Here is a 56,079-nt window from a genome sequence, read left to right as displayed (position 1 = left end):
GAGCTGCCACAGGACGTTGACCAGCCAGAACAACGTGCCCAGACACGGCACGATGACCGGAAGGGTGTACACGGCTGCGCGGGTCCACGCGATCGACCCCGCGATGGGCCCGCCGTCGGCCACCCGAACCACCCGGATGCCCAGCACCCGCTTGCCCAGGGTGCGGCCGAACCGGTCGAGTTGGAAGCCCTCGTAGACGAAGTAGACCAGCGAGAAGATCAGCCCCGAGGCGAACTGCGCGCCGAACGACACGTCGTCGTAGTTGTAGTCGCTGCCGGCGATCGGCCAGGAGATCAGGCCGGCGACCACGCCGACGATCAGGCTGTCGATGATCCGCGCGACCAGTCGGCGCAGCGGCCCGCCGAGCGTCGGCCCGCCGCCGTATCCGCCGCCGCCCGTGCCTGCGCCGTAGGTCGGCTCCTGGCCGTACGGGCCGCCCTGGCCGTAGGGGTACTGGCCCGTGGGGTCCTGGCCGTACGGCGGCTGCTCGGACGGATCCCGCCCGTAGGGCGGCTGCTGCCCGGTCGGGTCCTGCCCGTACGGAGGCTGGTTGCCGGCCGGTGGTTGTTGTCCGTACGGATTCCCGCGCGTCGGGTCGTTGCCGGACGGGTCGGAAGGCGGCGGGGGCGGTGGGCTTCCTGTCATAAAACCGAGTAAAGCGGACAAAAGCCGACGTGAGCGTGACGCCTTCGGCCAACCCTGGCGTGTCGCGTCTGTATGGGTGACGGGGGCGGGCGAGTCGGGTGAGTGGGGTGCATCGGGCCGACCGGCCCGGCCCCCGCCCGGCCCCGCCCGCCCCCGCCCGCCGGGTCAGTCCCGGGCGACGAACGTGCGGGCCGCCTTGTCGTGCAGCCCCTGGCGCCACGGGCGGTCGAACAGCCCCCACAGCGCGCCGAGCACGCCGACCACGAACACGCCCGGGACGTACAGGACCAGCCAGCGCCGTACCGACTGCCACAGCGTGGGGGTGTCGTGGCTGTCCAGGTCGGCCACCCGCAGGCCGAACAGGGTCTTGCCCAGCGAGCGGCCCCACTTCCAGGTGGGCAGCGCCTCGTACAGCAGCGCCGCCGCGAGCACCGTGCCGAGCACGATCGCGAGCGCGGTGCCGGTGGTGCCGTCGAGCAGCCACACCGTGGTGTCGCGACCCTCGTACCGGGCCCGGTCGATCTTGTCCCGGATGTGGTCGACCGCGTCCGGCACGATCGGGATGGCCACCGCGATGCCGGCCGCGAGCGGCACCAGCGCGTCGGCGATCCGGGCGAGCAGGCGCCGGCCCAGGTGCGCCGGCCGCCGCTCGTTGCTGCCGAACAGATCGGCCTGTACCGGCCGCCACGGCCCGGCCTCCCCGCCGGCGCGCGGCGGCGGCACGGTCTCGCCCGGCGGCGTCGCCCCTCTCGCCCCACCGGTCGGCGCGGTCGGCCCCGAACGCGGCACGCCCGCGCCACCCGGCCCCGGCTCGGCGCTCGGCGGCGCGTACATCCCGGTCGACGACATGTCGTACGGCGCGCCCGTGCTGGTGGACAACACCTCGCCGCGGATCACCCGGCCGCCCTGCCCGATCGCCTCGGGCGCGTTGGCCCGGATCGCGCCGCCTCCGGCCACACCGCCCGCGTCGGCGGTCGGGCCGTCGGCGGGCCGGCCGGGTTCCTCGGCCGGCCGGCTGCTGTCCGGCACCCAGGCACCGCCGTCCCAGTAACGGATGTGGCCGGTGATCTCCGGGTCCGGGTACCAACCCGGTGCGGGCGCAGAGGACATGCGCGGGATTTTGCCGTACCCGAGGGGGGACGGGTACGCCCCGGGTCACATCCGGGCACGCCGACCCCGTCGAGCCGGTTCGCCCGGGCCCTGGGCTGATGGCAGCATGGGACCCATGAGTGTCGCTCCCATCGAGGTCGAGAAGCATCAGCCCGACGAGGATGTCCGGGCCGAGACCCCGTGGGTGTGCATCGTCTGGAACGACCCGATCAACCTGATGTCGTACGTCACCTACGTCTTCCAGTCCTACTTCGGTTATCCGAAGCGCAAGGCCGAGAAGCTGATGCACGACGTGCACAACAAGGGTCGGGCCGTGGTGTCGTCGGGGACGCGCGAGGAGATGGAGCGCGACACCACGGCGATGCACGGGTTCGGGCTGTGGGCGACCATCCAGCACGACAAGTGACGCCCGCGCGGTTCGCACGACCCGGCCGGGCCCTCGGGCGCCCGCCGCACCCTCTCCTCGCCCATATTCTCCGGGAGTTGCACAGCCTGTGAACGGCCTCTTCATGCGCGGACGCTCGGGACGGCCCGAGATCGTCCTGGAAGACATGCACGTGCGAGTGCTGGCCGATCTGTGCGGTCAACTGGTCGAGATGGTCTCGCCCGACGACGAGGCGGTCGATCCGCTGGCCGCCGAACTGGGCCTGACCGGACTCGGCTCGACCGAGGTGCCGGCCACTCCGGACGATCCGGCGCTGGCCCGTCTGTTGCCGGACGCCTACGCCGACGACGTGGAGGCGGCGGCCGAGTTCCGCCGGTACACCGAGACCGACCTGCGGCTGCGTAAGCGGGACAACGCGCGGATCGTGCTCGCCGACCTGGCCGAACTGGTCGACCTGACCGTACCGGCCGAGGAAGACGAGGTCATGAGCGGCCGCGAGCACCGGGTGGTGCTGGACGCGGAGGGTGTGCAGGCCTGGCTCGGCACCCTCAACGACCTGCGCCTGGTGATCGGTACGCGACTGGAAGTCACCGAGGACATGGAGGAGTTCGAGGCCAAGCTGGCCGACGACGACCCGCGCCGGTGGTTGTTCGCGGTGTTCCACTGGCTGGGCGGCCTCCAGGACTCGCTGCTCGGAGCGTTGTAGACCCGCACCGGGCGCACGCACGGTGAACCGGCCATCCCGGCCATCCCGCCCAAACGGACACGCCGGAACAATCGGAATACCGGTTTCCGCCCCCCATCGTTGGTAATACGGCCTCCGTACCGACGAACGGGAGCGATCATGACGGAGACCGAAGCCGGATCGACCGCCTCGGGGGCCGGGCCCGGTGCGGACGCCGAGGGCTACGAGCGGGGGCTGAACGGTCGGCAGATCCAGATGATCGCCATCGGTGGGGCGATCGGCACCGGGCTTTTCCTCGGTGCGGGCGGGGCGATCGAGAAGGCCGGGCCGTCGTTGATCGCCGCTTACGCGGTGGCCGGCGTGATGATCTTCTTCGTCATGCGCGCGCTGGGCGAGTTGTTGATGTACCGCCCGGTGGCGGGCAGTTTCGCGGAATACGCGCGGGAGTTCTTCGGTCCGTTCGCCGGGTTCGTCACCGGGTGGACGTACTGGATCATGTGGGTGGTCACCGGGATGGCGGAGATCACCGCCGCGGGCGTCTACGTGCAGTACTGGTGGCCGGCGGTGCCGCAGTGGGTGACCGCGCTCGTGGTGCTGCTCGTGTTGTTCGCGGCCAACCTGATCTCGGTCAAGCTGTTCGGCGAGTTCGAGTTCTGGTTCTCGATGATCAAGGTGACCGCGATCATCGGGATGATCCTGGTCGGCATCGGGGTGCTGATCTTCGGCTTCGGCGAGGCCGGCGACCAGGCGTCCGTCTCGCACATGTGGTCCGACGGCGGGTTCGCGCCCAACGGCGTCGGCCAGACTCTGCTGGTGCTCCAGATCGTGATGTTCGCGTTCCTGGGCGTCGAACTGGTCGGGGTGACCGCGGGCGAGGCGCAGAACCCGGAGAAGGTGCTGCCGCGCGCGATCAACACCATCCCGTTCCGGATCGGGTTGTTCTACATCGGCGCCCTGGTGATCATCCTCTCGTTGGCGCCGTGGACCGACTTCCACGCCAAGGAGAGCCCGTTCGTACTGGTCTTCGACCGGGTGGGCATTCCCGCCGCGGCGGCGATCATCAACTTCGTGGTGCTCACCGCGGCGCTGTCCTCGTGCAATTCGGGGCTGTACTCGACCGGTCGCATGTTGCGCACGCTCGCGGTGGAGGGGCAGGCGCCGCCGCGGGTGAGCGGGCTCAGCGCGCATCGGGTGCCGGCCATGGCGATCACCGTCTCGGCGATCGTGATGGGCGTGGGGGTGCTGGTCAACGCGCTGGTCCCGGACCGGGCGTTCATGTACATCACCTCGGTGGCCACCGTCGGCGCGCTGTGGACGTGGGGCATGATCGTCGGCTGCCAGATGCGCTACCGGCGCGCGGTGGACCGGGGACGGCTGGCCGGGCACGGCTTCCGGATGCCGGGCGCGCCGTACACGGGCTGGGCGGTGCTGGCGTTCCTGGCGATGGTGGTGGTCCTGCTGGGCTTCTCGGCGGACACCCGGATCGCGCTGTACGTGGTGCCGATCTGGGTGGCGTTCCTGGTGGTGGCGTACATCCCGGTGCGGCGCGGGCACGGGGCACGGGCCTGAGCGCGGAGGCGGAGCCGGCGCGACCCGCGCGGGCACGCGGGTCGCGCGGGTGCTCAGTACGCTCGGGGCATGCTCACCATCACCGCAGCCCTGCGCGATCGCATCGTCGCCCACGCCCGTGCCGACCACCCCGACGAGGCGTGTGGCGTGGTTGCCGGGCCCGAGGGCAGCGACCGCCCCGAACGGTTCGTCCCGATGCTCAACGCCGCGCGCTCGCCCACGTTCTACGAGTTCGACTCGGCCGACCTGTTCAAGCTCTACCGGGAGATGGACGACCGGGACGAGGAGCCGGTGATCGTCTACCACTCGCACACCGCGACCGAGGCGTACCCGTCGCGCACGGACGTGTCGTACGCGTCCGAGCCGAACGCGCACTACGTGCTCGTGTCCACGCGCGAGGAGGACACCTACGAGTTCCGGTCGTACCGGATCGTCGACGGCGTGATCACCGAGGAGGAGGTCAACGTGGTGGACGCCTACTGACCGGGGAACGGCGGGGGCGTCCCGCCGCCGGCTCACCCTCGCCCCGCCGTCGTCTCACCCGTCGATATGGGAGGTTCCGGCATGCGAGATCACATCAAAGCGACCCGGGGGAATGGCTAGCATGACCATATGCGTTATGCGGGCGTGAATACGACGGAAGCGGTGCCGGGCGGAGCCCCGGGCGCCTTCCTTGTCGCACGCCTGCACGTCGACCTGTGCCGACTCTCCAGCGCCCTCTGTCGCGCTGCGCGCGTGGGCTGATCCCGAGGTCGGATCGGCCCATCAGGCACCCAGGCAGCAGGCACGTCCCGCAGCACCGGCGCATGTGAACGACCCCCCCGCCCCACCGCCTCCGATGGAGCGGCGGGGTGCGGCCCGCGTCCGGACTGCGTTCTCTCCGTTCGCGTCACAACCAGAGGAGCGCATCCATGGCCATCGAGGTCCGCATCCCGACCATCCTCCGTACCTACACCGACGGCGCGAAGGCCGTGCCCGGCAGCGGCGCCACGCTCGCCGACCTGCTGGTCGACCTGGAGGTCCGACACCCGGGCGTGCGCGCTCGACTCGTCGAGGAGAACGGCGAACTGCGCCGCTTCGTCAACGTCTACCTCAACGACGAGGACGTGCGCTTCACCGGCGGCCTGACCACCAAGCTGGACGACGGCGACACCGTGACGATTCTTCCGGCGGTCGCCGGCGGCTCGATCTGATGCGTTACGAATCGTTGCTCGACTCGGTCGGCCGGACCCCGCTGGTCGGCCTGCCGACGTTGTCGCCGTCGCCGACCGTGCGGGTGTGGGCCAAGCTGGAGGACCGCAACCCGACCGGTTCGATCAAGGACCGCCCGGCCCTGCACATGATCGAGGCGGCCGAGCGGGACGGGCTGCTCACGCCGGGGTGCACGATCCTGGAGCCGACCTCGGGCAACACCGGCATCGCGCTGGCGATGGCGGCCAAGCTCAAGGGCTACGAGATCGTCTGCGTGATGCCGGAGAACACCTCCGAGGAGCGCCGCGAGCTGCTGCGCATGTGGGGCGCGCGGATCATCGCGTCGCCCGCGGCGGGCGGGTCGAACACCGCGGTGCGGGTGGCCAAGGAGCTGGCGGCCGAGCACCCCGACTGGGTGATGTTGTACCAGTACGGGAACCCGGCCAACCCGGACGCGCACTACGCGACCACCGGCCCCGAACTGCTGGAGGACCTGCCGACGATCACCCACTTCGTGGCGGGTCTGGGTACCACCGGCACGCTGATGGGCGTCGGGCGCTATCTGCGCGAGAAGGTCCCGGGCGTGACGATCGTGGCGGCCGAGCCGCGCTACGACGACGTGGTGTACGGGCTGCGCAACCTCGACGAGGGGTTCGTGCCGGAGCTGTACGACGGCGACGTGCTGACCACGCGCTACTCGGTGGGCTCCGCCGAGGCGGTCGGGCGCACTCGCGAACTGCTGGAGAAGGAAGGCATCTTCGCGGGCATCTCGACCGGCGCGGTGCTGCACGCCGCGCTGGGCATCGCGCGCAAGGCGGTCAAGGCGGGGGAGTCCGCCGACATCGCGTTCGTGATCGCGGACGGCGGGTGGAAGTACCTGTCGACCGGGATCTACACGGCCGAGTCGACCGAGGCCGCGGTGGAGGGGCTGCACGGGCAACTCTGGGCCTGAGGGCCCGTTTCGTTCTCCGTTCTCTGTTCTCGTATCGAGGCCGTTTCCCGCCTCCCGGTTCGCGCCGGGGGTGTGGAGGCGGCCTCGATGCGTTGGGGGAGGCGCGGGTGTTCAGGCGGCGGTGAGCAGGCCTTCGGCCAGGGTGCGTACGGCGGCGGCGACCCGTTCGCCCTCGCCCTGTTCGAGCAGGCGCAACACCGATCGGCTCTGCAAACCGGCGAGCAGGAGGTGGGCCTGCGTCTCGGCGTCGAGGTCGGGGCGGCGGGCGGCGAGCAGGTCGGCGATGTGTCCGTGCCAGAACCCGTAGACCGGGTGTGCGGTGCGCGGATCCTCGGCGGGGTCGGCGGCCGGTTTCGGGGTGGCGCTCGCGGCGTGGCCGAGCGCGGCCATCAGGCCCTTGTTGCGGGCGACCACGTCGACGATGGCGTCGAGGAAGGCGAGCAGGCGCTCCCCGGGCGGGGCGCCGGGGCCGAGCGGCGGCGGGCCGGTGGTGACCGCCGCGGTCAGGGCGAGTGCGCGCTCCGCCATCAGGGCCTCCATCAGGCCCATCCGGCTGCCGAAGCGGTGGAACACCGTGCCCTTGCCGACGCCCGCCGCCGCGGCGACCTGTTCCATCGAGATCTGCTCCGGGCGGTGTCGGGCCAGCAACTCCTCGGTGGCGCGCAGGATCGCGCGCCGGTTGCGGGCCGCGTCGGCGCGTTCGGGGCGGTCGGTGGGGGCTTCGGGCATCGCGTTCCTCATCACTGGTCGAGGCTGGTGATCCGTGGACAACTTGACCGGCGGTCCAGTACGTTCGAAGTCAACTTGACCGGCGGTCCAGTTTGGTGCCGGGTCGGGTATCCACCATGTTCTCCTGCCGCCCGGAGGGTCGAATGCGACGAGTCCGCTATCACGAGTACGGCGATCCGGAAGTCCTCACCGTGGAGGAGGCCGACGTGCCGACGCCCGGACCGGGACAGGTGCTGATCCGGAGCGAGGCGATCGGCGCGAACTTCGTCGACACCCGGTTCCGGCGCGGGCCCGCCGCCGGTCCGCTGTTCCGGCGGCCGTTGCCCGGGGTGCTCACCGGTGACGTGGTGGGCCGGGTCGAAGCGCGCGGCCCGGGGGTGGACGGGCCGCCGGTCGGCGCGCGGGTGGCCGCGTTGGCGGAGGACGCGTTCGCCGACTTCGTGCTCGCCGACGCCGAATGGGCGGTGGCGGTGCCCGACGGGCTCGACGCCGGTGTGGCGAGCGCGCTGCCGCTGGCCGCGCCGGTGGCGTTGCGGGCGGTGCGGACCGGGCGACTGGCCCCGGGCGAGACGGTGTTGGTGCACGCCGCCGCCGGGGGCATCGGCCACCTCGTCGTGCAACTGGCCAAACTGCTCGGCGCCGGTACGGTCGTCGCCGCCGTCGGGTCGGCCGCCAAGTTCGACTTCGTCCGGGCGTACGGCGCCGACTTCGCCGTCGACTACTCCGCCGCCGACTGGCCGGAGCGGGTGCGGGAGGTCGTGCCCGGGGGCGTGGACGTCGTGCTGGACTCGGTGGGCGGGGACATCCTGCGCCGCGCCTTCGACGTGGTGGCGCCGTTCGGGCGGGTCGTGGTCTACGGCGCGGCGAGCGGCGACGTGTCCGGCATCGCGCTCACCGACCTGTTCGCCCTGCGGTCCGTGGCCGGCTTCTCCCTCCTGGCCTGGCGCGCCGCCGCCCCCGAACGGGCCCGCGAGGAGCCGGCCGAACTCGCCGAACACCTGGCCTCGGGCCGGCTGCGCGTGGCGGTCCACACGACCCTCCCGCTGACCGAGGCGGTACAGGCCCACCGACTGCTGGAAGAACGCAGCCAACTCGGGCGGATCCTGCTCGTCCCCTGACGCCGGCGAAGCGGGCGGTCGTCGTTTCCCGCCGTCCGCAGGTGCGCGGGTGGGGCGGGCGGTATGACGTCGGTTACTCCGGGGGCGTTGTGTGGGGGCGCGTGGGGGGTCTCTGCGTACTCTCGGGGGGTGGTGTTCGTATCCAGCGGCGCGCCGAGCGGGATCGTCGATTCCGGGGTCGGTGGCCCTCCCGTGGCCCGGACCGGGTTCGAGCGGTCGCCGCATGTGGCCGGTCGGCCGCTGCGGGATGTGCTCGGGGTCGCCGGCGTCGACGTGTTCGGAGCGCTCGCGTGAAACTTACCGTCGTCGGGTGTTCCGGCAGCTTTCCCGGGCCGGACAGCCCCTGCTCGTGCTATCTCCTGGAGGCCGACGGGGTGCGGATCCTGGTCGATCTCGGCAACGGCGCGCTCGGCGCCCTCCAGCGCCATGCCACGCTCGGCTCGATCGACGCCGTACTGCTCAGCCACCTGCACGCCGACCACTGCCTCGACCTCGCCTGCTACTTCGTGGCCCGCAAGTACTGCCCGGCGGGGGAGTTGCCCCGGCTGGTCGTCTACGGCCCGGCCGATACGCACGAGCGGATCGCGCGCTCCTACGACGTCGAGGGCGCGATCGACAACGGGCGCATGGCCGAGGTGTTCGACTTCCGCACGGTGGTCACCGGCACCTTCGACGTGGGCCCCTTCCGGATCACTGCCGACCGGATGCCGCACCCCGTCGAGTCCTACGCGTTCCGGATCGAGGCGGGCGGGCGATCGCTGGTCTACTCCGGCGACACCGGGGTCAGCGACGACCTGGTGCGCATCTCGCGCGGCGCGGACCTGCTGCTGTGCGAGGCGTCGTTCGAGCACGGCCGAGAAGACCTGCCGCACGTGCACCTGAACGGCCGGCAGGCCGGCGAGCATGCCGAACGGGCGGGCGTGGGGCGGCTGTTGCTCACCCACATCCCGCCGTGGACCAGTCGCGAGCGCAATCTCGACGACGCCCGCAAAACCTTCACCGGCGCCGTCGACCTGGCCCTGCCGGATGCCTCGCACACGGTCTGAACCCGGCGCCGGGCGGTCCGGACCGGCACCTGCCACGGCTTAGGCTGGAGGCATGTCACGAGTAGACGGCCGTACCCCCGAGCAGCTCCGCCCGATCGGCTTCCAGCGCAAGTGGCTCGACCACGCCGAGGGCTCGGTCCTCGTCGAGTTCGGCCGTACCCGCGTCCTGGTCGCCGCCAGCGTCACCGAGGGTGTGCCGCGCTGGCGCAAGGGCAGCGGCGAGGGCTGGGTGACGGCCGAATACTCGATGTTGCCGCGCGCCACCCACACCCGCGGCGACCGCGAGTCGGTCAAGGGTCGGATCGGCGGGCGTACCCACGAGATCTCGCGGCTGATCGGCCGCTCGCTGCGTGCGGTGATCGACACCAAGGCGCTCGGCGAGACCACCATCCACCTGGACTGCGACGTGCTCCAGGCGGACGGCGGCACCCGGACCGCGGCGATCACCGGGGCCTATGTCGCGCTCGCCGACGCGGTGGCCTGGGCGCGTGAGCACAAGCTCACCCGCAAGGGCGCCAACCCGCTGATCGGGTCGGTGGCGGCGGTCAGCGTCGGGATCATCGACGGGGTGCCGATGCTCGACCTCCCGTACGAGGAGGACGTGCGGGCCGAGACCGACATGAACATCGTCTGCACGGGGGACGGGCGCTTCGTCGAGGTGCAGGGCACCGCGGAGAAGGAGCCCTTCGACCGGGCGCTGCTGAACGATCTGCTGGACCTGGGCACTCTGGGCTGCGCGGAGCTGACGGCGCTTCAGCAGCGCGCCCTGGAGGGCTGAGCGGCCGAACGGCCGAGTTCCGGAGGCGGCGAGGCCCAGCCCTCGGGTCCCGGGGCCTGCGGGCAGGCAATGGTGGTGCCCCGAGAGGGTGTTCCCGGCATACCGTGGCAAACGGTGGTCACGCGCCGGTTGCGAGTGTCACGTACACGCAACCGACACGCACCGGGTGTGCGACCGCCGGCCCGGCGCGGCCCGGGACACCAGTACGGTCATGGCACCTGGTCATCCCGATCAGCGGCAGCCACGACCGGGCCCGACGGCCCGTCCCTGACGAGGAGCACCATGTTCCGCGCCACGTACCGTCCGCGCCGGGTCCTGCGCGTCACGATCGCCGCCACCGCCATGGTGGGCGCGTTGTTCGCCACCGCTGCGTGCAGCGAGGCGCAGAAGGCGATCTCGTGCGCCGAATTGGCCACCAACCTGACCAACGACATCTCCAGCCTCGGCAATGTGCTGAACGACCCGGCCGCCGCCCGCAAGGCGCTCGACAACCTCCAGAAGACCTTGAACGACAAGACCAAGGACCTGGACTCCGACGACGCGAAGAACGCCGCGAACGGCCTGGGCGACGTGATCACCCAGCTCAGCACCAAGGCGGCCAACGGCGGCAACCTCAGCGCGAGCGATGTGCAGCCGCTGATCAACGGCGCGAAGAACCTGACCACGATCTGCGTCAAGTAGCCCGCGCGGGGTCGGTGGTTCGAGTGGATCGAGCAGATCGAGCGGGACAGGCGGGGAGCACCGCGGAGCATGCGCCGCGGTGCGCTCGCGATCGTCCGCGCCGAGGCGCAGGATGGAAGTGGTGACCTCCGAAGGAGATGATCCACCATGCTCGCTGTGCGATCGATCAACGAAGCCGACGAGAGCCGCGACATACCGCACGGTCACCTGGACGTGGTCAGTCTGGAAGGCGTCGATTTCGGCGTTGCCCGATTCGAGCCGGGCTGGCGGTGGTCGCAGGATGTCGGGCCCATTGCCGGGACCGACAGTTGCCAGTTCCACCACAACGGTTACGTCGCCCAGGGACACGTACACATCCGCATGGACGACGGTGAGGAGAAGGACCTGAAGGCGGGCGACGTCTTCGTCTGCGACCCCGGCCACGACGCATGGGTGGTCGGCGACGAGACCGCGCTGGTCTTCGACTTCGCCGGCAACATCCACGACTACGCCAAGTAGTCGCGCTCGCCGACGAAGCGGCGATCCCGGCGCGCGTGCCCGGACGCGGTGACCCGTACGCCCGGTTCGGCCGGTGGCGGGCGGCGACCCTAGGCTTTGCGCCATGAGCCGTCTCGTACTCGCCACGCGCAACGCCAACAAGGTCGTCGAACTCCAGCAGATCCTCGCGGACGTCGGACTCGACGTCGAACTCGTCGGGATGGACGCCTACCCCGACGTGCCCGACGTGCCCGAAACGGGGCTCACCTTCGCGGCCAACGCGCTGCTCAAGGCGCACGCCATCGCGCGGGCCACCGGACTCCCGGCGATCGCCGACGATTCGGGCCTGTGCGTGGCCGCGCTCAACGGGATGCCCGGGATCTTTTCCGCCCGCTGGGCCGGTACGCACGGCGACGACACGGCCAACCTGCGGCTGCTGCTCGCCCAACTGTCCGACATCGCCGACGAACACCGCGAGGCGTGGTTCGCGTGCGCGGCGGCGCTCGCGCTGCCCGACGGCACCGAGCGGGTGGTCGAGGGCCGGTTCGAGGGCACGCTGACCCGCGAGCCGCGCGGCACCGGCGGCTTCGGCTACGACCCGATCCTTCGAGTGGCCGGTGACACCCGCACCGCCGCCGAGTTGACCGCCGCCGAGAAGAACGCGATCAGCCACCGGGGCAAGGCGTTTCGCGCACTGGCCCCGATCGTGGCCGAGCTGATCGGCTGACCACCCCACCCGGCCACCCGTGCCCGCATCCGCCCGTCCCTGCCGGGATTCGGCAGTGTTGGTAGCGTCTTCGCTGCCGGATTTCCGGCAGCGAAGCGGGGCTACGGGTACGGGGGAAAAGGCGTGAAGAGCGACGAGGGGATACCCGCCGAGTTCCTGCGCGACTGGGCCGAACTGCTCGGCGAGATCTCGACCACCGGGCGGTTGTTGCGCCGCGCCGAGTTGAACGTGCTGGCCGACCTCGGTGAGCGGGCCGCGGAGGCCGGACACCACTGGCACGCGCTGGTCGACCTGTACCTGCGCGAGACCCGCCGGGTGTGGACCACGCTGCCGGGTGTTGCCCGCGCGGGAAGCGTGGGCGAGGCGGCCCGGGCGGGCGAGGCGGTGCTGACCGCCTCGGAGGCGGCGATCACCGCGCTGGGCGCCGGCCACGAGCGGGCCCAGCGGTTGGCGGTCCGCCAGGAGGAGGCCGCCCGTCGCGAGTTCATCGACGACCTGCTGTACGGCCGCAGCGACCCGGGCCGACTCGCCGAGCGCGCCGAGCGGTTCGGACTGCGGCTGGCCCGCGCGCACGCGGTCGCGGTGGCGGTGGGCGAGGTGGCGTACGACGAGGCGCACCCGCTGGTCCGCCGGGTCGAGCGCGAGCTGATCGGCCGATTCGGCGAACGCGACGTGCTGCTGACCACCAAGGGCGCCCGACTGGTGTGCATCGCGCCGGACGACGAGCGACCGGTGCTCGCCGCCTTCGCCAAGTACGCGACCTCGTCGGGCGGCGGCCGGGAGAGCGCCGACCGGGTCGCCCTGGGCCGTGCGCACCCGGGCGCGGGCGGGGTCGTGCTGTCCTACGAGGAGGCGCTGGGCGCGCTCGACCTGGCCGAGCGGCTGGACCTGCCGGGCCCGGTGCTCGAGGCGGCCGATCTGCTGGTCTTCCCCGTACTGCTGCGCGACCGGGCGGCGATGGCCGATCTGGTGCGCACCGCGCTCGGGCCGCTGGTGCACGCGCGCGGCGGCGCGGCCCCACTCCTGGAGACGATCACGGCGTGCGCGGCGGCGGGCTACGTCAACGCCGAGGCCGCCCGCCGGCTGCGGATCAGCGTACGCACGCTCTCCTATCGGCTGGAGCGGATCCGGACGCTGACCGGATACGACCCGGGCGACGCGTTGCAGCGCTACACCCTGGAGACCGCGGCGCTCGGCGCCCGCGTCTTGGGCTGGCCGGGTACCGCCCTTTAACCCGGCTTTCCCCCGGGTCGCGGATCGGACGTCAAGGAGCGACCAACACTGCCGGCTTCCGGCAATGCGCGCATGTCCGCGGCGGTGCCACCATGACGGCGCACGACAGGCCGAGGGGGTGGGACGGTGGGGGATTTCGTGCGGGCGGCACTGGCGTTTCCCGCCGTCCTGTTCAGCTTCGCGCTCGTCGTGGTGGCGGCCTACTGGCTGCTGGTGTTGATCGGCGGTGTCGCCGTGGGCCATGGCGGCCCCGGGGGTGGTCATCATGGCGGGCACTGGGCCCACGGGGGTCATGACGGTCACGGGGGCCATGGGGACCACGGCCCGGGCGACACCGCCGGTGTCCCGGTCACGGTGACGATCTCGTTCGCGATCGCCGTGACCTGGTTCTGCTGCCTGGTCGGTACCGCGCTGACCGAGCGGTGGTGGCTGCGCGCCGCGGCGCTCCCCGCGGCGCTCGGTGCCGGATGGTTGGCCGCGCGCCTGGCACGGGCACTGGGCCGCCGCTTTCTGAAGCCCGAACGGCCGTCCCTGCGGGCCGACTTCGTGGGTCGTACCTGTCTGATCCGGACCGGTCGGGTGGGCCACGACTTCGGTCAGGCCGAGGTCCGGGCCGAGGACGGCTCGACCGCGCTCCTCCAGGTCCGCACCGACGAGAGCGGGCTGGTCTCCGGCAGCACCGCGTTGATCTTCGACTACGACGTCGCCGGCGAGTTCTTCCGGGTCACCCGCTTCGACAGCGCGCTGGACCCGGACCGCGTCACCGGCTGACCGCCTCCGTGCTCCCGACCGGCCCGAGCCGGTCCACGGGCCCGCGCCCGCCCGCCTTCCGCTCCGCCCGTCCGCTCGCTCTCCGCCCTGCCCGTCCGCCGCCGCGTGCCTTTGCCCGTGCGGTCACCAACGTCCCGTTCGACCAAGGGATTTCACTGATGGATGCCATCACCGTGGGCATCGGCGTGCTCGTCGCCGTCGTCCTGCTCGTCGTGCTCGTCGTCTTCCTCGCCGTGACCCGGCTCTACCGCAAGGTCTCGCAGGGCCAGGCCCTGATCATCTCCAAGGCCAACACGGTCGACGTCACCTTCACCGGCGCCGTGGTGCTGCCGGTGCTGCATCGGGCCGAGACCATGGACATCTCGGTGAAGACGATCGAGATCCGCCGGACCGGACGCGAGGGGCTGATCTGTCGGGACAACATCCGGGCGGACATCCACATCTATTTCTTCGTGCGGGTCAACAAGACCGTCGAGGACGTGATCAAGGTGGCCCAGGCGATCGGCGCGGACCGGGCCAGCGACCGGGCGGCGATCCAGGACTTCTTCGCGGCCAAGTTCGCCGAGGCGCTCAAGACGGTCGGCAAACAACTCGACTTCGTCGACCTGTACACCAAGCGCGAGGAGTTCCGGGACCGGATCCTCGCGGTGATCGGCACCGACCTCAACGGCTACCACCTCGACGACGCCGCGATCGATTTCCTCGAACAGACCCCGATGAGCCAACTCGACGCCGCGAACATCCTGGACGCCCAGGGCATTCGCAAGATCACCGAGCTGACCACCATCGAGCACGTGCGCACCAACGAGTACCAGCGCACCGAGGAGAAGGAGATGACCCGGCAAAACGTCGAGGCCCGCGAGACGGTGCTCGAACTGGAGCGCCGCCAAGCCGACGCGGAGATCAAGCAGCGCCGCGAGATCGAGATCAGCCGCGCCCGCGAGGAGGCGGAGACCTCCCGGGTGCAGGCCGAGGAGCGGCTGCGCGCACAGTCCGCGCACATGAAGACCGAGGAAACGCTCGGGATCCAGAACGAGAACCGGGAGCGCGAGGTCGCCGTCGCGCAGAAGAACCGCGAGCGGGTGATTGCGGTGGAGAACGAGCGGATCGAGAAGGACCGCCTCCTGGAGGTGATCGCCCGCGAGCGGGAGACCCAGCTGCGCCGGATCGCCGGTGACAAGGAGGTCGAGGCGGAGAAGCGGGACATCGCCGAGGTGATTCGCGAGCGGATCGCGGTCGAGCGCACGGTGGCCGCGCAGGAGGAGGAGATCAAGAAGCTGCGGATGGTCGAGGAGGCCGAACGCGAGCGGCAGGCGCAGATCATCCACGCCGAGGCCGAGGCCCAGGGGCGGCTGGTCAAGGACATCAAGGCGGCCGAGGCCGCCGAGCAGTCGGCCGGGCACCGTGCGGCCGAGCAGCTCACCATGGCCGAGGCCCGGCGCAAGTCGGCCGAACTGGATACCCAGGCCGCGATCCGCGCCGCCGAGGGCAAGCGGGCCGAGGCCGCGGCGGTGGGCCTGGCCGAGGCCGAGGTGACCGAGCGGATGGCCGAGGCGGTGTCCAAGCGGGGCCACGCCGAGGCTGCGGTGACCCGCGAGAAGGCGCTGGCGAGCGCCGACGGGCTGCGCGAGCGGCTGAAGGGCGAGGCCGAGGGCCTGACCGAGAAGGCCGCCGCGATGGCCGCGCTCGACGAGTCCAGCCGGGTGCACGAGGAGTACCGACTGCGCCTGGAGGCGGAGAAGGAGATCCGGCTCGCCGGCCTGGAGGTGAACCGGCAGATCGCCGAGGCGCAGGCCACCGTGCTGGCCACCGGCCTGGAGAACGCCAAGATCGACATCGTCGGCGGGGACAGCATGTTCTTCGACCGGATCATGGGCGCGATGGCCGCCGGAAAGAGCGTGGACGCCTTCGTCGACCGCTCCGACACCGTGCGCACGATGGCCGCCCCCTGGCTGGACCCGAACGGCTCGACGTTCGTCGACGACCTCGGCGCGCTGGCCGCGGGCCTGGGCTCGGGCGGCGTGCGCGACCTGACCCTCGCGGGTGCGCTCGGCGCGCTGATCGCCGGTGGCGGACCGCAGTCGGCCACCCTCCAGGGCCTGCTGGACGCGGTCCGCGCCGGCGGGCTGGGCGAGACCCGAATCGCCGACCTGACCGTCCCGGCCCGGCTCAACGGCCTGGCCAAGTAGCGGGGGCTGCGCGATCACCGTGCCGGACAAGGGAGTTGACCCGAACGTGAGCGGCCAGGCGGGCGGCTCGGAAGCCGAGCCCGGGACCCACGAGGTGCCGGGCGGCTCGGAAGCCGAGCCCGGGACCTACGAGGTGCTGCGCGGACGACTGCTCACCGCCGCCCGCGAACTGGGCGCACGGGCCGGGGAGTTGAACGAGCGCCGGGTGCGTACCTACGGCGGCGGCGCGCCGGCGCTGACAGACACCCACCGGTTGCACACCGAACGGGCGGTGGTGGCCCGGGACATCGTCCAGGTCGGCGGCCTGCTCCTGGCCGGCTGGAACACCGACGGCGGGTCGGGCGAGGAGGTCGGGCCCGCCGACGTGTTCGCGCTGTACCGGCGCACCCCGGAGGGCTTCGAGCCCGCCCCGATCGACGCCGTCCCGGGTCTGCTCGACGACGCCCGTTTCCGGCAGGACTTCACCGAACTGTACCGCTACTTCCGGGACACCCGGCTGCTGCAACTGCGCGACACCGGAACCCACCTGCTCGCGGTCTTCCGGGTCGGCGAACGCCTCACCGACATCCGGGTGTTGCGCTGGCGACTGGCCCCCGACGGAACCCCCGCCTACCTCGACGCGCAGGGCGAGCGCGAGCACGTCTTCCCGGACGCGTACGACTTCGCCTGGACCGAGAGCACCCGCGCCGACCACGTCCCGGGCCGGCACCCGCACATCGCGATCGCCGACACGCTGTACCTGGCCACCTCCGGCGGCCGGCTCGTGGTCAAGGTCGAGAACGACACCGAGACCGCCGAGGGCATCTACGCGGAACCCGTCGACGACCCGCTCCAGTCGCCGGCCGACGCCGAGGTCGCGCACGCCCGGGTCGGACCGCTGCTGCTGGTCCGGGTGCGCCCGTACAACGAGAGCGATCCGCGCCACCTGGTGTACGACACGCGCACCGCCGAGGTGCGCCGCCTCGACGGCATCGCGACGGCCTGCCGGCGCCTGCCCGACGACCAGGGCATCGTCTTCCCCGGCGGCTATCACCCGAGCACGGGCGGCGCGCGCACCTTCGACATCGACACCACCGACGCGGAGTTCGAGGCGACGGTGCGCTCGCCCAACGGCGAGGACGTGCTGTACGTGTTCCACGCCCGGGCCGAGGGCCGCGTCACGCTGCTGTCCTACAACGTGATCCGCGAGGAGGCCACCGCGCCGATCGTCGGGCACGGCCGGGCGTTCTTCGCGGACGGCACGATGGCGATCCTGCGGGTCCTCGACGCCGAACCCACCCGCATGCACACCGTCCAGATGTGGGACACGCCGTACACCTCGGACGCGTACGCCGCGGCGCGCCCGCCGGGCACCGGCCCACTGGCCCGGATCGGCAACCCGGAACTGGTCCGCGGCATCGCCGCCTGCCTCGCGATCGCCGCGATGGCCGAGGAGACGGCGCCCACGACCGCCCTCTTCACCGCGATCACCACCGCCGCGGTCCGGGCCGAGGACACCCACCACTGGCTCGGCGACGCCGAACTCGGGTCTCTTGCCGCACCGTTGGCCACTGTGCGCGGCGCCGCGGCGGACGTCGTCGAGGAGTTCCGCCGGGTCCTGGACCTGCGCCGGATCGCGGCCGACACGCTCGCCGAGGCGGTCGCGAGCACCACCGCGCTGACCCGGCGGGTGCGCGGCGAGGTGCCGGAGAGCGCCGACGCCTGTGTCCGGCAACTCGGCGAACTGCGGCATGCACAGGGCCGGTTGGCGAGCCTGCGGGACATCCGCTATCTGGACACGGACGCGCTCGCCGAGGCGGATGCCGTGCTGGTCGCGGCTCTGGCCGAGGCGGGCCGGCGGGCGGTGGCGTTCCTGGCCGACGACGATGCCTTCGTGACCACCCGCCGGATCGTCGACGAGCTGACCGCCGAGGCCGCCGCGTCGGCCACCGTGGCCGACGCGGACGCGCTGACCGCCCGGATCGACGAACAGGCCGACGGGCTGCGCGTGGTCACCGAGGTGATCGGCACCCTCGACGGCACCGACGCCGGCGTGCGCACCACGATCCTGACTCGGATCGGCGAGGTCCTGGGCGGGGTCAACCGGGCCCGCGCGACCCTGGACGCGCGCCGCCGCGACCTGCTCGACGCCGAGCAGCGCGCCGAGTTCGCCGCCGAGATGGCGCTGTTGGAGCAGACCGTGGTCGGCGCGCTGGCCGCCGCCCGGACGCCCGAGGAGTGCGACGAACACCTGGCCCGGCTGCTGGCCCGGATCGAGGACCTGGAGGCCGGGTTCGGCGCGCTCGACGAGCACCTGGCCCGGATCGGCGCCGAACGCGAGCGCGTCCACGACGCGTTCACCGCCCGCAAGCAGGCCCGACTCGACGAGCGGGCCCGGCACGGCCACCGCCTCGCCGACTCCGCACAGCGCGTCCTGACCACCATCGCCCGCCGGATCACCACCCTCGCGAGCATCGACGAGATCAACACCTGGTTCGCCTCCGACGCCCTGGTCGGCAAGGTTCGCGCCACCGCCGGGGAACTGCGCCGCCTCGGCGACCCGGTCCGCGCCGGCGAGCTGGAGGGCCGGCTCACCGCGGCCCGCCAGGAGGCCGTTCGCGTCCTGCGCGACCGCGCCGAACTGTACGACGCGGCGGGCACCGTACGGCTCGGCCGGCACCGGTTCGCGGTGCACGACCACCCGATCGAGCTGACCCTGGTCCCGCACGGGGACACCCTCGCGTTCGCGATCACCGGCACCGACTACCGCGAGGTGGTGCGCGAGCCGCTGCCCGCCGCCCATCGGGTCTTCCACGACCAGCCGCTGGGCTCCGAGTCGCCGCGGGTCTACCGGGCCGAATACCTCGCGGCGGTGGTGCTCGCGGAGACCGAGGGCCGCCCGATCGACGCGCTGCCGGCCGAGGAACTGCTCGCCGAGGTGCGCCGGATCGCGCTGTCCCGCCCCGGCGAGGGCTACGACCGGGGGGTGCACGATCGGGACGCCGCCGCGCTGCTCGCGGCCGTCCTGCGCCTGCGCGCCGGCGCCGGGCTGCTGCGGTTCGCGCCGGAGGTACGGGCCGCGGCCCAGCTGTACTGGGCGCACGGCGTCGCCGCCGATGCCCGGCAGCCCTGGACGACCCGGGCCCGGTCGCTCGGCCGGGCCCGGGACACCTTCGGCCCGATCCCCGCCGTCGCCGACCTGGCCGCCGAACTCGGCGAGCGGGCAACCGGGTTCCTGACCGAGGCGCTGGCCGCGCCCACCGCGCCCGGCACCACGATCGGCGCCTACCTGTTCGAGGAACTCGCCGCCGGCGGCCCGCGCTTCGCCACCGGTGCGGTCGCTCGCACGCTCCTGTCCGGCTTCCGCGCCTCGCTCGGCGGCGACGACGCCCCGGCGGCCAAGGACTTCGTCGAGGACCTGCGCGCCCTCGACGGCGACCTGGCCGCCCGACACCAACTCGTCGGCGCCTGGCTCGGCGCCTACGCCGCCCGCCTCGACACCGACCCGCCCCCGGAGTTGGCCGAGGCGATCGCCGTCGAGGTGTGTGGGGCGGCGCTGGAGCGACACCACGTCGACGCCCCGATCTCCGCCACCGTCACCGGCCTGCTCGGCGCCCACCCGCGGGTGGCGAGCGGCGGCACGCTGGACCTGCGGCTGGACGAATTCCTGACGCGCACCGACGAGTTCCGCCGCACCCGGGTGCCCGCGTACCGGGCGTACCAGCGCCGGCGCACCGAACTGCTGGCCGCCGCCCGCGAGCGGCTGCGGCTCGACGCGCACACCCCCCGGGTGATGTCGGCGTTCGTCCGCAACCGGCTGATCGACGAGGTCTACCTGCCACTGATCGGCGACAACCTGGCCAAGCAGCTGGGCGCCGCGGGGCCGGACCGGCGCACCGACAGCCAGGGGCTGCTGCTCCTGCTGTCCCCGCCCGGCTACGGCAAGACCACGCTGATGGAGTACATAGCCGCCCGACTGGGCCTGCTCTTCGTCCGGATCGACGGCCCCGCGCTCGGTGCGCGCACCACGTCCCTGGACCCGGCCGCCGCGCCCGACGCCGCCGCGCGGCGCGAGGTGGAGAAGATCGGGTTCGCCCTGGAACTGGGCGCCAACGTGCTGCTGCACGTGGACGACATCCAGCACGTCTCGCCCGAACTGCTGCAGAAATTCGTCTCGTTGTGCGACGCGCAGCGGCGGATCGAGGGGGTGCGCGACGGCGAGTCGCGCAGCTACGACCTGCGCGGGAAACGTTTCGCGGTGTGCATGGCCGGCAACCCGTACACCGAGTCCGGCGCGCGTTTTCGGATCCCGGACATGCTGGCCAACCGGGCCGACGTGTGGAACCTGGGCGATGTACTCGGCGGGCACGAGGAGTTGTTCGCGCTGAGCCACATCGAGAACGCGCTGACCGCCAACCCGGTCCTGGCCCCGATCGCCGGGCGCGACCGGGCCGATCTGGACCTGCTGATCCGGCTGGCCCGGGGCGATGGCACCGCGCGCCCGGATCGACTCGCGCACCCGTACGACGCGACCGAACTGGACCGCATCCTGGCCGTGTTGCGCCGACTGGTGCACGTGGTGGAGACGGTGCTCGCGGCGAACCGGGCCTACATCGCCTCCGCCGCGCAGTCCGAGGCGGCGCGCACCGAACCGCCGTTCCGGCTGCAGGGCTCGTATCGGGACACCAACAAGCTGGCCGAGCGCATCCTGCCGGTCCTGGACGAGGTGGAGGTGGAGCGGCTGTTGGACGACCACTATGCGGCGGAGGCGCAGACGCTGACCACCGACGCGGAGGCCAACCTGCTCAAGCTCGCCGAACTGCGCGGCCGGTCGACCCCCGAGCAGCGGGCGCGGTGGGCGGAGGTGAAGCGGGCCTACCTGGCGGCGCGCGGCTGAGCGGAGGCGGGCTCCGGCGCGGTCTCGGCGGCCTGCGTCGGCTGCTCCGGGATCCACGCGGCGGTGAGCACGCCGTGTTGGGTCCACCCCAGCGTGCGGTACAGCTCCCGCCCGGCGGCGGTGGCGACCAGGACGCCGGTCCGGGCGCCGCGCGCGGCGGCGGCGTCGGCGAGCACGGCCATCACCACGCTGCCCAGGCCGCGCCGGCGGTGCGCGGGGTCGGTGTGGATCTGGTCGGCCACCGCGGTGTCCCCGGTGACCCCGATCCGGCCGTGGGCCGCGACCGCGCCGTCGGCGGCGAGCAGCCGGCCGAAGGTGGTTTCGTCCCGGGTCTCGACCTCGATCGTGTAGCCGGCCGGCGCCGCCGGCGATTGCCGGCGCAGCGGCCCGGTCATCGGGTACTCCGGCTCGCCCACGGTCCACGCGGAGGTGAGCGCGGGCCGTACCCGCTCGATCGGCGCGAGGGTCTTGATCCAGGTGCCGGGCTCGGTTCGGGTCCGGACCACCTCGGCGGGCCGGTCCGGGTCGAAGAACACGTAGCGCACCCGATGCCCGGGCAGTCCGACGTCGAGCCGATACCCGCCGTCCACGGCGACCGGCGCCGTCACCGCCCGAGCCACCGCCCACCCGCCGACCCAGGCCCGGATCAGCTCTGCGTCGGACATGACCCGTTCCCGATCGGCGGTGCTCACGACAACTCCCCATACGGCGGCGACACGAACCGATCAAGCTTATTGCAAGGCGTTTGCAACAAGCCCCGCGGGTTTCCGGCCGCCGGGCCGCTGACGCTTCGTCACACAACGGTAAGCAGGCGATTCGTCCGCCGGCCGGGTCGGGGCGTCAGGATGAGGGGAGGCGGATGTCGAGTGTGAGGTGGGCGTGGTGCGGCGTGCCGGCGGGATCAGGGCCGCGGTGGTCGGCGTGGTGTCGGCCGCGGTCGCGGTGGGGGTGGCCGAGACGGTCGCGGCGTTCGTCCGGCCGGAGGCCACGCCGTTCGTGACGATCAGCGGGGCGATCACCGACCGGGCGCCGACCGGGCCGCGCGAGTGGGCGATCCGTACCTTCGGGACCGGGGACAAGGCGTTCCTGCTGACCGTGATCGCCGTGCTGCTCGCGCTGTTCGCGGCCGGCCTCGGGGTGCTCGCCGCCCGCCGGCTCCGCTACGGCGTCGCCGGTGTCCTGGCGCTCGGCGGCTTCGCCGCGTGGACCGCCGCCGACCGTCCCTCGTACCGCGCCGCCGATGTGGCGCCGACGCTGGTCGGCACGCTGTTCGGGGTGCTCGCGCTGGTCCTGCTCACCCGCCCCGACCTGGTCGACCGCCGCCCGCTCGCCCGCCCGCTGCCGGTCGCGCCCGAGGACGACGTGGCCGAACCGGCCCCGGACACCGCGCGCCGCACCGTACTCGTGGTCGGCGCCGCCGCCGCGGCCGCGCTGGCCGGGTTCGGCGGCCGGATGCTCCAGCACGCCCGCTTCAACGCGGAGAAGTCCCGGGCCGGCGTCGCGGGCACGCTGCCCCGGCCGATCAGCGCGGCGGCCCCGGCGGGCCCCGGCTTCGTCGCGCCGGGACTGGCCCCGTACCTGACCCCGAACGCGGACTTCTACCGGATCGACACCGCGTTCACCGTGCCGCAACTGCGCGCCGAGGACTGGGAACTGCGCATCCACGGCATGGTCGACCGGGAGATCCGGCTCAGCTACGAACAACTGCGGGACCGCTTCCCGATCGAGCGGGACATCACCCTCGCCTGCGTCTCCAACGACGTCGGCGGCGACCTGATCGGCAACGCCCGGTGGCTGGGCACCCCGCTGGCCGACCTGCTGCGCGAGGCGGGCGTGCGGCCCGGCGCCGACCAGATCGTCTCGCGTTCGCCGGACGGGATGACCATCGGCACCCCGCTGCGCGAGGTGATGGATGGGCGCGACGCGATGCTGGCGTACGCGATGAACGGCGAGCCGCTGCCGATCAAGCACGGCTTTCCGGTCCGGATGGTGGTGCCGGGCCTGTACGGGTACGTGTCCGCGTGCAAGTGGATCGTGGACATCGAGGTGACCCGGTTCGCCGCGTTCAGCGCCTACTGGGTCCGGCTCGGCTGGGCCCGCCAGGCCCCGATCAAGACCCAGTCGCGGCTGGACACCCCCCGCGACGCGGCGGACCTGCGTGCCGGCCCCGTCCCGGTCGCCGGCGTTGCCTGGGCCCAGCATCGGGGCATCACCGCGGTGGAGATCCGGGTCGACGACGGCCCCTGGCAACCCGCCGAACTCGCCCCGCAGACCACCACCGACACGTGGCGCCAATACCGGTGGACATGGGACGCCACCCCGGGCCGGCACACCCTGCGCGTGCGCGCCACGGACGGCACCGGCGCGGTTCAGACCGACAAGTCGGCCGACGTGATCCCCGACGGCGCCACCGGCCACCACCACATCGAGGTCACGGTCCGCTGAGCGGGGGTCGAGCCGAAGGCGGGCCCGCCGAGCCCAGGCCGCCGACCCGAGGCCCACGCCCGGCCCGGCGTCCCCCACCGCCGGGTGGCGCACCCCTCACTCCTCGATCAGCCCCCAAGCCTTCGCGATCAACTCGTACGACCGGATCCGCGCATCGTGCCCGTACACGTTGCTGATCACCATCAACTCGTCCACCTGCGTGCGCTCGCGCAACTCCCGCATGCCCGCGCGCACGTCGGCCAGGTCCCCGCTGATGTGCTGCCGCTGGTAGCTCTCCACGAACTCGCGCTCGGCCGGCGTCCACGGATACGCCTCGGCCTCCTCCGGCGACGGGATGCGCCCGGGGTTGCCGCTGCGCAGCTTCAGCATCGACAAGGCCTGGGACAACGCGAGCCGCTTGGCCTGCTCCCGGGTGTCGGCCGCGATCACCCCGGCCGCGATCATCGCGTACGGCTCCTTGAGCGACGCCGACGGCTGGAACGACTCGCGGTACAGCTCCAGCGCGGGCAGCGTGTGCTGTCCGCTGAAGTGGTGCGCGAAGGCGAACGGCAGGCCGAGGATCCCGGCCAACTGCGCGCTGTAACCGCTCGACCCGAGCAGCCACACCGGCGCCTCCGCGGTGGCGAACTCGCCGCCCGCCTCGATCCCGGACGCGGGACCCGGCACGGCGTGCATTCGCGCGTATGGGTGCTCCTCGGCGAAGCGCCCGGTGACGAAGCCGATCAGCTCGCCGAGTGCCTGCGGGAACTCGTCCACCGACTCGGCCCCGCCACCGCGCCGCAGGGCGCGCATGGTGACCTGGTCGGTGCCCGGGGCCCGGCCGATGCCGATGTCGATCCGGCCGGGGTGCAGCGCCTGAAGCGTGCCGAACTGCTCGGCGACCACGAGCGGCGCGTGGTTGGGCAACATCACCCCGCCCGAACCCAGCCGCAGCGTGGTGGTGTGCGCGGCCAGGTGCGCGAGCAGCACCGGCGGGGACGAACTGGCGATGCCGGGCATGTTGTGGTGCTCCGCCACCCAGAACCGATGGAAGCCCCACCGCTCGGCCCGCTTCGCCAACTCGGTACTCGTCCGTAGCGCCTCGGTCGCCGAATATCCCGTCCCGACCGGTGCCACGTCCAATACCGACAGCTTTACCGCGTCCACTGCGCGTCCCTCTCTCCGGCCCGCTCTCGGCCGCATTCCGGCCCGTGTCCCGCCCCGCCCGCCGCTCCGCACGCAGGCGTATTCGTGCTTTGAGGTGCAACCGCCGCACACCCCGTGCTGTTCCGCCGGCCAGGCGTGGCGGAGAGCACATCGGGCATAAGGAGCAATCGGACCCGACCCACGCACGACCCGAGACCACGAAAGGGATATCGGCGATGACCGAACGCCCCACGACCACGACCGACGCGGGCATTCCCGCCCCGAGCGACGAGTTCTCGCTCTCCGTCGGACCCAACGGTCCGCTGCTGCTCCAGGACCACTACGTCATCCAGAAGATGGCCCAGTTCAATCGCGAGCGCGTCCCGGAGCGGGTGGTGCACGCCAAGGGCGGCGGTGCCCACGGCGTGTTCCGGGTCACCCAGGACGTGAGCCGATTCACCAAGGCGGATCTGTTCCAGCCGGGCCGCGAGACTCCGATGTTCATCCGCTTCTCCACGGTTGCCGGCGAACTCGGCTTCCCGGACACCGTGCGCGACCCGCGCGGATTCGCGATCAAGTTCTACACCCGGCACGGGAACTACGACCTGGTCGGCAACAACACGCCGATCTTCTTCATCCGGGATCCGAGCAAGTTCTCCGACTTCATCCACTCGCAGAAGCGCCGCTCGGACACCCACCTGCACGATCACGACATGCAGTGGGACTTCTGGACGCTCTCGCCGGAGTCGGCGCACCAGGTGATGTTCCTGATGTCCGACCGGGGCACCCCGAAGACGTGGCGCAACATGCACGGCTTCGGCAGCCACACCTTCATGTGGGTGAACGCGGGCGGGGAGAAGTTCTGGATCAAGTACCACTTCCTGACCGACCAGGGCATCGAGAACTTCACCGACGCCGAGGCCGCCGCCATGGCCGGCGAGGACCGCGACTTCCACCTGCGCGACCTGCGCGAGGCGATCGACCGCGGCGACCACCCGTCGTGGACGTTGCACGTCCAGGTGATGCCGTTCGAGGCGGCGGCCGACTACCGCTTCAACCCGTTCGACCTGACCAAGGTGTGGCCGCACGGCGACTACCCGCTGATCGAGGTCGGCCGGATGACGCTGGACCGCAACCCCTCGGACTACTTCGCCGAGGTCGAGCAGGCCTCGTTCGAACCGGCCAACCTGGTCCCCGGCATCGGCGCCAGCCCGGACAAGATGCTCCAGGGCCGGCTGTTCAGCTACCCGGACACGCACCGCTACCGGATCGGGCCGAACTACCTCCAGTTGCCGATCAACCGGCCGATCGTGCCCGTGCACTCCTACAACAAGGACGGCGCGATGCGGTACGAGAACTACGGCGACCCGGTGTACGCGCCGAACAGCCGCGGCGGACCGGTCGCCGACCCGGCGCCGTACGAGGACGAGAACTACGAGGTAGCCGGCGAGATCGTGCGCTCGGCCTACCGGCCGCACGCCGAGGACGACGACTTCGGCCAGCCGGGCACGCTGTACCGCAAGGTGATGTCCGAGACCGACCGGGAGCACCTGGTCGGCAACATCGTCGGTCACATGAAGAGTGACGGGCCGGTGACCGCCGAGGTGTTGCCCCGGGTGATCGAATACTGGACGAAGGTCGACCCGGACCTGGGCGCGCGCGTCGCGAAGAAGTACAACGGCGGCTGACGCCCGCCGCCGACGGCCCGGCGGCTGCCGCTCAGGCGCCGCTGGGCCGCCACACCGACCCGGAGCCGACCGGGACCAGGCCCAGGCCCTGCTGGCCGCCGACCTGGTCGCCAAGGCCGAGGGCGGCCCCGTTGCGGGCCACGAAGACCACGCCGGAGCCGCTGGGCTGTGGTTTCCACATCTGGTTCTCGGCACGCCCGCAGTCGTCCTGGTAGGCGCGCGGCTCCCGGCCGCCGGACACCTCCAGGCACTTGCGCGAGAGCGCCGACTCGAGCCGGACGAAGCCGCCGCCCGCGTCGCGCACCACCCACTGCTGGTTGGCCTTGCCCGGTCCCATCGGGTACGCGATCACCGCGGCCCGATCCCGATCGCTGGCGCCCATCACGTCCATCGCCCGGCCGTCCGGCAGCAGCAGTACGTAGCGCCCGCCCGCGGCCAGCGGCGGTTTGGCGGACACGGTCTTGGACGGCGTCGGCGACGCCGAGGTGGGCGGGGCGGTGCTCGGCGGCGCGGAGCTGATCTGCCCGGCGTTCACCGCCGTCGGCGAGGGCGAGGTGGTTGGCGCCGGCGAGGTCGCCGCGGCATGCGAGGAGCCCCCGCCGCCACCGTCGAACACGCCGACCAGGCCGCCGGCCAGGAACCCCGCCAAGGCGACCGCGCACAGCGCCGCTATCCAGATCCGACGTCGCGGCATCTGTCCCTCTCCTCGTGGCCGGCTCTTCCCGCGGATCGGGACATCCTGGCAGAAGAGTTCACCCCAAGGGGTGAATCGGCCGGTGTGGGCCGCCGGATGGTGAACGGACTCACCATCCGGCGCGCGGAGGACGCCGCGGTCGATCCGCCGGATCGGTCGGCGTCGGGGCGGGGTGGGGCGGGCTAGAGGTACAGGCCGGTTGCCTCGCCGGAGACCTCGATGCGTTCGGCGGCGACCGCGTGCAGGTCACGCTCGCGCAGCAGTACGTACGGGACCCCGCGCACCTCGACCTCGGCGCGCTCCTCGGGGTCGTACAGGACACGATCGCCCGGCTCGACGGTGCGGACGTTCTGGCCGACCGCGACCACCTCGGCCCATGCCAGCCGCTTGCCGACCTGCGCGGTCGCGGGGATCAGGATGCCGCCGCCGGAGCGGCGCTCACCCTCCGCCGCGTCCTGGCGGACCAGGACACGGTCGTGCAGCATGCGGATGGGCAGCTTCTCGCCGAGGTCGTGGGCGGTGTTGTTGCTCGAAGACTGGGACCTGTCGGAACTCACGCTTCGACAAGCTACCCGTCCGAGGCCGAACATGCGTCACCGGGAGGTGTGATGTCCGATCCGCTTCGGCCCGAAAACCGTCCCGGATCGGCTTCGGCCGGGCCGCACGCGGTCGGGCCGGGCGTCGGCCCGACCGGCGTGCCGCGGCGGTCAGCGCTTCTTGGCGGCCTTGGCCTTCTTCGCCGCGGCCTTGTCACGGCCCCGGCTCTTGACCAGGACGACCAGCAGGACCAGCCCGGCCACGCCGCCCGCGAGCGGCACGATGTGCTCCATGCGCGGTGCGCCGGTGTCGCTGTCGATGAACTGCGCCCGTACCTTGTCCTTCGCGCGGGCCGCGACGTTGGCCGGCTTCACCCGGTCGACGATCTCGTCCAGGGTCACCGCCAGGTTGGCCCGGGCCGCCTCGATGTCCCGTTCGATCTGCTGCGGCGTACGCCGGTCGGGGGCACCGTTCACATCGTGGCCGGCGGACTTGCCGTCCCCGTGCCCGGCGTTCGAAACGTCAGCCTTGTGTGCACCGTTCACCGACTCCACCCGACTCCGCTCAGCGTGTGCCGTCACCGGACGGCCCAATGCCGCCCGGCCTTGCCGCTCCAACTCCGCCGGAGACAGTTCCCGCCCGTGGTCGCTCACAACCCGTCCTCTCCGGCTCCTGCGCTCGTGTGTCGCCCAAGTCTGTCAGTTACCTCCCCGGCCCCGGGTCAACCGGGTCCCGTGGCGTCCCTCGGCGCGCTGCGGGCGGTTACGCCGGGACCGAGGACGGGTCGAAACCGTAGGGCAGTTCGAGCCGGTGGGCGGCCATCAGGTCGCGGTCCAGGAGCAGGTCGCGGGTGTCCCCGTCGGCGACCACCACGCCGCCCGCGAGCACCGCCGAACGTGGACACAGCTCCAACGCGTAGGGCAGGTCGTGGGTCACCATCAACACCGTGACGTCGAGCGAACGGAGCACGTCGGCCAATTCGCGTCGGCTCGCCGGGTCCAGGTTCGAGGACGGCTCGTCCAGGACCAGGATCTCCGGCTCCATCGCCAGCACCGTGGCCACCGCGACCCGGCGGCGCTGGCCGTAGCTGAGGTGGTGCGGCGGCCGGTCGGCGAAGTCGGCCATGCCCACCCGGTCGAGCGCGTGTCGCACCCGCTCCTCCAGCGCGGCGCCGCGCAGGCCGAGGTTGGCCGGGCCGAACGCGACGTCCTCCCGGACGGTGGGCATGAACAGTTGGTCGTCCGGATCCTGGAAGACGATGCCGACCCGGCGGCGGATCTCGCGCAGGTGCTCCTTGGCCACGGGCAGTCCGGCCACCTCGACGGTGCCGGCGCCGGCGGTCAGGATTCCGTTCAGATGCAGGACGAGGGTCGTCTTGCCGGCGCCGTTGGGGCCGAGCAGGGCGACCCGTTCGCCGGGGGCGATGGTCAGGTCGACGCCGAACAGGGCCTGGTGGCCGTCCGGGTAGGCGTAGGCGAGGCCGCGGACGGCGAGGGAGGGGGGCGGGGACTCACTCACGTGGGGTACTCCGTTCTCGGGTCGCGCGGTGTCGCGGATCCCGCGATTGTCCGATCACGCGCGAGGTCACCGGAGCAGCGCCCCCGCCCACACCGCGAACGCCGCCGCGGGCAGCGTCGCGGCGGCGGCCCACTGGGCGGCGCGGGCCCGGGTGTCCACGAGGATCGGCATGGTCCCGGTGTACCCGCGGCTGAGCATCGCCAGGTGCACCCGCTCGCCGCGCTCGTAGGAGCGGATGAACAGCGCGCCGGCCGACTTGGCCACCGTCGGGGTCTGGCGCAGGTCGCGCGCGACGAAGCCGCGCGATTCGCGGGCGATCCGCATCCGGCCCATCTCGGCGGTGATCACCCCGCCGTAGCGCAGCATGAACGACATGATCTGCACGAGCAGCGCAGGCATGCGCAACTTCTGCAGGCCGAGCAGCAGGGCGCGCAGTTCGGTGGTGGCGGCGAGCAGCACGCCGGCGACGACTCCGAGGGTGCCCTTGGCCAGGACGTTCCAGGCGCCGAGCAGGCCGTCGTGGCTGACCGTCAGGCCCAGCACCTCGACGGTCGGGCCGTCGGCCACGAAGGGCAGGAGCAGTGCGAAGAGCACGAACGGGGTCTCCACCAGCATCCGGCGCAGTACGAAGCCGGCCGGGACGCGGGCGAGGGCGGCGACGACCGCGAGCAGCGCCGCGTACGCGCCGAAGGCCCAGTAGGCCTCGCGCGGGGTGGATACCGTCGCCAGGACGAAGCCGATCAGCGCGAGCAGCTTGCAGTGCGGCGGCAGCCGATGCACGGGGGAGTCGCCCGGGCGGAAGAGCCGGTGTTCGGGTCCGCCGGCCATGTCAGCCGCCGCTGCCCGAGCCGACGCCGTCGCGGGCGGGCCTCGCCGGGACGGCGTCGACCGGACGGCGCCGGACCAGCCAGAACACGCCGGTGCCGACGGCGAGTGTGGCCGCGACGCCGATCACCCCGGCCAGGCCGCCGGACAGGCGTTCGTTGTGCACGCCCTTGACGTTGTAGTCGGCCAGCGGGCCGTCCTTGAGCTGGTGGTCCTGCTCCTTGGCGTCGATGCCCTTGTCGGCGGACACCTTCTCCAGGCCGTCGGGGCTCCGGCTGGCGTAGTAGCTGACGAATCCGGCCAGGACCAGGGCGAGCACGGCCCCGGCGATCAGGAGGGTGCGGGTACGGACGCGGGTCATCGGGTCTCCCCAGCCGAGCGCAGTTCGAGGGGACGCGCCAAGCCGCGCGCGCCGTGGACGAGGTCGGGCCGCACCGCCAGCACGCTGGAGACGGTGGCGGCGGTGATGATCGCCTCGCCGATGCCGATCAGCACGTGTACGCCGATCATCGCGCCGGCCACCTTGCCGATCGATACGTCGGTGGTGCCGCCGATCGCGTAGAAGAGGGTGAACACGCAGGCGGCGGCGGGTACCGAGACCAGCGCGCCGACGAATGCGGCGATCGGCACGGACGAGTGCCGGGCGGGCAGCAGGCCGAGGGTGAGTCGGTACAGGCCGTAGCCGACCACGACCGTCACGACGCCCATGATGGTGATGTTCAGGCCGAGCGCGGTGAGCCCGCCGTCGGCGAAGAACAGACCCTGCATCAGCAGTACGACCGCCACGCACAACACGCCGGTGTACGGGCCGACCAGGATCGCGGCAAGCGTGCCGCCGAGCAGATGGCCGCTGGTGCCGCCCGCGACGGGGAAGTTGAGCATCTGGACGGCGAAGACGAAGGCCGCGACCAGGCCGGCGAGCGGCGCGGTGCGCTCGTCCAGCTCGCGGCGTGCGCCGCGCAGGCCGACGGCGACGCCGGCGACCGCGATCACGCCGGCGCCCGCGGATATGGGGCCGTCGATGAAGCCGTTGGGTATGTGCATGTGGCCCCTCCCGAAATGCCGGATTCGGCGGAGGGATCCTATGACGTCCGGCCGCACCTGCAAAAGGCTTGCAGTTGGGTGATGGTGGCAACAAGGGCGCTCCGGCATCGGTTTTTGCCCTGCTTTGACGAAGAACGCGCCCCGGGGACGCGCGGCCGGCCGGGGGTGCGCGGCCGGGATCGGTCCGACCGCGGCGCTAGCGTTTGCGGCGTACGTTTTGCGTTGCCGAGCGATTCGATTCGAGGAGTTCTTCGTGAGCGACCGCCTCCAGGCGGGCGACACCGCCCCCGCCTTCACCCTGTCCGACGCCGACGGTGCGTCCGTGTCGCTGTCCGACTACGCGGGCCGCAAGGTCATCGTGTACTTCTACCCGGCCGCGCTGACCCCGGGCTGCACCAAGCAGGCGTGCGACTTCACCGACAACCTCGACCTGCTGGCCGGGGCCGGCTACGACGTGCTGGGCATCTCGCCGGACAAGCCGGAGAAGCTGGTCAAGTTCCGGGAGAAGGAGAACCTGCGGGTGACGCTGCTGGCCGATCCGGACAAGGCCACGCTGGAGGCGTACGGGGCCTTCGGCGAGAAGACGATGTACGGGAAGACGGTCAAGGGCGTGATCCGCTCCACGTTCATCGTCGACGAGACCGGCAAGGTGGAACGCGCCCTGTACAACGTTCGCGCCACGGGCCACGTGGCCAAGCTCCTCAAGGACCTGAAGCTCGCAGCCGCCTGAGGTCCGGCCTGTCGCCCGGGGTCGGGGCGGCCGGCCTCAAACGCCGGCGGGGCTACCGGGTTGGTCGGCCCGGACCCCGGGCGGGCGGCCTCAAACGCCGGCCGGGCTGGTGTGGGCTCGGCCCGTGTCCGGGTGGCCGGCCTCAAGCGCCGGCCGGGCTACCGGGTTGGTCGGCCCGGACCCCGGGCGGGCGGCCTCAAACGCCGGCCGGGCTGGTGTGGGCTCGGCCCGTGCCCGGGTGGCCGGCCTCAAACGCCGGCCGGGCTGGTGTGGGCTCGGCCCGTGTCCGGGTGGGCGGCCTCGAGTGCCGGCCGGGCTGGTGTCGGCGTGGTCCGAATTCGGGTGGTGGCCTCGGTGCTTGGCCGGGTTGAGCGAAATTCAGCCCGGCCGGCGTTTGAGGCCACCTCGGCCGGGGGCCGGGTAAATCAGCCCGGCCGGCGTTTGAGGCCGGCCACCCGGACACGGGCCGAGCCCACATCAGCCCGGCCGGCGCTTGAGGCCGCCGCAGGCCGGCCCATCCCCGCCGGGCCCGCCGCTAGGCCGTGTGGACGATTTCGCCGCCGACCGCGACGACCTCGCAGATCGTGCCGGGAATCTCCGCGGCAGCGACCCGCATGATGTCGCGGGAGAGCACGACGAAGTCGGCGAGTTTGCCGACCGTGAGCGAACCGCGCTCGTGCTCCAGGAAGTTCGCGTAGGCCGACCCCATCGTGTAGCCGTGGATCGTGGCCTCCACGTCGAGCGTCTCCTCCGGGACCCATGCCGCCCCGCCGGCCAGCGGCGCGCGGGTGAGCGCGGTGTACACGCCGACCATCGGGTCCATCTCGGCCACGTTCCAGTCGCTGGACAGCGCCAGGACCGCCCCGGCGGCCCGCAGGCTCCGCATCGGCCACGCCTTGTGCCAGCGCTCCTCGCCGACGTTCTCCGCCCAGTCCTGCCCCGGCCCGGCGATCTCCGGCGCGCAGTGCCTGGGCTGCATGCACGCCACCACGCCCAGCTCGGCGAAGCGGGACACGTCCGCCGGATCCAGGCACTCCACGTGCACCACCTGGTGTCGCGCGTCCCGCTCGCCGTTGACCGCCCGGGCGTGCTCGACCGCGTCCAGGACGGTACGGATGCCCCGGTCGCCGGTCGCGTGCACGAAACACTGGAAGCCCCGACCGTCCAGCCGCGCCAGCAGATCGGCGAACTCCGACGCCGGGTAGAACGTCTCGCCCCGATGACGGTCGCACCCGCGATATGGCTCAAGGAGTGCGGCGGTGCGCGGCTCGACCACGTCGTCGATGTACAGCTTCAGCGGCCCCACCCGCAACCGATCGTCGGCGAACTCCCGCGCCGCCGCCGCGAATTCGTCCAGGTCGGCGTCGGTCGTGCCGCGCGGGTGGAACAGCGCCGCGACGATCCGCGAGCGCAGCCGACCCTCGTGCCGCGCCCGGGTGTACAGGGCCAGGTCGTCGAGCGAGTTCTGTGGCTCGACCACGGTGGTGATGCCGAACCGGATCGCGTCGTCCAGGCTCTTGGCCAGCCGCCCGTACTGCCGGTCGGCGGAGGCCCACGGCACGCCCAGCTCCCGCAGCGCCCGATGCCCGTCACGGGAGAGCCCGCGCACCGCGAAGTCCTTGACGAATCCCGTCGGCTCGCCCGTCCGCGGGTCCTTGTCCACCCGACCGAAGGGCAGCACGTCGCTGTCCCGGGTGATGCCGAGCCGCTTGATCGCGGCGCTGTTGAGCCACGCGGTGTGTACGTCGTAGCTGAGTACGAAGGCCGGCACATCGCCGGTGACCGGGTCGAGGTCGCTCGCGCGCGGCATGCGCCCGTCGGGGATCGCCGAGTAGTCGAACGCCTCCGCCTCGATCCACTCGGCGTCCGGGTTGGCCGCCAGCCAGGCGCCGATCCGTGCGTGGATGTCGGCCAATGTGCGCGCCCCCGCGAGCTGTACGCAGGCGTCGTCCGAGCCGAGCCGGACATGGTTGTGCGCGTCGATGAAGCCGGGCAATACCCGCCGCCCGGCGCCGTCGAGCACGGTGGTCTCCGGACCGATCCAGGCCGCCGCGCCGGAGCCCTCGCCCACCCACATGATCCGCCCGTCCCGGACGGCCATCGCCTCGGCCTCGGGCAGCTCGGGATCGACGGTGTGGATGAGCGCGTTGCGCAGGACCAGGTCGGCGGTGCGGGACACGGTGACAACTCCAGGGGGTGGCGGTGCGATGGGGGTCGGGTGGGAGCGGATCAGTGCTTGGCGAACTGCGGTTCGCGGCGGGCGAGGGCCCAGTAGAGAAGTCCGGAGACGACCGCGCCCAGCAGCGTGAAGTCGCCGTCGAAGGTCTCCACGAGCGCGCCGGTCCACAGCGCGGACTCGGCGGTCAGCGCGGCGAAGACGATGCCGGCGCCGAGCGCGATCATCCCGGCGGGATGGAAGCCGCGGGTGTACCAGTAGGCGCCGCCGCGCATGTCGTGCAGGCCGTCGGCGTCGTAGCGGCAGCGGCGCATCAGCGTGTCGGCGATGAACACGCCGCCCCACGGCGCGAAGACCACCACGAGCACGGACAGGAAGCTGGTCAGGTTGTCGGTGAAGTCTCCGTTGAACAGCGCCCACAACGAGCCGACCAGGATGAACGCGGTGCTGACCAGGATGCCCTTGGAGCGCGACCACGGGATGCCGAGGACTTGGAGGTTCAGGCTGGAGGAGTACAGGGTCAGGATCGAGTTGGTGATCGAGCCGCCCACCACGAGCAGCAGGAACGGCGCCTCGAACCAGCCGGGCACCAGGTCGGCCACGCCCGTCACCGGGTCGCTCATATCGGCCTGGGTGGCGGCGGCCACGCCGAGTACGCCGAGCAGCACCGAGGAGAGCATCCCGCCGGCCGCGCCCCACAGGGTGATCGAGCGCAGCGAGGTGTCCCGGGGCAGGTAGCGGGTGTAGTCCGAGGGCATCGGCAGGTAGGAGATCGGGCCGGCGACCATGACGAGCACGGCGAGCGAGATCGCGTGGAACGTGTTCGAGGTCTCGGGCGCGTCGCCGGTCTTCAGGCCGGGGACCACAAGCAGGATCAGCAGGCCGAAGCCGATGCCCAGGACGTAGGCCATCCAGCGCTCCGCGGCCTGCACGGTGGCATGCCCCCACATCGCCACCGCGAAGGTGAGCGAGAGGGTGATCGCCAGCGCGACCACCCGGGCGAGGTCGCCGCCGGCCCAGCCGAGCTTGGCGAACAGTCCTTCGAGGGCGAAGGTGCCGACCACGGTGTTGAGGATCGTGTATCCGATGCCGACGACCCAGTTGAGCAGGCCGGCCGGGAAGTTGCCGTGTACGCCGAACGCGGCGCGCGAGATGACCAGGGTCGCGGTGCCGGTGCGGACGCCGGCGAGGCCGAGGGCGCCGACCGCGAAGAAGGACAGGCCGGTGATCACGACGACGGCGATCGCCGCCCGGAACGACAACCCGAACATCACCGCGAGGGTGCCGTTGATCACGAAGGTGAAGGAGAGGTTCGAGCCGAACCAGAGCCAGAAGACGTCCCTGGCGCTGCCGTGGCGCTCGTGGTCCGGGATCGGGTCGATCCCGTGTGTCTCCACCTGGAACAGCTCGTCGGAGGCGACGCCGGTGCCGGGCGGGGTGGTGTGCGGAGCGTCGCGGGGGAGGGCGCTTCGGGCGGCGCTTCCGGCGGCGTTCGCGGAGTCCGTGTGGGGCAGGGACACCGGACCTCCTCCTCGTGGTGTGCGGCTCGGTCGTTCGTGCTGCGCGGCCCGGCCGAAAGCTTGAATGACGTTCAAGGACTTTGAACGTCACTCAAGGTGCGCCGAGGTGGGGGAGGGTGTCAAGAGTTCGTGCCGAAGAGGGGGAGAATTTGACCGTCGTTCAAGGTTCACGGCGTCGGGGGAGTAGGGTCGAGCCCTTGCGCGGGCGGGGTGGTCGCGCGGTCGAGAGGCGGTATCGGTGGTGGCCACGAGGCGGCGCGACGGTCGGATCGCGCAGGACCGGATGCTGGAGGAGGCCGTCGCGGCGATCGCCGAGAACGGCCTGGCCGCGCTGACCATGTCCGGTCTGGCCGAGCGCCTGGGCACCAGCGGCGGACACATCCTGTACTACTTCGGCAGCAAGGATCAGCTGCTCCTGGCCGCGCTGCGCTGGAGCGAGGACCGGCTGGCCGAGGAGCGCGCCCGGCTGCTCGCCCGCCGGGTCGCCGCCGATCGTAAGTTGGACCTGTTCCTGGACCTGTACCTGCCGGTCGGCCCGCGCGATCCGCGCTGGATGCTCTGGGTGGAGCTGTGGGCCCGGACGGCGGGCAACGCGGAACTCCTGGCCGCGCAGGACGAGATCGACCTCGGGTGGCAGCGAGACTTGGCGACGGTGCTGGCCCGGGGGGCGGCCAAGGGGGTGCTCGCCGTCGACGATCCGGTGGTGGCGGCGTCCGAGTTGCTGGCGCTGCTCGAGGGGCTGAGTACGCGAACGGTCCTGGGGCTGGGTGGGACCACGCGCGAAGGGGCGCTGGTGTTGGCGCGGCGGGCGACGGGGCGATTGCTCGGTTGAGCCGGCGGGTGCCGATGGTTGGTTTCGGGGTGGTGTGGTGTGTTCCGAGTGCCGGCCGGACGGTTGGTCGCGGCCGATATGTGCCGGCCGGCCGCAGCTCGGGGCACTAACATGAGCCCTGGTCGGCCTCGGGGCATCGTCGCGAAGGCCGGTCGTACGCGGCCGTGGCGCAATTGGTTGACGCAGCAGGTTTAGGTCCTGCCGTCCGAGAGGATATGAGGGTTCGAGTCCCTTCGGCCGCACAACGGTGTTTTTCCTCGGCGTTCCGTCCCCGGTGATTGCCCCCGGCGTTGTTCCCGACGTTCTTGCCCGGCGTGTGCGCCCGGTGTGTACCCGGCATTCGTTTCGGTGGGTTTTCGCTGGGTTTCGGCCGGTCTTGTGCTGGTGGCGTCGACCCCGCCCACGCTAGCTTTCGGCGTGTCGTCTTTGGGGAGGCGCCATGCACTGCGAGTACTGTCCGAAGGTTGCCGGCGGCCGCACGCAGATGCCGCCCGCGGACATGATCGTGCCGAAGATCGCCGGCGAGTGGGTCGGGTGGGTGCGGACCGCCGCCGAGCGAGTCGAGTCGTCCGGACGGGGACTGCCGGCGCGGGGCGAGGCCGACTGTGTGATGAGCTTCGGTCGGCGGATCTTCGAGGGCTCGGCCAAGCGTGGACTACACGCCGAGATGGACTGCCTGCATCAGGCCCGGATGCTCGGACTGCCGCTGGAGACGGGCGAGTTCAAGAACGCCGCCAACGCGTGTTGTCTGATCTGCGCATCGGCGCTCGCGGCCGTGGGCATCCGGCACGTGCCGGCCGTGGACCCCGATCCGGACGCGTGCATGAGCTGGCACGCCCCCGGGTTTTTGTTCGAGGATCCGCTGCTGTGCATGGGGTTGATGGGCGATCGGGCGGCGCACCTGTGGCTGCGCCATCTGCCGCCGCCGGTGCGGCGGCAGTTGCGCGGGTCGTTGACGGGCGCGATGACGCGGTTGTTGGCGGGGCGTTGGGAGTGAGGATTTCCGGCGGGGACGGGGTGGGCGCCCCCGCCGGGTTCGCCGACCTCGGTCAGACCGCGTGTTCCGTGCGGTCGCGGGACCACTCGGTGTGGAAGGAGCCGTCGCGGTCCACCCGGCGGTAGGTGTGCGCGCCGAAGAAGTCGCGCTGGGCCTGGATCAGCGCGGCGGGCAGACGCGGCGAGCGCAGGCCGTCGTAGTAGGCGAGGGCGGCGGCGAACCCCGGTGCGGGGATGCCCAGTTCGGCGGACGCGGCGACCACGCGGCGCCACGCGTCCTGGGCACCGGCGAGCGCGTCGCGGAAGTAGTCGGCGCTCAGCAGCGAATCGGGCCGCTGCGGGGAGTCGTACGCCTCGCGGATCCGGTCCAGGAAGCGGGCCCGGATGATGCAGCCGCCGCGCCAGATCTCGGCGACCTTGCCCGGGTCGATCGCCCAGTCGTACTCGGTGCTGCCCGCCTCGATCTGGTGGATGCCCTGGGCATACGCCACGATCTTGGACGCGTACAGCGCCTGCTCGACGTCGTCGGCGAAGCGCGCCGCGGCCTGCGCGTCGAGCGTGGTGGGCGTCGGTCCGGGCAGACCCCGGCCCGCCGCGCGGATGTCGGTGTGGCCGGACAGCGAGCGGGCGAACACCGCCTCGGCGATGCCGCTGACCGGAACCCCCAGGTCCAGCGCGGTCTGTACGGTCCAGCGCCCGGTGCCCTTCTGCTCGGCGCGGTCCTGGACCACGTCGACGAACGGCAGGCCGGTGTCCGCGTCGGTATGGGCGAGTACGTCGGCGGTGATCTCGATCAGGTACGACTCCAGGCGGCCGGAGTTCCAGCCCTTGAACACCTCGGCGATCTCGGCCGGCCGCAACCCGGCGGCGCGGCCGAGCAGGTCGTATGCCTCGGCGATCAGCTGCATGTCGGCGTACTCGATGCCGTTGTGCACCATCTTGACGAAGTGACCGGCGCCGTCCGGGCCGATGTGCGTGCAACAGGGGACGCCGTCGACCTTCGCGGCGATGTCCTCCAGGATCGGGCCGAGCGCCGCGTACGACTCGGGGGAGCCGCCCGGCATGATGCTCGGGCCGAGCAGCGCGCCCTCCTCGCCGCCGGAGATGCCGGTGCCGACGAAGTGGATCCCGCGCTCGCGCAGCGCGGCCTCACGGCGGCGGGTGTCCGCGAAGTGCGCGTTGCCGCCGTCGACGATCATGTCGCCGGGTTCGAGGAGCGCGGCGAACTCCTCGATCACCGCGTCGGTGGGGGCACCGGCCTTGACCATGATCACCAGGCGGCGGGGCGGTTCGAGGAGGGCGACGAACTCCTCGGCGGTGTCGGCGGGTAGGAAGTCGCCCTCGTGGCCGAACTCGTCGACCAGGGCCCGGGTCTTCGCCGAGGTCCGGTTGTGCACGGCGACGGTGTGCCCGTGTCGGGCGAAGTTGCGGGCCAGGTTGCGGCCCATCACGGCCAGTCCGGTGACACCGATGTGTGCGCGCTCCGCCATGTCGTCAGCTCCTGTCGGCGATGGTGGTGATCATTCGTGATCACTCGGACAACATCGTGTGCGGGAGGGGTTAATCCCTCCCGGCCGCAACACGCCGGCGTGCGGGTGGGCGGTGGTGCGGGGCCGCGGCGCTGCGGGGCATCGGGGGCCGCGGTGGCGGTTCGGACGGTGCGGGCGTCGGTGGCGGTGGGCAGGATCCGTGGATGAGCCGGAATCGCGAAGTCGTGCTGTCCGTGGTGGCGGCGGCCTACGGGGTGTCCGCGATGGGGGACCAGATGGCGATGGTCGTCCTGATTCTGCGATTACACGATCAGGGGCGGTCGGGCGCGGTGATCTCGGCCCTGGTGGTGGCGAGCGTGTTGCCGATCGTGGTGGTGGGACCGTTGGCCGCGCCGCTGGTGGACCGGGTGGAGAGCGGTCGTTTGGTGGTCGTTGTGACCGGGCTTCAGGCGGTGGTGGCGCTCGGGTTGGTGGTCACCACGAATGTGGTGGGCGTCATCGTGCTGCTGGCGTTGCTCGGGGCCGGGTTGGCGGTGGTGTCGCCGACGTTGCAACTGCTCGTGCCGGAGATCGTGGGGGACGAGGGCGCGGCGCGGGGCTATGCGCGGATGGAGACGTTTCGCTCGGTCGGCAATGTGGCGGGTCCGGCGGCGGCCGGGCTTGCGGTCGCCGGGGTCGGTGATCGGGTGGTCCTGCTCGGGAACGTCGTGTCCTACGCGGTCATGTCGGCGGCGTTTGTGGCGCTGCGGATCCGGCGCGAGCCGGTGTCGGGCGTGCGGGACCGGCCGGGGTGGCCGGCGCAGGTGCGTGAGGGGATCGGTGTGCTCGGCGGTGATCGGGTGTTGCGGGTGGCGATCCCGACCCTTGCGGTGGCGGTCGTGTTCACCGCGATCCTGAATGTGGCGCGGGTGTTCTTCGTGCGGGACGACCTGGGCGCCGACGACACGGGCTACGGCTGGTTGGTCAGCGCACACATGGTCGGGATGTTGCTGGCTGCGGCGTTGTTGGCCGGGCGAATCCCGGTGGGGCGGCAGCCGGCTGTGCTGATCGGTGCCGGGATGTTGTCCGGCGGGTGCCTGCTGATCAGCGCCACGGCGGCGGTGTTCGCGGTCGCCGTGGCCATGTTCGTCCTGATGGGCGTGGCCAACGTGCTGGCCAACCTGGCCATTCGCAACCTGATCCACGCCCGCGTCCCACCCGAGACCCGGGGCCGGGCCTTCGCCACGTCCAGTGCCGGCCTGAACGCCGCCAACCTGACGGGCGCCGCGTTGGGCGGTCCTGCGGCGACCGCCCTGGGCGGTACGGGAGCCCTGCAACTGGCGGGCGCCGGGACCCTGGCGGTGTCCCTGGCGGCGATCCCCCTTCTCTCCCACCACCTTGCCGCCGAGCCGGCGGCGGAGTGATGCGGCGGCGAAATCCGGTTGTCCGAGGGTCGGGGGCGGCGGTACCCATGGGGCCATGAAGCCATCGATCCGACGTACCCGACACGCCCTGCCGCGCGGTGAGGCCGAGGTCTGGGCACCGGCCTCCGCGCGCTACGGGATATCGCCCTACGCCTGCAAGTACCTCCACACCGCCGGCGTCCTGCGCGAATTCGTGTCGGCGGCCGGGTCGTTGGTGGCGCAGGCCCAATACCTCGCCGCCGCGCACTTGGCCCTCAACGGCGCCGAACTCGTCGGCCGCTGCGTCTCGGAGCGCACGGAGCAGGGCGTCACCCAGCGGCTGCGCAACGGCCTGGCCTACCTGGAGGCCCTCGAACCCCCGGAGGAGGGCCGCTTCGTCCCGGAGCCCGACGCCCTGGTCAAACTCCGCGGCTTCACCGCCCATCCCACGCTGGAACCGCCGGCGGGCTCGGAACTCCAGTTCTCCCACGCGACGTTCGAGTACGTCCTCACCCGCCTGGCCCTGGCCACCGATCGCCTGTGGACCGACGCCGACGCAAGCACGATCCGCAAATTCGCCGCCGCGAAGATCGCCCCGATGCGCACGGACGGCCAAAGCCACTACATCGAATCCGTCCTGACCCACATCGAAGCCGGCCACACCCCGGGCACGGAAATCCCCCACGAGCAAGCCTGGCAAGCGGCCACCGCGATGCCGGCAGCCCACTGAACTCCGCGAGATCCCGACCTCAATCGAGAGCGTAGTCAGCCGACAACTCACGACCCGCGCCGAGAATATCCATCGCGTACTCGGTCGGATTGTCGTGCTGGTCCCAGTACAGGTTCGTCATGGTCAGTGCCGGGGTCCCCGGTTCGACACCCATGATCGCGGCCGCGTCTTCCGGTACCGGCCGCAGCGCGACCACATCGCGACGTCGGATGGCCCGGCGTCCGGAGCGCTCCTCGACGAGACCGAACGTCATCGTCGGCAAAGGTTCGGCGACCAACAACTCCGGTGCCACCTCGGCAAGTTGCCCGGACAGCCAGGACGTCGAGAGAGCGATCACGCCCTCGTCGTCGCGATACAACCGCCGCCTGCGCACGACTTCGGTGCCATCCGCCAGGCCCAGTGCATCCGTTACATGGCCGGTGTCCACGACGAGTTCCGCACTCAGGATCTCGACCCTCTCGCCGGAGCGGAACCCGGTTCCTGTCGCCCTGAGGAGCGCCAGGCGGTCCGGCCCCGTCGTCAGGCGTCGCGGCGTGGTGACGATGGTCCCGACTCCAGGAATCGATTCGGCGTAGCCATCCGCGCGAAGCACGGCGGCGACCCGCGTGGCGGTGGCAATCGACACGTTCTCGGCCTCGACGATCTCCCGCACGGACGGCACCCGATCGCCGGGTCGCAGTTCACCCCGATCGATCCGGGCCCGAATCTCAGCCGCGATCCGCCGATACGGCGGCAATCCCTGTGCGCCGGCCACGGCCACACCTTCCTGTTCTAGTGCGCTCTAGAGCGGTTATTGACTTGTTGAGGTGTTCTAGAACACTATAGATCGAGGCGCCTCCCAGCGATAGGGGACGGTTGCACGGGGGTCGGCCGTTCGATGAAGCCCGAACCATGGGAGCGCCCGTGAGCGATCAAGAACCCCACGCCGTGCGTGTGCGATTGTCCGTGGATCCCGAGCGGCCCATCGAACTCGCGCTGCATTTCGGGCGGGGGTTCGACGAGGAGTGGGCGTGTTTCCGACTGACGCACAGGCAGGGGCGGCACGTCGTTCTCGCCCTTCGGGCCGTGCTCGTCCACATCCTGCCCGGCCAGGTCATCCATCGCGACGGATCGTCCGGCGATCCGCCCACCACAAGGAGGCACCCCATGACTTGCGATCCCAACGTTCCGGGAGGCGCGTTCACCACCGTCAAGCCCGGCTGTCGGCCGGTGCGGGATCAGGGGAGTGGCCTGATCGTGGTGCCGCTGGTGCTGCGGGAGGGGGCTCGGGGTGAGGCCGTCGGGGAGACCGCTTTGCGACTCGACGGCGTGGGGGCGGAGCTGTTGCACGCCTATCTGACCCGGGCCTTGGACGGCGTCGACGGCTCGGCGGAGCGGCGGCGATGAGCGAGATCGCCATTGCCAAGCCCGTACCCGTCGCGCCGGAATCGGCTCGCGAGGTGCGGGCGACCGTCGGGCGGGTGAGCGACGAGCTTCGACTGCTCGACGAATCACGCGAGAGCCTGGTGCTGATGGCCTCCGAGCTGGTCGCGGACGCTGCGCTGCGCTCGGAGGCGGAGTGGCTGATCGTCGGGATCAAAGCCCAGTTGGTGCAAATCGACGGCGGCGAGTGGGAGTTCGCCCCCGTCGTCTACATCGGGATCCGCGAGGTGGTCCCGCGCCCGACTTGGACGCCATATGGCTACGGGCCTCAACTCGCCCCGCCTCGCCGCTTCGACCACGGCCGGGGCCTCGGCCTGGTCGCCGAACTGGTCCACCACGACTGGGTATCCGGCTGCTGCGGCTGGTCCCCGGGCACCGCCGGCCCCACCTCGTGGTTCCTGGCCACCGACCTGGACCCCCAACACGTCACCGGCTCGATCGGCAGCACGATGGTGGTCGCCCGAGGCATCCGCGACGAATGCGTCCTGACCCCGGAAATGCTGCTTCCCCAGCCGGACGAACCGGCCCCCGCCCCCGCGCCGCCCTCGACGACAGCGGGCGAGTCCCCATGACCGGAGCTTCCCGGAGGCAGGCGCCGGGCTACCGCCGGTTGTTCTCTTTGTGGCTCGTCTCCGGCCTATGGGGTGGTCGAACCCGGGGTTCCTTTGGGGAAGGGCTCGACTCCGACCACGCGGCGGACTTTGGTGGGTTCGATCAGGATGATTACTCGTTGTTCGCCGGGGACCCGCCACTCGTAGCGGTCGGTGCCCACGTAGGCGTGAGCCAGCTTGTCCATGTTGTGGTCTGCCTCGGGGCCCTGGATGAAGTGCGCCGCGTGGCCGCGGATTTGTACCCGGTCGTAGGGGTTCGCCGGGTCTGCCAGGGACAGGCATATGCGCGGGTCGCGGCGCAGGTTTTGTTCCTTGATGCGGCCGATCGCGGTGTTGATCAGGGGCAGGTCGCCGTCGAGGCCCAGCCACATCGGGCTGACGTGGGGGGATCCGTCCTTGTTGATCGTTGCCACGTACCAGATGTGTGGCGTTTCGATCATTCGGCGGGTGTCCGCGGGTAGTTCCACCATGAGGCGATTCCTGCCCGGGGGCGGGTCTTCGGACACTCAGTGGCTCGGGGTTCGGGTTGTTGTTTCGACCAGGTGGAGGATGCCCTCTCGGATGCGGGTTGGGCCGAGGTCCGGCAGTAGGGCTGTTACGTGTTCGGCGGACAGCGGGGCCAGTAGGGCGTGGGACGTGTAGGTCGGGTCCGGCGTTTGCGGGGGGAGCAGGATTGCTACGTGGCGGTGCCAGAACTTGTAGGCGCCGATTCGGTAGCGGGCGCCCGGGGTCGAGGTCTCCGACATGCGGATCAGGTCGAGGTGTTCCAGGAGGTAGTCCAGATAGGCGTTGAGGAATGCCGTGAGGCGTTGCTCCGCCGGGGCTCCTGGGCCCAGTGGGGGTGGGCCGCTGAGGATGGCCTCCTGTAGAGAGCGTTCCCTTGCGTCCAGGAGGGCTGTGGCCAGGCCCGACTTGTCGCCGAAGCGGCGGAACAGGGTGCCCTTGCCTACGCCGGCTTCCGTGGCGATCTGGTCCATCGAGACCGCGGCCACGCCGTGTTCGGCGAAGAGCTTCGCGGCGGCTTCCAGGATGGCGGCGCGGTTGCGGGCCGCGTCGGCGCGTTCCTTGGGGGGTGGGGTGCGGAGTAGGTCCAGGCTCACCGGGATTGCGGAAGCGGACTGCGGTCCGTTAATGTCTTCAGGCATAAGCGGACTCTAGTCCGATTCTCTGTGAGGTGGAGGCATCGCCATGACCGCACTCATCACCCGGGACGAACTGCGCGCCGAGATCGCCGGCGGCGGCGTGACCGTCGTCGACGCGCTCGGTGGGGAGTACTGGGCCAAGCAACACCTGCCGGGGGCCGTTGCCCTGGTTCGGGACGACGTGGATGCCCTTGCGCCGACGCTGCTGCCGGACCGCGACGCCGCGATCGTCACCTACTGCTCGAACCCGGCCTGCCCGAACAGCGGCCAGGTGGCCGATCGGCTGACGCACCTCGGGTACACGAACGTGCGCAAGTACGCCGAGGGCATCGAGGACTGGGTCGGCGCCGGGCTGCCCACCGAGTCCGCCTGAGCGGTAAAGGGGGGAGGGAGGGCCGAGACACCGCCTCGGCCCTCCCCGCGTGTTGTGAATCGGCTCTCGCCTACTGCGGTGCATCCTTCAGGTCCGAGATGCGGCTGCCGTCGAGCGGGACCTGGTACCGGACGTCGATGGTCGAGCCGTCGCCGAAGTGCTCGGTGACGATGACCGTCGCGTGGCCGGCGCCGCTGCCCTCGTAGCGCACGTCGCGGCTCTCCGGGGTGTTCTGGGCGCGGAAGACCGGGTCGGCCATGTTCTGCTCGGCCCAGGCGTCCAGGCGGGCGTTGAGTTCGGGAGTGAGGAATTCGTTGCGGACCTCGGTCGGGTCCATGTTGGGGTTGGTGCCGTTGATCGCGTCCAGATACTGGTCGTAGAAGGCGGTCACCTTCTCCACGACGCCGATCTGACGGGCCGCCTGATGGCTGCCGGGCGGCGATGCCTCCGCGGCGAGTGCCGGGGCCGCGAGGCCGCCGGTGAGCAGGAGTCCCGCGGTCACCGCGACGACGGCGGTACGGCGAATGCCGGTGGTCATGTCGACCTCCACGTGCTTGGGGATGTGCCCTTGCGTCGGCTGAGACGTCCAACCGGTGGGGCGGGTTGCAGGGCTTTGCCCTGCTTTACCCTCCGGAAATCGATTCGTTTCCGTCGGCCCGCCGGGCTCAGCCGCCGTCGGTGCTGCTCGCCAGGGTCTCCTCCGCGTCGTCCAGGACGGACTGCGGCAGGCGGGTGTACGAGAGCAATCGGCCGCCCGAATCGCGGATCCGGGTTGCCACCTCGCGGGCCCAGATGTTCTCCACGAACAGCACCACGACCAGCGAATCCGGCGGCATCACCTGCCCGATCTGCTCGGCGTCCTCGGCGCCGGCCAAGCCCAGCAGCTCGCGCGCGGCCAGCTCCGCCGCCATGTCGCGCAGCCCCTCGAACTCGCTGACCTCGTGGCTGCTCACCACCCCCGCGACGTCCTTGACCACGATCAGCGCGTCGATCAACCGGACATCGCCGCGCTCCTCGACCGACTCGAACGCGTCGAGTACGGCCGACGTCAGCCGCTGACCCGGAAAACCCAACACGATCGCGTCGACGGGTCCCAACTCGGCCATGCTTCCTCGTCTCGGGGAGTAGGGGTGTGTGTCGCGAAACCCCGGGCACCCGATACGGAGCAGCCGACGCCCACGACCCGCGGCCACCGGAAGCCGGGGACCGAAGGCGGGAGTCGGCGGCCGAACGGCCGACCGGATACCGCAACCGGCCTTCCCGTTCCCGCTGCGCGCCCATTCATGTGTCCACGCGCACGCGCCTGCCGGCGACGGGGGATTCGCTCGCGGGCCGCCTGCGGCGGACGGGGTGTGTTGCGCTGGGTCGTGCGTTTGCCGACCGGGGTGCCGATCCGGGGCCGGCTCGGTGCTACTGCTCGTACGCGATTACCGAGGCGTTCGGGTTGCCCTCGTCCGGTCGGAGCCACTGGGCGATGTATACGTTGCCCTTTGCTGCCACCGGGCGGGATGAGACCGGGGAGGGGAGGGGGGCCTTCCAGGCGATCTTGCCTGATTTCGTGTGCAGGGCCAGCAACTGGGCCGCGTCGTCGCCTGGGGCGTCCCGCTTGGCGGCGTCCATCGCCACATAGACCTTGTCGCCCGCGACGACGGGGGCCTCCAGCGCACCGTACGAGGGCATCTCGGCCGACCACCGCACCACGCCCGTACTCGCCTCCACCGCGTAGACCATGCCCTTGTACACCGACGTGGCCGGCGGGTTGGTGGGCGTCGGGCCTGCGGTCGTGGTCGCGCTCGGTGTCACGCCCGCCTGCGGCTTGGACGGGTGACACGCGACGTAGACCACGTCGCCCACCCGGGTGATCTCGCTCGCGTTCCGGGCCTCCATCTCGAACTTCCACACCTGCGAACCCGTGAGCGGGTCCACCGCCACCACACCCGACTTGGCCTCGTCGGTGGCTCCGTCGTAGACCAGGAAGACGTGGTCGCCGGCCACGGTGAGCGAACAGGACTGACCACCGCCGACCGGGATGGGCCCCCACAACACCGCCCCGGTGCCCGCGTCGAGCGCGTATCGCTGCCAGGTGTACACGCCCGCGCTGGAACTGTCGGTCACCACCGTGATCACCCGGTCGCCGACGATCACCGGATCGCGCCCCCACGGCCGGCTCTTGAACGGGACCTCCCACTTCGGCTTGCCGGACCGGTCGAAGGCGCGGACCGCCGAGGGGTTGTAGGACGCCTTGGGCTGGGCGAAGGCGACCACCATGTCGCTCCCGAACGTCGGCGTCCCCGGCAAGCCGGAATCCGCCGTCAACCCCGCCCTCCACACCTCACGGTGGGTGGCCGCGTCGATCGCGACGATCATCCCGGGTCCGCTGCTGTAGGAGTTCTCCTCGGCGACACCCAGGTACAGCAGGCCCCGGTCCAGGGCGGCCGGCAGGTTCACCCAGCGGGCCTTGTACTCCAGGCTCCACCGCGGTTCGCCCTTGACCGGGTCGAACGCGTGCACCGTGCACAGGGCCGGCTGGGACTGCTCCACCACCGAGGCCGCGCGGTCCACCGTCCAGGAGACGACGAACAGGTGGTCCTTGGTCGCCAGCGGCGCGGACACCGAGTTGCCCGCGGTGGCCCTGCGCCAGACCTTTTGCCCGGATTCCGCGTCGATCGCGGTGACCTGGCCCTTTCCACCGCCCGCGCCATCGGCGACGTGGTACACCAGATCGCCCTGCACGCTCAGCGACGAACCGCCGCCGGCGCCCGCCGGATACGACCACACCCGCCGGCCCGGATCCGCGTCGTCGCCCATCAACAACCAGCCCGCGCCGCCGCCCACCGCGGTCACGGCCACCGCGCCGCCGCCGATCAGGAACGCACGCCGGACCAACCCCCGCTTGCCGGGCGCCGGTTCGGGTACGCCGACGGTCGGCGGCAGGTCCGGTGGCGGCGGCGCGACGGGCCGTTCGCCCGGCAGCTCGGACACCGCCACGGCGACCGTCGTCGGCGTACCCGCGTCCATGCCCAACCCCACCGCGCGGGTGGGAGGTTCGCCCGTGGAGACGCCCACCACCGGACCCGGCACCCCCGGATCGCCCAGATGCCGTCGCTCCAACTCGGCCGCGAGTGCCGCCGGCAACCACGAAGTGCCCATCGGCGGTTCGGAGTCGCCCATGAAGCGGGCCAGGATCTCGGCCGGCGCCGGTCGCGCCTCGGGTTCCTTGTCCAGGCAGTGCCGGATCAAGTCCCGCAGTCCGTGAGGCACTTCCGCCAGCGCGGGCGCGTCGCGCAACACCCGCATCATCATCTGCAGTTGCGCCACCGGAGGTTCCACGTGAAACGGACCCCGCCCGGTGGCCGCGAAGACCAGCACCGAACCCAGCGAGAACACGTCGCTCTCCGGCCCGAGCCGCCGCCCGCCCGCCTGTTCCGGCGACATGAACGACGGCGACCCGACCACCCGACCCGTCCCGGTCAGCCCCTGGCCGCCCTCGTCCGCCGCCCGGGATATGCCGAAGTCGATCACCCGCAGCCGATCCCGCCCGAGGATCACGTTGGACGGCTTGAGATCGCGATGGATCAGGCCCGCGCGGTGGATCGCCATCAGCGCCTCGGCCAACTGCGCGCCCATGATGCGCAACGCGCCCTCGGGCAGCGGGCCGTACGTCTTGATCGCCTCGGACAACGAGAGCCCGGTCAGGTATTCGGTGGCCAACCACGGCGGTTGCGCGTCCGGATCGGCCTCGGCGATCGGCGCGGTCCAGGCGCTGTCCACCCGCCGCGCCAGGTCTATCTCGCGCCGGAACCGATCCCGGAAACCGTGGTCCATCGCGAACTCCGGACGCACGGTCTTGACCGCCACCCGGACGCCGCTCGGAGACGTGCCGAGGAAGACCTCGCCCATCCCGCCCTCGCCCAGCCGGCCGCGCAGCCGATACGGCCCCAGCCGCGTCGGATCCCCGTCGCGCAGTGCTTCCATGACTACCGTGTCCCCGTTCCGGTCGTGTCGGCCGGCCACTTTAGTCGACGGCCCCCCACCGGATTCAGCCGTTTCCCCCTCGGAAATATCGCTGCCAGGTCTGGGTCTGGCGGGTTTCCGGATGATCCGGGCCCAACACCCGGGCGAAGTCGGCGACCAGTGGGTCGTACAGGGCCAGTGCCTCGCCGCGGTGGCCGGCCAGGCCGCGGTTGACGGCGTGGCCCGCCCGGGCGACCAGCGACTCCAGGCAGTCGGCGCCCAGGATCCGGATCGAGTCGATCGCGAGCGCGCCGTACATCTCCGCCGCGCGGAGCGGAGCCCCGCACTCCCCGGTGAAGCGGGCCAGGTAGCTGCGCGCGGTCAGCGTGCTCTCCGCCTCGGCGCCCAGCGCGCGGGTCATGTCGGCGACCAACTGGGTGAACAACGTCGTCGCGCGTGGCGGCTCGCCGCCCTCGCCGATGAACCGGGCGTGGCACAGCCGCATGTCGAGGGTGACCCAGTCGCCGGGACCGAGCGCCTGTCCCGCCACCGGGATCAGCCCGGCCAACAAATGGGCGGCGCGCCGCGGATCGCCGTCGATCCCGACGAAGTGCGCGTATGCGCGGCGCACGTTGAGCGTGTCCCGGTCGGTGCCGCCGAGCACCCGGGCGGCGACGTCGCCGAGTTGGTGGTAGAGCCGGACGGCCGCGGCGGGATCCTCGCGCATCCCCCATTCCCAGACGGCGCCGACCTGTTCGTTGATCCGGGCACGGGAGGGATACGGCTCTTCGAGCGGACGAGGGGGCCGCACGATGCGGAAAGGCGAATCCATGCTCACCTCCGAAGATGTCGCATCCGAGTCTGCGACCTGCCCCCGGTCCACCGGTAGAGGTATGCACCTGTGGACCATTCGGGTTCATTCAGCGGGCATATTCCGCTGTTCGCACATCAGTTCGAGATATCGTGTTCGAACGGATCGGGTGCACTTTCGATGCGGTTCGCTTCGGAATACGCGGATAAAGATCTCAAATAGCGTCAGAAGCCGCACTGGGTACGCCCGTTCGAGGTCGGTTGGATGATCTGTCCGTTTATAGGCGCGTCGTTCGACGCGCCGGACCCGGCACTCGCATACAGTTCGGTCGAGTGGAGGATGACGAGATAACCCGGACGGGGCCGGGACGACCGGACGCGGAGGTGCCCATGGGCGCATTGCGCAAGGCCGGCTCGTGGCTCGGGATCGGTTCGGGGGACGTGGACGACGACCTTTACCGCACCGGCGCGGGTGCCTACGAGACCGGGACATACGACGCGGACGACGACGACACGGGGTCGCGCTGGGTCTACGACGACGAGCCCGAGGAGTCGCGTTCGCGCGCCCTGGAGGGCAGCGTGGTGCCGGCGTCCGAGGTGTTCGCCGCGCGCGCGGCCGCTTCGGAGGCGCCGGCGCAGCCGAGCACCCGGATCGCCGTCGTGCACCCGAAGAGCTACCACGAGGCAAGAGCGATAGGCGAGTACTTCCGGCAGGACATCCCGGTCGTGATCGACCTGACCGCGATGGACGAGTCCGACGCCAAGCGTGTCGTCGACTTCGCGTCGGGGCTGACCTTCGGCCGCCGCGGGGCGATCGAGCGGTTGGCGAAGCGGGTCTTCCTGCTGATGCCGGCCGACGCGCGGCTGCTCACGGGCGACCCGACGCAGCAGAACCAGGACGGGTTCTTCAACCAGGCGTAACCGGCGTGGTCGGGAGCGATCCCGGCGGTCGGTGGTACGGGAATCCCGCCGGCGGCATGGACCGAGGCCCGCGCGTGCGGTCGGACGCGCGTCGCGGGCGCGCGAGTACAAGAGCACGCGAGGACCCGAGCCCCCGGCGGCTCGGGTCCTTCGTCGATCAGGGTCAGGGGTCCAGCCGGGCCAGGTCGGCGGGCGTGTCGATGTCGAACGGGTCGGCGATGTCGGCGCACTCGATCAGCCGAACCCGATCCCGCTGCTCGGCGAGCAGCGCCCGGGCACCGGCGTCCCCCTCGGCCCCGGCCGCCAACTCGGCCCACCAGGCGCGCCCGAACAGGACGGGATGGCCGCGCCGACCCGCGTAGGCCGCCGCGATCAGGTCCTCCGGCGCGGCGTGCGCGGCGATCAACCGGGCCACCGCCGCCGCGCCCACGCCGGGCATGTCCACGAGGGTGACCACGACGGCGTCGGCGTCGCCGGGCAGCGCGGCGACCCCGGCGGCGAGCGAGGAGCCCATCCCGCTCGCCCAGTCGTCGTTGCGCACCACGACACAGCCGGTCAACTCGGCCTCGGCGAGCACCGCGTCGGCCTCCGCGCCGAGTACCACCACGACCCGGTCGCACCCGCCGCGGCGCGACTCGGCGACCGCGAACTCCACCAGCGGTCGCCCCCGATGCACCAACCGGGCCTTGGCCCGCCCCCCGAGCCGCCGCCCACCCCCGGCCGCCAACACCAATCCGACCACATCACCCACGAGGCACCCCTTTCTTCATCGACCGGGCCGGACCGAAACCCGTCACTCACCCCGCCGCCGACGCCCCCGAAGGCAGCGTGAGTTCGGCCATCGCGCCGCCCGCCTCCGGATTGCTCAGCGTCAGGGACGCCCCCAGCACCGCCGCCTGGCCCATCGCGATGGTCAGGCCCAGACCGTGCCCGCCGGCCGCCCGGTCGTCGGTGCCCTTCCGAAAGCGGCTGGGCCCCTCCCGCAACAGCGTCGCCGGAAAGCCCGGCCCCGCGTCCACGACCCGGATCCGCGGCCCGTCCACCTCCACCACCACCGGCGCGAGCCCGTGCTTGGTCGCGTTGGTCAGCAGGTTGGCCAGGATCCGCTCCAGCCGCCTCGGGTCGGTGACCACCACCTCGTCCCCGATCACCCGCAACTCGGCGGCGGGCGCGAGCGCGGCCACCCGCCGGGCGGCGAACGCGCCCAGCGGTACCTCGGTCAGGTCGGCCCGCTGGGTCGCGGTGTCCAGCCGGGCCACCTCCAGCACGTCCTCCACCAGCGACCGCAGCGCCCGGACCCGATCGCGGACCAGCTCGCCCGGCCGATCCGCGGGCAACAGATCGGCCGCGGCGCTCAGTCCGGTCAGCGGCGTGCGCAACTCGTGCGCGATGTCGGCGGTGACCCGGCGCTCCGCGTCGAGCCGTGCCTGCAACGCATCGGCCATCGCGTCCACCGCCGTGGCCAACTCCGCCGCCTCGTCCCGACCGCTGCCGCCGATCGCCGCCCGCACCCGGATCGACCGCTCGCCCGCGGTGACCCGCCGAGCCGCGTCGGCGGCCCGCCGCAGCCGACGCGACAGCCGCGCCCCGATCAGCACGCCCACTCCGGACCCGCACACCACCACACCGGCCGCGCCGATGATCAGCACCCGGTCGAGCGAGGCCAGGTCGCTGGTCCGGTCCCGATAGCTGGAGCGCAGCGACAGGATGTGCCCGTCCACCCCGACCGCCGCCCAGATCCGGCCCTCGGACAACTCGGTGGCCCGGTCGCCGTCGCGCACCGCCTGGCGCAGCGCCGCCGGTACCCGCGGGTCGTCCAACCGGCTGCCGAAGGTCGGCTGTCCGGTCCGGACGTACTCGCGCAGGGCCAGGTCGATCCGGTCGATCTGCAGTTTGCGCGCCTCGTCCGCCTGCTTGTAGGCGAAGGCGAAGTGCACGGTCAGACTCAGCGCGACGGCGACCGCCACGCTGACCACCGTGACCACCGCCGAGATCCGCCAGCGCAGACTCACCCGACGGGTCCCGGACGCAGCTTGTAGCCGAAGCCGCGAACCGTCTCGATCCGGCCCGGGCCCACCTTGTTGCGCAGCCGCTGGACGTGCACGTCCACGACCCGGGTATCCCCACCCCAGGCGTATTCCCAGACCCCTTCGAGCAGGGTGTCCCGACTGAGCACCGTGCCCGGCGACTCGGCGAAGCGCAGCAGCAGCTTCATCTCGGTCGGGGTCAGCGCGAGCAACTCGCCGGACCGGCGCACCTGCACGCCGTCCGGGTCGATCTCCAGGTCGCCGAAGCGCAGCGGCCCCGGCTCCTCGCCCGGACCGGCGGTGCGCTGCGCGCGGCGCAGCAGCGCCCGGATCCGGGCGAGCAGCACCACGGTGTCGAACGGCTTGGTCACGTAGTCGTCGGCGCCGGCCTCCAGGCCGACCACGATGTCGATCGGGTCGTCGCGCGCGGACACCATGATCACCGGGATCAGGCTCTCCGCCCGGATCCGCCGGCACAGGCTGATCCCGTTCATCAGCGGCAACATCACGTCGAGCAGCGCCACGTCCGGCCGCTCGGCGCGAAACGCGGCGAGCCCGGCCTCGCCGTCGGCGGCGGTGCTCACCCGGAACCCGTCCCGTTCCAGGTTGAGTTGCGTCGCCTCGCGGATGACCTCGTCGTCCTCCACGACGAGCACGTGCGGTTTGCTCACGACACACCCTTTCCGACCTCGTTCTCGACGAACTGCGCACCATCCCACCGCAATCCGACCCCGTGCTCGCCGAAGGGGCAGATCGCCGGCTCGTTGGCCCGGTACGCCGGCAGTTGGAGGATCAACATCTGCTTTGCGACCTCGATCCGACTCCCCGGCTCCTCCGAGGCGAACACCCGCTCGGTGTGCCCGTCCTCGAAGAGCCGGTACACGTACGCGGCGACGTCCCGGCGCATCGTGCAGGTCTCGGGCCCGCAGTGGAACACCGACACCACCGCGATGGGCAGAGGTGTCCCGGGCACTCCCGGCGCGTTCAGATACTGCGCGTTCACCGGGTAGGACGTGCCACAGGACGGGGTGAGCACCGCCTTGATCTTGACGCCGATCCCCGCGTCCTCCCGCAGCACCCGGACCGGATCGATGCTCAGGCCCGCCCCGGAGGGCGGCGGTGCGAGCGGGATCCCCACCGGTTCCGGCTTGCCCGCGACGCGCACACCGGAGTCCACCGCGCACCCCGTGACCAGGGCAAACAGCAACAGAATCAGTGGAAAGTCACGTTTCACCGACATCCGACCGATCCTACCCGTCGAGGGTTGTTACATGATCTACGGACGACCGACGGTCGGCCGCAACGACGACGCGATCAACCGGATGGGCGCCGCCGCATACCGTCCCTGACATGACCTTCGCCAACGATCCCGGCACTCCGGGTACTCCGGGCACTCCGGACAACCGCGATGCCTTCGGCCCGCTCGGACCCCTCGACACCCCCGAGAGCCGGCGCGACCGCACCCTGCGGCGGGGCGCGTTCCTGGCCGTGCCGCTGCTCGTCGCGATGGCCGTGACCACCTTCGTCGCCACCGAGGCGGACCCGCTGACGCAGAAGTCGCCGCAGGCCGCCAAGGTCGCGCCGCCGACCGCGCAGATCGCCGCCAAGCCGATCCCCGCGCACGAGTCGGCGCCGATCAAGCCGCTGTACCGGGTCCCGACACAGGACAGGGTTGCCTTCCTGACCATCGACGACGGCGCGTACAAGGACCCGGAGATGATCCGGCTGTTGCGCGAGGCGGGCATCAAACCGACGTTGTTCCTGACCGACGAGTATGTGAAGCAGGACCCGGGCTTCTTCCGGAAACTGCGCGACGAGACGGGCGGCGTGATCGAGAACCACACCCTCGACCACCCCGACCTGAAGGGCAAGCCGTACGACGTGCAGAAGAATCAGATCTGCGCGACGTCCGACGACTACGCCCGCGAATTCGGCCGCCGGCCCACGCTGTTGCGTCCGCCGTACGGAAACCACGACGAGAACACCATGCGGGCGGCGGGGGATTGCGGCATCGGTCGAGTCGTGCACTGGAGCGCGGAAATCCGCAACGGCGACATGCGATTCGCCGTCGGCGACGAACTCCGTCCGGGCGACATCGTGTTGATGCACTTCCGCAAGGAATTCCGGGCCGACATCCGGTCGTTCGTCGACGAGACGCGTGCGGCGGGGCTGACCCCGGCGCTGCTGGAGGACTACCTGGGGCGGTGATGGGTCGAGCACCGACGCGGGCGGCCGGCTCGGGGCGTCGAGCCGAGTTGCCGGGTGTTGTACCGAGCCGGGGATCCGAGCCGGGGTGCCGGGCTCGGCACATGCGAGAAGGACCCGCCGGAAACCGGTGGGTCCTTCTCGGTGTTGCCGCTGTGCGCCGCCAGGGACTCGAACCCCGGACCCGCTGATTAAGAGTCAGCTGCTCTAACCAACTGAGCTAGCGGCGCTTGCTGCGAGAGAAATACTACCCGATGTTCGGGGTCGCTCTCACCCGGGTTTGGCTGGGCCGTGGTCTCACCATCGGTGACGATCACGTTACGAGGACGGGTTCGCCCGGTGTCCTCCCTGGGCCGGTGCGGCCGGGTACCGTGCTGCTTGTACGTCGGCTGCTTGTACGTCGTCACGACCGGCGCAGTCGGGTGGTCGTGTTCGCGGGGGAGACGCCATGTCGGATGCCGGGGCGGTGCGGGCGTTCCGGATGGCCACGCATCGGGAGGGCGAGGTGGAGCCTCGACTCGTCGCGATGCGGGACTTCCTGGCCAACGCCTCCGACGCCGAGGTGGTCCGCAATCGGGGACTGATCGAGAGCCAGATCCAGGCCGTGGCCACCCAGCAGCCGGAGACCGCCGCGCGCATGCTCGCCGACGTGCTCGGGCGCGACCCCCGGGGCCACTACGCCCGCGCGATCGACGCGGTACTGCGCTGGTGGGTGGTCCAGCCCGGCAGCGACTTCGCGGAGACCTGGACCACGCTGGAGAAGGCGCTGGAGGCCGGACCGCGCCCGCTGGAGCGCGCGCTGCTCGACGTGCTCGGCGGCCTGGACCCGCGCGCGCCCGTCCGGCGCTGGCGGGTCGCCGCCACCAACCGGGTCCTGGACTGCCTGGAGGAGCGCTTCGAGCAGCCGGCCCGACACCCCGACCACGACCTGTGGCGGCTGCTGCCGGTGGTCGCGCCGCCCGGTGCGCCGGGTACGCGGGCCGAATGGGTGTGCGTGATCGGCGACCGGGCCGCGGCGCGCGGTGCCGAGGCCGCGGCGCGCACGTGCTTCCGGCTCGCCTTCGAGCAGGGCTGTGCCGCCGCCGCGCCGCGCCTGGCCCATCGGCTCGCCGTCGAGGGGCATCGGGAGCTGACCGGCGGCGACCCGGAACGGGCGGTCCGGTATCTGTACGAGGCCGCGATGCTCGATCCGGACCACGCCGAGTATCGCGAGCTGCACCGGGCCGCCGTCGCGGCGCGGGACGGCGGGGCGGCGGCCGGGGCGCGGCCCGGGACGGCGGCGGCCCTGGTGGTCGCGGCGGCGGATCTGCTGGAGCGCGGCGACGACGCGGGCGCGGTGCGGCTGCTGCGGCGGGGGCTGTCGGGCGCGGGCGGGGCCTCGGAGCCCGGTGGGACTTCGGGCGGCGACGCGACGGGCGGCGCCGGCCCCGACGACGCCGGGCACGGGCCGCACGTGGTCGACGAGCCCTACGCCGACACCTGGCCCGCGCGGCTGCTGCTCGGCACGCTGGAGGGCGACGACTCGATGGTGTGCGGCGCCGCGCGCGACCTGCTCCGGCGCTACGGCGCGGGCTGGGTGCGCCGTACGCCGCTGGGCCCGGGCCTGGTGCTGCACCGGGTCACCCGCGCCGACCCGGAACTGGCCGCCGCGCTGCTCGAGGCGTCGCCGGCGGAACTGCGCGAGGGACGACTCGGCCGGGCGATCGCGACGACCGCCGCG

General features: G+C 71.8%; 55 protein-coding genes, 2 tRNA genes and 1 pseudogene (2 of these 58 cut by a window edge). 32 read left to right on the top strand and 26 right to left on the bottom strand.

Features of this window, described 5'->3' with window-relative positions:
- A protein-coding gene (locus ACWGR4_RS13925; protein WP_380002722.1) for an RDD family protein crosses the window boundary here: on the bottom strand, positions 1-645 show its 5' portion. The gene continues 69 nt to the left of window position 1, outside the view; the window shows 645 of its 714 coding nt (coding positions 1-645); its start codon is at positions 643-645; the stop codon falls past the left edge of the window.
- 165 nt (positions 646-810) lie between these two features.
- The gene (locus tag ACWGR4_RS13920; protein WP_452128924.1) at positions 811-1,755 is read right to left on the bottom strand and encodes an RDD family protein; all 945 of its coding nucleotides are present in this window, start codon (positions 1,753-1,755) and stop codon (positions 811-813) included.
- A gap of 115 nt (positions 1,756-1,870) precedes the next feature.
- Here ACWGR4_RS13920 and clpS point away from each other — a divergent pair, with 115 nt between their 5' ends.
- The 7 genes from clpS to ACWGR4_RS13885 all read left to right on the top strand — a co-directional run bounded on the left by clpS (position 1,871) and on the right by ACWGR4_RS13885 (position 6,537).
- Complete coding sequence (clpS, locus tag ACWGR4_RS13915; RefSeq protein ID WP_174861535.1) at positions 1,871-2,161, top strand: ATP-dependent Clp protease adapter ClpS; 291 nt, start codon at positions 1,871-1,873, stop codon at positions 2,159-2,161.
- Positions 2,162-2,249: 88 nt separating this feature from the next.
- Positions 2,250-2,846, top strand: a complete 597-nt coding sequence (locus ACWGR4_RS13910) for a DUF2017 domain-containing protein (protein WP_380002724.1) — start codon at positions 2,250-2,252, stop codon at positions 2,844-2,846.
- Between the two features lie 138 nt (positions 2,847-2,984).
- On the top strand, positions 2,985-4,394 hold the full coding sequence (locus ACWGR4_RS13905) for an amino acid permease (RefSeq protein ID WP_380002725.1): 1,410 nt from the start codon (positions 2,985-2,987) through the stop codon (positions 4,392-4,394).
- A gap of 69 nt (positions 4,395-4,463) precedes the next feature.
- Positions 4,464-4,877, top strand: coding sequence for a Mov34/MPN/PAD-1 family protein (locus tag ACWGR4_RS13900; RefSeq protein ID WP_380002726.1), 414 nt, complete (start codon positions 4,464-4,466; stop codon positions 4,875-4,877).
- Positions 4,878-5,039: 162 nt separating this feature from the next.
- Positions 5,040-5,138 (top strand): putative leader peptide, encoded by a 99-nt coding sequence (locus ACWGR4_RS13895; protein ID WP_360307782.1) that lies wholly within the window; start codon positions 5,040-5,042, stop codon positions 5,136-5,138.
- A 167-nt stretch (positions 5,139-5,305) separates the two neighbouring features.
- A complete protein-coding gene (locus tag ACWGR4_RS13890) occupies positions 5,306-5,587 on the top strand; it encodes a MoaD/ThiS family protein (RefSeq protein WP_078977063.1) in 282 nt (93 codons plus the stop codon).
- Entirely contained in the window at positions 5,587-6,537 is a 951-nt protein-coding gene (locus ACWGR4_RS13885) for a PLP-dependent cysteine synthase family protein (protein ID WP_380035772.1), read from the top strand. Before ACWGR4_RS13890 ends, ACWGR4_RS13885 begins: the two co-directional genes overlap by 1 nt.
- Positions 6,538-6,648: 111 nt before the next feature.
- On the opposite strand, the gene ACWGR4_RS13880 is transcribed toward ACWGR4_RS13885, so the two are convergent.
- Complete coding sequence (locus tag ACWGR4_RS13880) at positions 6,649-7,266, bottom strand: TetR/AcrR family transcriptional regulator (protein ID WP_380002729.1); 618 nt, start codon at positions 7,264-7,266, stop codon at positions 6,649-6,651.
- Between the two features lie 143 nt (positions 7,267-7,409).
- On the opposite strand from ACWGR4_RS13880, the gene ACWGR4_RS13875 reads away from it, so the two are divergent.
- The 11 genes from ACWGR4_RS13875 to ACWGR4_RS13825 all read left to right on the top strand — a co-directional run bounded on the left by ACWGR4_RS13875 (position 7,410) and on the right by ACWGR4_RS13825 (position 21,162).
- Positions 7,410-8,384 (top strand): quinone oxidoreductase family protein, encoded by a 975-nt coding sequence (locus ACWGR4_RS13875; RefSeq protein ID WP_452128925.1) that lies wholly within the window; start codon positions 7,410-7,412, stop codon positions 8,382-8,384.
- A 129-nt stretch (positions 8,385-8,513) separates the two neighbouring features.
- Positions 8,514-8,678, top strand: coding sequence for a hypothetical protein (locus ACWGR4_RS13870; RefSeq protein WP_452128926.1), 165 nt, complete (start codon positions 8,514-8,516; stop codon positions 8,676-8,678).
- Positions 8,675-9,430: an MBL fold metallo-hydrolase gene (locus tag ACWGR4_RS13865; RefSeq protein ID WP_380002732.1), complete on the top strand. Its 756-nt coding sequence runs from the start codon at positions 8,675-8,677 to the stop codon at positions 9,428-9,430. Before ACWGR4_RS13870 ends, ACWGR4_RS13865 begins: the two co-directional genes overlap by 4 nt.
- A gap of 52 nt (positions 9,431-9,482) precedes the next feature.
- Positions 9,483-10,208: a ribonuclease PH gene (gene rph, locus ACWGR4_RS13860; protein ID WP_380002733.1), complete on the top strand. Its 726-nt coding sequence runs from the start codon at positions 9,483-9,485 to the stop codon at positions 10,206-10,208.
- A 282-nt stretch (positions 10,209-10,490) separates the two neighbouring features.
- Positions 10,491-10,889, top strand: coding sequence for a hypothetical protein (locus ACWGR4_RS13855; RefSeq protein ID WP_380002734.1), 399 nt, complete (start codon positions 10,491-10,493; stop codon positions 10,887-10,889).
- Positions 10,890-11,036: 147 nt separating this feature from the next.
- Positions 11,037-11,387, top strand: coding sequence for a cupin domain-containing protein (locus tag ACWGR4_RS13850; protein ID WP_380002735.1), 351 nt, complete (start codon positions 11,037-11,039; stop codon positions 11,385-11,387).
- A 103-nt stretch (positions 11,388-11,490) separates the two neighbouring features.
- A complete protein-coding gene (gene rdgB / locus ACWGR4_RS13845) occupies positions 11,491-12,093 on the top strand; it encodes an RdgB/HAM1 family non-canonical purine NTP pyrophosphatase (RefSeq protein WP_380002736.1) in 603 nt (200 codons plus the stop codon).
- A gap of 123 nt (positions 12,094-12,216) precedes the next feature.
- Positions 12,217-13,326 carry a PucR family transcriptional regulator gene (locus ACWGR4_RS13840; RefSeq protein ID WP_452128927.1) on the top strand — a complete coding sequence of 370 codons (1,110 nt, stop codon included), beginning with the start codon at positions 12,217-12,219 and terminating at the stop codon, positions 13,324-13,326.
- Positions 13,327-13,452: 126 nt separating this feature from the next.
- Complete coding sequence (locus ACWGR4_RS13835; protein ID WP_380002738.1) at positions 13,453-14,097, top strand: hypothetical protein; 645 nt, start codon at positions 13,453-13,455, stop codon at positions 14,095-14,097.
- 158 nt (positions 14,098-14,255) lie between these two features.
- A complete protein-coding gene (locus ACWGR4_RS13830; RefSeq protein ID WP_380002739.1) occupies positions 14,256-16,286 on the top strand; it encodes a flotillin family protein in 2,031 nt (676 codons plus the stop codon).
- A 46-nt stretch (positions 16,287-16,332) separates the two neighbouring features.
- A complete protein-coding gene (locus tag ACWGR4_RS13825; protein WP_452128928.1) occupies positions 16,333-21,162 on the top strand; it encodes a DNA repair ATPase in 4,830 nt (1,609 codons plus the stop codon).
- Here ACWGR4_RS13825 and ACWGR4_RS13820 read toward each other — a convergent pair.
- The gene (locus ACWGR4_RS13820) at positions 21,141-21,854 is read right to left on the bottom strand and encodes a GNAT family N-acetyltransferase (protein WP_452128929.1); all 714 of its coding nucleotides are present in this window, start codon (positions 21,852-21,854) and stop codon (positions 21,141-21,143) included. The two genes, ACWGR4_RS13825 and ACWGR4_RS13820, sit on opposite strands and share 22 nt — an antisense overlap.
- 190 nt (positions 21,855-22,044) lie before the next feature.
- Here ACWGR4_RS13820 and ACWGR4_RS13815 point away from each other — a divergent pair, with 190 nt between their 5' ends.
- Complete coding sequence (locus ACWGR4_RS13815) at positions 22,045-23,607, top strand: molybdopterin-dependent oxidoreductase (RefSeq protein ID WP_452128930.1); 1,563 nt, start codon at positions 22,045-22,047, stop codon at positions 23,605-23,607.
- 96 nt (positions 23,608-23,703) lie between these two features.
- On the opposite strand, the gene ACWGR4_RS13810 is transcribed toward ACWGR4_RS13815, so the two are convergent.
- Entirely contained in the window at positions 23,704-24,753 is a 1,050-nt protein-coding gene (locus tag ACWGR4_RS13810; protein WP_380035731.1) for an LLM class flavin-dependent oxidoreductase, read from the bottom strand.
- Positions 24,754-24,968: 215 nt separating this feature from the next.
- Between ACWGR4_RS13810 and ACWGR4_RS13805 the strand changes: the two genes are divergently transcribed.
- Positions 24,969-26,420: a catalase gene (locus ACWGR4_RS13805; protein WP_380002744.1), complete on the top strand. Its 1,452-nt coding sequence runs from the start codon at positions 24,969-24,971 to the stop codon at positions 26,418-26,420.
- Positions 26,421-26,451: 31 nt separating this feature from the next.
- On the opposite strand, the gene ACWGR4_RS13800 is transcribed toward ACWGR4_RS13805, so the two are convergent.
- The 6 genes and pseudogenes from ACWGR4_RS13800 to ACWGR4_RS13775 all read right to left on the bottom strand — a co-directional run bounded on the left by ACWGR4_RS13800 (position 26,452) and on the right by ACWGR4_RS13775 (position 31,038).
- On the bottom strand, positions 26,452-27,114 hold the full coding sequence (locus tag ACWGR4_RS13800) for an RICIN domain-containing protein (protein WP_452128931.1): 663 nt from the start codon (positions 27,112-27,114) through the stop codon (positions 26,452-26,454).
- A gap of 182 nt (positions 27,115-27,296) precedes the next feature.
- Positions 27,297-27,599, bottom strand: a complete 303-nt coding sequence (locus ACWGR4_RS13795) for a GroES family chaperonin (RefSeq protein WP_052173837.1) — start codon at positions 27,597-27,599, stop codon at positions 27,297-27,299.
- Between the two features lie 222 nt (positions 27,600-27,821).
- A complete protein-coding gene (locus ACWGR4_RS13790; protein ID WP_380002746.1) occupies positions 27,822-28,196 on the bottom strand; it encodes a DUF3618 domain-containing protein in 375 nt (124 codons plus the stop codon).
- Positions 28,197-28,413: 217 nt separating this feature from the next.
- Positions 28,414-29,169, bottom strand: coding sequence for an energy-coupling factor ABC transporter ATP-binding protein (locus ACWGR4_RS13785; protein ID WP_380002747.1), 756 nt, complete (start codon positions 29,167-29,169; stop codon positions 28,414-28,416).
- Positions 29,170-29,235: 66 nt separating this feature from the next.
- On the bottom strand, positions 29,236-29,997 hold the full coding sequence (gene cbiQ, locus ACWGR4_RS13780) for a cobalt ECF transporter T component CbiQ (protein ID WP_452128932.1): 762 nt from the start codon (positions 29,995-29,997) through the stop codon (positions 29,236-29,238).
- A 1-nt stretch (position 29,998) separates the two neighbouring features.
- Positions 29,999-31,038, bottom strand: a pseudogene (locus ACWGR4_RS13775) (energy-coupling factor ABC transporter permease).
- A gap of 253 nt (positions 31,039-31,291) precedes the next feature.
- Between ACWGR4_RS13775 and bcp the strand changes: the two are divergent.
- Positions 31,292-31,768, top strand: a complete 477-nt coding sequence (gene bcp, locus ACWGR4_RS13770; protein ID WP_380002749.1) for a thioredoxin-dependent thiol peroxidase — start codon at positions 31,292-31,294, stop codon at positions 31,766-31,768.
- A 535-nt stretch (positions 31,769-32,303) separates the two neighbouring features.
- Here bcp and ACWGR4_RS13765 read toward each other — a convergent pair.
- Both ACWGR4_RS13765 and ACWGR4_RS13760 read right to left on the bottom strand, forming a co-directional pair.
- Entirely contained in the window at positions 32,304-33,947 is a 1,644-nt protein-coding gene (locus ACWGR4_RS13765) for an amidohydrolase (RefSeq protein WP_452128933.1), read from the bottom strand.
- Between the two features lie 50 nt (positions 33,948-33,997).
- Positions 33,998-35,464, bottom strand: a complete 1,467-nt coding sequence (locus ACWGR4_RS13760; RefSeq protein WP_452128934.1) for a purine-cytosine permease family protein — start codon at positions 35,462-35,464, stop codon at positions 33,998-34,000.
- Positions 35,465-35,702: 238 nt separating this feature from the next.
- Here ACWGR4_RS13760 and ACWGR4_RS13755 point away from each other — a divergent pair, with 238 nt between their 5' ends.
- The 3 genes from ACWGR4_RS13755 (at position 35,703) to ACWGR4_RS13745 (ending at position 37,293) form a co-directional block, all read left to right on the top strand.
- Positions 35,703-36,296: a TetR/AcrR family transcriptional regulator gene (locus ACWGR4_RS13755; RefSeq protein WP_380002752.1), complete on the top strand. Its 594-nt coding sequence runs from the start codon at positions 35,703-35,705 to the stop codon at positions 36,294-36,296.
- 158 nt (positions 36,297-36,454) lie between these two features.
- A tRNA-Leu gene (locus tag ACWGR4_RS13750) sits at positions 36,455-36,538 on the top strand.
- Between the two features lie 197 nt (positions 36,539-36,735).
- Positions 36,736-37,293, top strand: coding sequence for a hypothetical protein (locus tag ACWGR4_RS13745; RefSeq protein ID WP_452128935.1), 558 nt, complete (start codon positions 36,736-36,738; stop codon positions 37,291-37,293).
- 52 nt (positions 37,294-37,345) lie between these two features.
- On the opposite strand, the gene gndA is transcribed toward ACWGR4_RS13745, so the two are convergent.
- Positions 37,346-38,782 carry an NADP-dependent phosphogluconate dehydrogenase gene (gene gndA / locus ACWGR4_RS13740; protein ID WP_452128936.1) on the bottom strand — a complete coding sequence of 479 codons (1,437 nt, stop codon included), beginning with the start codon at positions 38,780-38,782 and terminating at the stop codon, positions 37,346-37,348.
- Between the two features lie 203 nt (positions 38,783-38,985).
- On the opposite strand from gndA, the gene ACWGR4_RS13735 reads away from it, so the two are divergent.
- The gene (locus tag ACWGR4_RS13735; protein WP_452128937.1) at positions 38,986-40,185 is read left to right on the top strand and encodes an MFS transporter; all 1,200 of its coding nucleotides are present in this window, start codon (positions 38,986-38,988) and stop codon (positions 40,183-40,185) included.
- Between the two features lie 55 nt (positions 40,186-40,240).
- A complete protein-coding gene (locus ACWGR4_RS13730; RefSeq protein WP_452128938.1) occupies positions 40,241-40,894 on the top strand; it encodes a hypothetical protein in 654 nt (217 codons plus the stop codon).
- 19 nt (positions 40,895-40,913) lie between these two features.
- Here ACWGR4_RS13730 and ACWGR4_RS13725 read toward each other — a convergent pair whose 3' ends face one another.
- Positions 40,914-41,648, bottom strand: a complete 735-nt coding sequence (locus tag ACWGR4_RS13725; RefSeq protein WP_452128939.1) for a GntR family transcriptional regulator — start codon at positions 41,646-41,648, stop codon at positions 40,914-40,916.
- A gap of 392 nt (positions 41,649-42,040) precedes the next feature.
- On the opposite strand from ACWGR4_RS13725, the gene ACWGR4_RS13720 reads away from it, so the two are divergent.
- Both ACWGR4_RS13720 and ACWGR4_RS13715 read left to right on the top strand, forming a co-directional pair.
- Entirely contained in the window at positions 42,041-42,280 is a 240-nt protein-coding gene (locus tag ACWGR4_RS13720) for a hypothetical protein (RefSeq protein ID WP_452128940.1), read from the top strand.
- Positions 42,277-42,888, top strand: a complete 612-nt coding sequence (locus ACWGR4_RS13715) for a hypothetical protein (RefSeq protein WP_452128941.1) — start codon at positions 42,277-42,279, stop codon at positions 42,886-42,888. The genes ACWGR4_RS13720 and ACWGR4_RS13715 overlap by 4 nt, the downstream gene beginning before the upstream one ends.
- Before the next feature lie 65 nt (positions 42,889-42,953).
- Here the strand turns inward: ACWGR4_RS13715 and ACWGR4_RS13710 are convergent, their stop codons facing one another.
- On the bottom strand, positions 42,954-43,367 hold the full coding sequence (locus ACWGR4_RS13710; protein ID WP_452128942.1) for a PPOX class F420-dependent oxidoreductase: 414 nt from the start codon (positions 43,365-43,367) through the stop codon (positions 42,954-42,956).
- A gap of 66 nt (positions 43,368-43,433) precedes the next feature.
- Positions 43,434-44,072 (bottom strand): TetR/AcrR family transcriptional regulator, encoded by a 639-nt coding sequence (locus ACWGR4_RS13705; protein ID WP_452128943.1) that lies wholly within the window; start codon positions 44,070-44,072, stop codon positions 43,434-43,436.
- A gap of 43 nt (positions 44,073-44,115) precedes the next feature.
- Here ACWGR4_RS13705 and ACWGR4_RS13700 point away from each other — a divergent pair, with 43 nt between their 5' ends.
- Positions 44,116-44,442 (top strand): rhodanese-like domain-containing protein, encoded by a 327-nt coding sequence (locus ACWGR4_RS13700; RefSeq protein ID WP_380002764.1) that lies wholly within the window; start codon positions 44,116-44,118, stop codon positions 44,440-44,442.
- A 70-nt stretch (positions 44,443-44,512) separates the two neighbouring features.
- Here the strand turns inward: ACWGR4_RS13700 and ACWGR4_RS13695 are convergent, their stop codons facing one another.
- The 4 genes from ACWGR4_RS13695 to ACWGR4_RS13680 all read right to left on the bottom strand — a co-directional run bounded on the left by ACWGR4_RS13695 (position 44,513) and on the right by ACWGR4_RS13680 (position 49,228).
- Positions 44,513-44,980 carry a hypothetical protein gene (locus tag ACWGR4_RS13695; protein WP_452128944.1) on the bottom strand — a complete coding sequence of 156 codons (468 nt, stop codon included), beginning with the start codon at positions 44,978-44,980 and terminating at the stop codon, positions 44,513-44,515.
- A gap of 127 nt (positions 44,981-45,107) precedes the next feature.
- Positions 45,108-45,548: a DUF6325 family protein gene (locus ACWGR4_RS13690; protein WP_380002766.1), complete on the bottom strand. Its 441-nt coding sequence runs from the start codon at positions 45,546-45,548 to the stop codon at positions 45,108-45,110.
- Positions 45,549-45,852: 304 nt separating this feature from the next.
- On the bottom strand, positions 45,853-48,417 hold the full coding sequence (locus ACWGR4_RS13685; protein ID WP_452128945.1) for a serine/threonine-protein kinase: 2,565 nt from the start codon (positions 48,415-48,417) through the stop codon (positions 45,853-45,855).
- 64 nt (positions 48,418-48,481) lie between these two features.
- Positions 48,482-49,228: a hypothetical protein gene (locus tag ACWGR4_RS13680; RefSeq protein WP_380002768.1), complete on the bottom strand. Its 747-nt coding sequence runs from the start codon at positions 49,226-49,228 to the stop codon at positions 48,482-48,484.
- Positions 49,229-49,596: 368 nt separating this feature from the next.
- Between ACWGR4_RS13680 and ACWGR4_RS13675 the strand changes: the two genes are divergently transcribed.
- Positions 49,597-50,127, top strand: coding sequence for a cell division protein SepF (locus ACWGR4_RS13675; protein ID WP_380002769.1), 531 nt, complete (start codon positions 49,597-49,599; stop codon positions 50,125-50,127).
- Positions 50,128-50,290: 163 nt separating this feature from the next.
- On the opposite strand, the gene ACWGR4_RS13670 is transcribed toward ACWGR4_RS13675, so the two are convergent.
- Genes ACWGR4_RS13670 through ACWGR4_RS13655 form a run of 4 tightly spaced genes read right to left on the bottom strand, consistent with a single transcriptional unit; the run spans position 50,291 to position 53,394 of the window.
- Positions 50,291-50,878 carry a nucleotidyltransferase family protein gene (locus ACWGR4_RS13670; RefSeq protein WP_380002770.1) on the bottom strand — a complete coding sequence of 196 codons (588 nt, stop codon included), beginning with the start codon at positions 50,876-50,878 and terminating at the stop codon, positions 50,291-50,293.
- Between the two features lie 46 nt (positions 50,879-50,924).
- Complete coding sequence (locus ACWGR4_RS13665; protein WP_380002771.1) at positions 50,925-52,139, bottom strand: sensor histidine kinase; 1,215 nt, start codon at positions 52,137-52,139, stop codon at positions 50,925-50,927.
- Positions 52,136-52,825: a two-component system response regulator CseB gene (cseB, locus tag ACWGR4_RS13660; RefSeq protein ID WP_078977097.1), complete on the bottom strand. Its 690-nt coding sequence runs from the start codon at positions 52,823-52,825 to the stop codon at positions 52,136-52,138. The genes ACWGR4_RS13665 and cseB overlap by 4 nt, the downstream gene beginning before the upstream one ends.
- A complete protein-coding gene (locus tag ACWGR4_RS13655; RefSeq protein ID WP_452128946.1) occupies positions 52,822-53,394 on the bottom strand; it encodes a hypothetical protein in 573 nt (190 codons plus the stop codon). Before ACWGR4_RS13655 ends, cseB begins: the two co-directional genes overlap by 4 nt.
- 110 nt (positions 53,395-53,504) lie before the next feature.
- Here ACWGR4_RS13655 and ACWGR4_RS13650 point away from each other — a divergent pair, with 110 nt between their 5' ends.
- Positions 53,505-54,362, top strand: a complete 858-nt coding sequence (locus tag ACWGR4_RS13650) for a polysaccharide deacetylase family protein (protein WP_452128947.1) — start codon at positions 53,505-53,507, stop codon at positions 54,360-54,362.
- A 153-nt stretch (positions 54,363-54,515) separates the two neighbouring features.
- Here the strand turns inward: ACWGR4_RS13650 and ACWGR4_RS13645 are convergent.
- Positions 54,516-54,589 (bottom strand) — tRNA-Lys (locus ACWGR4_RS13645).
- 218 nt (positions 54,590-54,807) lie between these two features.
- On the opposite strand from ACWGR4_RS13645, the gene ACWGR4_RS13640 reads away from it, so the two are divergent.
- Positions 54,808-56,079: the 5' portion of a hypothetical protein gene (locus tag ACWGR4_RS13640; RefSeq protein ID WP_452128948.1), read on the top strand. Its footprint extends 108 nt past the window's final position; 1,272 of the gene's 1,380 nt are visible here — the first part of the coding sequence; the start codon lies at positions 54,808-54,810; its stop codon lies beyond the right edge, outside the window.

Source organism: Embleya sp. NPDC055664 (assembly GCF_053618075.1).
The sequence above is the reverse complement of the archived record's forward strand: the minus strand, read 5'-3'. Positions and strand labels throughout refer to the sequence as shown.

What these genes read in the sequence shown, in the direction of transcription:
- ACWGR4_RS13890 (WP_078977063.1), top strand. Translation starts at nt 5,306, where the DNA reads ATGGCCATCGAGGTCCGCATCCCGACCATCCTCCGTACCTACACCGAC.
- ACWGR4_RS13655 (WP_452128946.1), bottom strand. Translation starts at nt 53,394, where the DNA reads ATGTCGGTGAAACGTGACTTTCCACTGATTCTGTTGCTGTTTGCCCTG.
- ACWGR4_RS13695 (WP_452128944.1), bottom strand. Translation starts at nt 44,980, where the DNA reads ATGACCACCGGCATTCGCCGTACCGCCGTCGTCGCGGTGACCGCGGGA.
- ACWGR4_RS13855 (WP_380002734.1), top strand. Translation starts at nt 10,491, where the DNA reads ATGTTCCGCGCCACGTACCGTCCGCGCCGGGTCCTGCGCGTCACGATC.
- ACWGR4_RS13710 (WP_452128942.1), bottom strand. Translation starts at nt 43,367, where the DNA reads ATGATCGAAACGCCACACATCTGGTACGTGGCAACGATCAACAAGGAC.
- ACWGR4_RS13920 (WP_452128924.1), bottom strand. Translation starts at nt 1,755, where the DNA reads ATGTCCTCTGCGCCCGCACCGGGTTGGTACCCGGACCCGGAGATCACC.
- ACWGR4_RS13735 (WP_452128937.1), top strand. Translation starts at nt 38,986, where the DNA reads ATGAGCCGGAATCGCGAAGTCGTGCTGTCCGTGGTGGCGGCGGCCTAC.
- ACWGR4_RS13850 (WP_380002735.1), top strand. Translation starts at nt 11,037, where the DNA reads ATGCTCGCTGTGCGATCGATCAACGAAGCCGACGAGAGCCGCGACATA.
- rph (WP_380002733.1), top strand. Translation starts at nt 9,483, where the DNA reads ATGTCACGAGTAGACGGCCGTACCCCCGAGCAGCTCCGCCCGATCGGC.
- gndA (WP_452128936.1), bottom strand. Translation starts at nt 38,782, where the DNA reads ATGGCGGAGCGCGCACACATCGGTGTCACCGGACTGGCCGTGATGGGC.
- ACWGR4_RS13800 (WP_452128931.1), bottom strand. Translation starts at nt 27,114, where the DNA reads ATGCCGCGACGTCGGATCTGGATAGCGGCGCTGTGCGCGGTCGCCTTG.
- ACWGR4_RS13885 (WP_380035772.1), top strand. Translation starts at nt 5,587, where the DNA reads ATGCGTTACGAATCGTTGCTCGACTCGGTCGGCCGGACCCCGCTGGTC.
- ACWGR4_RS13880 (WP_380002729.1), bottom strand. Translation starts at nt 7,266, where the DNA reads ATGCCCGAAGCCCCCACCGACCGCCCCGAACGCGCCGACGCGGCCCGC.
- ACWGR4_RS13675 (WP_380002769.1), top strand. Translation starts at nt 49,597, where the DNA reads ATGGGCGCATTGCGCAAGGCCGGCTCGTGGCTCGGGATCGGTTCGGGG.
- cbiQ (WP_452128932.1), bottom strand. Translation starts at nt 29,997, where the DNA reads ATGGCCGGCGGACCCGAACACCGGCTCTTCCGCCCGGGCGACTCCCCC.
- ACWGR4_RS13795 (WP_052173837.1), bottom strand. Translation starts at nt 27,599, where the DNA reads ATGCTGCACGACCGTGTCCTGGTCCGCCAGGACGCGGCGGAGGGTGAG.
- ACWGR4_RS13685 (WP_452128945.1), bottom strand. Translation starts at nt 48,417, where the DNA reads ATGGAAGCACTGCGCGACGGGGATCCGACGCGGCTGGGGCCGTATCGG.
- ACWGR4_RS13830 (WP_380002739.1), top strand. Translation starts at nt 14,256, where the DNA reads ATGGATGCCATCACCGTGGGCATCGGCGTGCTCGTCGCCGTCGTCCTG.
- ACWGR4_RS13745 (WP_452128935.1), top strand. Translation starts at nt 36,736, where the DNA reads ATGCACTGCGAGTACTGTCCGAAGGTTGCCGGCGGCCGCACGCAGATG.
- ACWGR4_RS13705 (WP_452128943.1), bottom strand. Translation starts at nt 44,072, where the DNA reads ATGCCTGAAGACATTAACGGACCGCAGTCCGCTTCCGCAATCCCGGTG.
- ACWGR4_RS13720 (WP_452128940.1), top strand. Translation starts at nt 42,041, where the DNA reads ATGACTTGCGATCCCAACGTTCCGGGAGGCGCGTTCACCACCGTCAAG.
- ACWGR4_RS13715 (WP_452128941.1), top strand. Translation starts at nt 42,277, where the DNA reads ATGAGCGAGATCGCCATTGCCAAGCCCGTACCCGTCGCGCCGGAATCG.
- ACWGR4_RS13905 (WP_380002725.1), top strand. Translation starts at nt 2,985, where the DNA reads ATGACGGAGACCGAAGCCGGATCGACCGCCTCGGGGGCCGGGCCCGGT.
- rdgB (WP_380002736.1), top strand. Translation starts at nt 11,491, where the DNA reads ATGAGCCGTCTCGTACTCGCCACGCGCAACGCCAACAAGGTCGTCGAA.
- ACWGR4_RS13690 (WP_380002766.1), bottom strand. Translation starts at nt 45,548, where the DNA reads ATGGCCGAGTTGGGACCCGTCGACGCGATCGTGTTGGGTTTTCCGGGT.
- clpS (WP_174861535.1), top strand. Translation starts at nt 1,871, where the DNA reads ATGAGTGTCGCTCCCATCGAGGTCGAGAAGCATCAGCCCGACGAGGAT.
- ACWGR4_RS13875 (WP_452128925.1), top strand. Translation starts at nt 7,410, where the DNA reads ATGCGACGAGTCCGCTATCACGAGTACGGCGATCCGGAAGTCCTCACC.
- ACWGR4_RS13680 (WP_380002768.1), bottom strand. Translation starts at nt 49,228, where the DNA reads ATGGATTCGCCTTTCCGCATCGTGCGGCCCCCTCGTCCGCTCGAAGAG.
- ACWGR4_RS13730 (WP_452128938.1), top strand. Translation starts at nt 40,241, where the DNA reads ATGAAGCCATCGATCCGACGTACCCGACACGCCCTGCCGCGCGGTGAG.
- ACWGR4_RS13650 (WP_452128947.1), top strand. Translation starts at nt 53,505, where the DNA reads ATGACCTTCGCCAACGATCCCGGCACTCCGGGTACTCCGGGCACTCCG.
- ACWGR4_RS13700 (WP_380002764.1), top strand. Translation starts at nt 44,116, where the DNA reads ATGACCGCACTCATCACCCGGGACGAACTGCGCGCCGAGATCGCCGGC.
- ACWGR4_RS13900 (WP_380002726.1), top strand. Translation starts at nt 4,464, where the DNA reads ATGCTCACCATCACCGCAGCCCTGCGCGATCGCATCGTCGCCCACGCC.
- ACWGR4_RS13805 (WP_380002744.1), top strand. Translation starts at nt 24,969, where the DNA reads ATGACCGAACGCCCCACGACCACGACCGACGCGGGCATTCCCGCCCCG.